The 57,671-nt window shown below is 71.0% G+C and carries 46 protein-coding genes (2 of these 46 running past the window's edge); 21 read left to right on the top strand and 25 right to left on the bottom strand.

Annotated features, from left to right (window positions below; all coding sequences use genetic code 11):
- Both OG956_RS16905 and ctaD read right to left on the bottom strand, forming a co-directional pair.
- Positions 1 to 81, bottom strand: partial view of a cytochrome C oxidase subunit I gene (locus OG956_RS16905; RefSeq protein ID WP_330342865.1) — the 5' portion only. It extends 249 nt beyond the left edge of the window; the window shows 81 of its 330 coding nt (coding positions 1–81); it begins with the start codon at positions 79 to 81; its stop codon lies beyond the left edge, outside the window.
- A 23-nt stretch (positions 82 to 104) separates the two neighbouring features.
- Positions 105 to 1,826, bottom strand: a complete 1,722-nt coding sequence (gene ctaD, locus OG956_RS16900; RefSeq protein WP_443065568.1) for an aa3-type cytochrome oxidase subunit I — start codon at positions 1,824 to 1,826, stop codon at positions 105 to 107.
- Between the two features lie 214 nt (positions 1,827 to 2,040).
- Between ctaD and OG956_RS16895 the strand changes: the two genes are divergently transcribed.
- Together OG956_RS16895 and OG956_RS16890 are read left to right on the top strand one after the other, a co-directional pair.
- Entirely contained in the window at positions 2,041 to 2,706 is a 666-nt protein-coding gene (locus OG956_RS16895; protein WP_330338804.1) for an SDR family NAD(P)-dependent oxidoreductase, read from the top strand.
- A 125-nt stretch (positions 2,707 to 2,831) separates the two neighbouring features.
- Positions 2,832 to 3,782, top strand: coding sequence for an MIP/aquaporin family protein (locus tag OG956_RS16890; RefSeq protein WP_330338803.1), 951 nt, complete (start codon positions 2,832 to 2,834; stop codon positions 3,780 to 3,782).
- Positions 3,783 to 3,807: 25 nt separating this feature from the next.
- On the opposite strand, the gene OG956_RS16885 is transcribed toward OG956_RS16890, so the two are convergent.
- Positions 3,808 to 4,887 (bottom strand): PucR family transcriptional regulator, encoded by a 1,080-nt coding sequence (locus OG956_RS16885; RefSeq protein ID WP_330338802.1) that lies wholly within the window; start codon positions 4,885 to 4,887, stop codon positions 3,808 to 3,810.
- Positions 4,888 to 5,139: 252 nt separating this feature from the next.
- On the opposite strand from OG956_RS16885, the gene OG956_RS16880 reads away from it, so the two are divergent.
- Both OG956_RS16880 and OG956_RS16875 read left to right on the top strand, forming a co-directional pair.
- The gene (locus OG956_RS16880; protein WP_330338801.1) at positions 5,140 to 7,329 is read left to right on the top strand and encodes a flotillin family protein; all 2,190 of its coding nucleotides are present in this window, start codon (positions 5,140 to 5,142) and stop codon (positions 7,327 to 7,329) included.
- A 158-nt stretch (positions 7,330 to 7,487) separates the two neighbouring features.
- Positions 7,488 to 12,305, top strand: a complete 4,818-nt coding sequence (locus OG956_RS16875; protein ID WP_330338800.1) for a DNA repair ATPase — start codon at positions 7,488 to 7,490, stop codon at positions 12,303 to 12,305.
- 46 nt (positions 12,306 to 12,351) lie between these two features.
- Here the strand turns inward: OG956_RS16875 and OG956_RS16870 are convergent, their stop codons facing one another.
- Positions 12,352 to 13,203 (bottom strand): SCO2400 family protein, encoded by an 852-nt coding sequence (locus OG956_RS16870; RefSeq protein WP_330338799.1) that lies wholly within the window; start codon positions 13,201 to 13,203, stop codon positions 12,352 to 12,354.
- 192 nt (positions 13,204 to 13,395) lie between these two features.
- Between OG956_RS16870 and OG956_RS16865 the strand changes: the two genes are divergently transcribed.
- Positions 13,396 to 14,169 carry a VOC family protein gene (locus OG956_RS16865; RefSeq protein WP_330338798.1) on the top strand — a complete coding sequence of 258 codons (774 nt, stop codon included), beginning with the start codon at positions 13,396 to 13,398 and terminating at the stop codon, positions 14,167 to 14,169.
- A gap of 84 nt (positions 14,170 to 14,253) precedes the next feature.
- Here OG956_RS16865 and OG956_RS16860 read toward each other — a convergent pair whose 3' ends face one another.
- On the bottom strand, positions 14,254 to 14,793 hold the full coding sequence (locus tag OG956_RS16860; RefSeq protein WP_330338797.1) for a DUF2269 domain-containing protein: 540 nt from the start codon (positions 14,791 to 14,793) through the stop codon (positions 14,254 to 14,256).
- A gap of 277 nt (positions 14,794 to 15,070) precedes the next feature.
- Between OG956_RS16860 and OG956_RS16855 the strand changes: the two genes are divergently transcribed.
- The 3 genes from OG956_RS16855 (at position 15,071) to OG956_RS16845 (ending at position 19,434) form a co-directional block, all read left to right on the top strand.
- Positions 15,071 to 17,128, top strand: coding sequence for a cell wall-binding repeat-containing protein (locus OG956_RS16855; RefSeq protein ID WP_330338796.1), 2,058 nt, complete (start codon positions 15,071 to 15,073; stop codon positions 17,126 to 17,128).
- A gap of 61 nt (positions 17,129 to 17,189) precedes the next feature.
- The gene (locus tag OG956_RS16850) at positions 17,190 to 18,134 is read left to right on the top strand and encodes an RNA polymerase sigma-70 factor (protein WP_330338795.1); all 945 of its coding nucleotides are present in this window, start codon (positions 17,190 to 17,192) and stop codon (positions 18,132 to 18,134) included.
- A gap of 103 nt (positions 18,135 to 18,237) precedes the next feature.
- Positions 18,238 to 19,434: an NAD(P)/FAD-dependent oxidoreductase gene (locus OG956_RS16845; RefSeq protein WP_330338794.1), complete on the top strand. Its 1,197-nt coding sequence runs from the start codon at positions 18,238 to 18,240 to the stop codon at positions 19,432 to 19,434.
- Between the two features lie 62 nt (positions 19,435 to 19,496).
- On the opposite strand, the gene OG956_RS16840 is transcribed toward OG956_RS16845, so the two are convergent.
- Positions 19,497 to 19,775 (bottom strand): hypothetical protein, encoded by a 279-nt coding sequence (locus OG956_RS16840; RefSeq protein WP_330338793.1) that lies wholly within the window; start codon positions 19,773 to 19,775, stop codon positions 19,497 to 19,499.
- A 194-nt stretch (positions 19,776 to 19,969) separates the two neighbouring features.
- Between OG956_RS16840 and OG956_RS16835 the strand changes: the two genes are divergently transcribed.
- The 3 genes from OG956_RS16835 (at position 19,970) to OG956_RS16825 (ending at position 23,962) form a co-directional block, all read left to right on the top strand.
- The gene (locus OG956_RS16835) at positions 19,970 to 21,187 is read left to right on the top strand and encodes a S53 family peptidase (RefSeq protein WP_443065567.1); all 1,218 of its coding nucleotides are present in this window, start codon (positions 19,970 to 19,972) and stop codon (positions 21,185 to 21,187) included.
- Between the two features lie 182 nt (positions 21,188 to 21,369).
- Positions 21,370 to 22,068 (top strand): GAF and ANTAR domain-containing protein, encoded by a 699-nt coding sequence (locus OG956_RS16830; protein ID WP_330338792.1) that lies wholly within the window; start codon positions 21,370 to 21,372, stop codon positions 22,066 to 22,068.
- Positions 22,069 to 22,258: 190 nt separating this feature from the next.
- Entirely contained in the window at positions 22,259 to 23,962 is a 1,704-nt protein-coding gene (locus tag OG956_RS16825; RefSeq protein WP_330338791.1) for a SpoIIE family protein phosphatase, read from the top strand.
- Between the two features lie 120 nt (positions 23,963 to 24,082).
- On the opposite strand, the gene OG956_RS16820 is transcribed toward OG956_RS16825, so the two are convergent.
- Both OG956_RS16820 and OG956_RS16815 read right to left on the bottom strand, forming a co-directional pair.
- Complete coding sequence (locus OG956_RS16820; RefSeq protein WP_007383480.1) at positions 24,083 to 24,286, bottom strand: cold-shock protein; 204 nt, start codon at positions 24,284 to 24,286, stop codon at positions 24,083 to 24,085.
- A gap of 252 nt (positions 24,287 to 24,538) precedes the next feature.
- The gene (locus OG956_RS16815; RefSeq protein ID WP_330338790.1) at positions 24,539 to 24,877 is read right to left on the bottom strand and encodes a MerR family transcriptional regulator; all 339 of its coding nucleotides are present in this window, start codon (positions 24,875 to 24,877) and stop codon (positions 24,539 to 24,541) included.
- A gap of 281 nt (positions 24,878 to 25,158) precedes the next feature.
- Here OG956_RS16815 and OG956_RS16810 point away from each other — a divergent pair, with 281 nt between their 5' ends.
- Positions 25,159 to 26,037, top strand: a complete 879-nt coding sequence (locus tag OG956_RS16810; protein ID WP_330338789.1) for a universal stress protein — start codon at positions 25,159 to 25,161, stop codon at positions 26,035 to 26,037.
- A gap of 338 nt (positions 26,038 to 26,375) precedes the next feature.
- On the opposite strand, the gene OG956_RS16805 is transcribed toward OG956_RS16810, so the two are convergent.
- The 6 genes from OG956_RS16805 to OG956_RS16780 form a co-directional block, all read right to left on the bottom strand.
- A complete protein-coding gene (locus tag OG956_RS16805) occupies positions 26,376 to 26,663 on the bottom strand; it encodes an SCO5918 family protein (RefSeq protein WP_330338788.1) in 288 nt (95 codons plus the stop codon).
- A 178-nt stretch (positions 26,664 to 26,841) separates the two neighbouring features.
- Positions 26,842 to 28,350, bottom strand: coding sequence for a DEAD/DEAH box helicase (locus OG956_RS16800; RefSeq protein ID WP_330338787.1), 1,509 nt, complete (start codon positions 28,348 to 28,350; stop codon positions 26,842 to 26,844).
- A 248-nt stretch (positions 28,351 to 28,598) separates the two neighbouring features.
- Entirely contained in the window at positions 28,599 to 28,805 is a 207-nt protein-coding gene (locus OG956_RS16795) for a cold-shock protein (protein ID WP_067116135.1), read from the bottom strand.
- A 281-nt stretch (positions 28,806 to 29,086) separates the two neighbouring features.
- Complete coding sequence (locus OG956_RS16790; RefSeq protein ID WP_330338786.1) at positions 29,087 to 29,296, bottom strand: hypothetical protein; 210 nt, start codon at positions 29,294 to 29,296, stop codon at positions 29,087 to 29,089.
- A gap of 73 nt (positions 29,297 to 29,369) precedes the next feature.
- A complete protein-coding gene (locus OG956_RS16785) occupies positions 29,370 to 29,591 on the bottom strand; it encodes a hypothetical protein (protein ID WP_330338785.1) in 222 nt (73 codons plus the stop codon).
- Between the two features lie 134 nt (positions 29,592 to 29,725).
- Positions 29,726 to 31,126 carry a helix-turn-helix domain-containing protein gene (locus OG956_RS16780; protein ID WP_330338784.1) on the bottom strand — a complete coding sequence of 467 codons (1,401 nt, stop codon included), beginning with the start codon at positions 31,124 to 31,126 and terminating at the stop codon, positions 29,726 to 29,728.
- 186 nt (positions 31,127 to 31,312) lie between these two features.
- On the opposite strand from OG956_RS16780, the gene OG956_RS16775 reads away from it, so the two are divergent.
- The gene (locus OG956_RS16775; protein ID WP_330338783.1) at positions 31,313 to 32,029 is read left to right on the top strand and encodes a DUF4232 domain-containing protein; all 717 of its coding nucleotides are present in this window, start codon (positions 31,313 to 31,315) and stop codon (positions 32,027 to 32,029) included.
- A 57-nt stretch (positions 32,030 to 32,086) separates the two neighbouring features.
- Entirely contained in the window at positions 32,087 to 32,218 is a 132-nt protein-coding gene (locus OG956_RS16770) for a hypothetical protein (protein ID WP_330338782.1), read from the top strand.
- Between the two features lie 63 nt (positions 32,219 to 32,281).
- Here the strand turns inward: OG956_RS16770 and OG956_RS16765 are convergent, their stop codons facing one another.
- Both OG956_RS16765 and OG956_RS16760 read right to left on the bottom strand, forming a co-directional pair.
- The gene (locus OG956_RS16765) at positions 32,282 to 33,100 is read right to left on the bottom strand and encodes an alpha/beta fold hydrolase (protein WP_330338781.1); all 819 of its coding nucleotides are present in this window, start codon (positions 33,098 to 33,100) and stop codon (positions 32,282 to 32,284) included.
- Positions 33,101 to 33,181: 81 nt separating this feature from the next.
- Positions 33,182 to 33,640, bottom strand: coding sequence for a cupin domain-containing protein (locus tag OG956_RS16760; RefSeq protein ID WP_330338780.1), 459 nt, complete (start codon positions 33,638 to 33,640; stop codon positions 33,182 to 33,184).
- A 140-nt stretch (positions 33,641 to 33,780) separates the two neighbouring features.
- Between OG956_RS16760 and OG956_RS16755 the strand changes: the two genes are divergently transcribed.
- Positions 33,781 to 34,398, top strand: a complete 618-nt coding sequence (locus tag OG956_RS16755) for a TetR/AcrR family transcriptional regulator (protein ID WP_330338779.1) — start codon at positions 33,781 to 33,783, stop codon at positions 34,396 to 34,398.
- A gap of 788 nt (positions 34,399 to 35,186) precedes the next feature.
- A complete protein-coding gene (locus OG956_RS16750) occupies positions 35,187 to 37,574 on the top strand; it encodes a hypothetical protein (protein WP_330338778.1) in 2,388 nt (795 codons plus the stop codon).
- 144 nt (positions 37,575 to 37,718) lie between these two features.
- Here OG956_RS16750 and OG956_RS16745 read toward each other — a convergent pair whose 3' ends face one another.
- The 5 genes from OG956_RS16745 to OG956_RS16725 form a co-directional block, all read right to left on the bottom strand.
- A complete protein-coding gene (locus tag OG956_RS16745; RefSeq protein WP_330338777.1) occupies positions 37,719 to 39,242 on the bottom strand; it encodes a hypothetical protein in 1,524 nt (507 codons plus the stop codon).
- Positions 39,239 to 44,440, bottom strand: coding sequence for a hypothetical protein (locus OG956_RS16740; RefSeq protein WP_330338776.1), 5,202 nt, complete (start codon positions 44,438 to 44,440; stop codon positions 39,239 to 39,241). Before OG956_RS16740 ends, OG956_RS16745 begins: the two co-directional genes overlap by 4 nt.
- A 1,042-nt stretch (positions 44,441 to 45,482) precedes the next feature.
- Entirely contained in the window at positions 45,483 to 46,094 is a 612-nt protein-coding gene (locus OG956_RS16735) for a hypothetical protein (RefSeq protein ID WP_330338775.1), read from the bottom strand.
- Between the two features lie 220 nt (positions 46,095 to 46,314).
- Entirely contained in the window at positions 46,315 to 46,887 is a 573-nt protein-coding gene (locus OG956_RS16730; RefSeq protein WP_330338774.1) for a hypothetical protein, read from the bottom strand.
- Positions 46,888 to 47,123: 236 nt separating this feature from the next.
- Positions 47,124 to 47,669: an RNA polymerase sigma factor gene (locus OG956_RS16725; RefSeq protein ID WP_330338773.1), complete on the bottom strand. Its 546-nt coding sequence runs from the start codon at positions 47,667 to 47,669 to the stop codon at positions 47,124 to 47,126.
- A gap of 108 nt (positions 47,670 to 47,777) precedes the next feature.
- Between OG956_RS16725 and OG956_RS16720 the strand changes: the two genes are divergently transcribed.
- The 5 genes from OG956_RS16720 (at position 47,778) to OG956_RS16700 (ending at position 52,028) form a co-directional block, all read left to right on the top strand.
- Positions 47,778 to 48,686 (top strand): serine/threonine-protein kinase, encoded by a 909-nt coding sequence (locus OG956_RS16720; protein WP_330338772.1) that lies wholly within the window; start codon positions 47,778 to 47,780, stop codon positions 48,684 to 48,686.
- Between the two features lie 227 nt (positions 48,687 to 48,913).
- The gene (locus tag OG956_RS16715) at positions 48,914 to 49,093 is read left to right on the top strand and encodes a hypothetical protein (protein ID WP_330338771.1); all 180 of its coding nucleotides are present in this window, start codon (positions 48,914 to 48,916) and stop codon (positions 49,091 to 49,093) included.
- Complete coding sequence (locus OG956_RS16710) at positions 49,090 to 49,965, top strand: hypothetical protein (protein ID WP_330338770.1); 876 nt, start codon at positions 49,090 to 49,092, stop codon at positions 49,963 to 49,965. The genes OG956_RS16715 and OG956_RS16710 overlap by 4 nt, the downstream gene beginning before the upstream one ends.
- Before the next feature lie 528 nt (positions 49,966 to 50,493).
- Positions 50,494 to 51,711, top strand: coding sequence for a Shedu anti-phage system protein SduA domain-containing protein (locus tag OG956_RS16705; RefSeq protein ID WP_330338769.1), 1,218 nt, complete (start codon positions 50,494 to 50,496; stop codon positions 51,709 to 51,711).
- Positions 51,708 to 52,028, top strand: coding sequence for a hypothetical protein (locus OG956_RS16700; protein WP_330338768.1), 321 nt, complete (start codon positions 51,708 to 51,710; stop codon positions 52,026 to 52,028). The genes OG956_RS16705 and OG956_RS16700 overlap by 4 nt, the downstream gene beginning before the upstream one ends.
- A 1,008-nt stretch (positions 52,029 to 53,036) precedes the next feature.
- Here OG956_RS16700 and OG956_RS16695 read toward each other — a convergent pair.
- The 4 genes from OG956_RS16695 to OG956_RS16680 all read right to left on the bottom strand — a co-directional run.
- A complete protein-coding gene (locus OG956_RS16695; protein WP_330338767.1) occupies positions 53,037 to 55,178 on the bottom strand; it encodes an Lsr2 family DNA-binding protein in 2,142 nt (713 codons plus the stop codon).
- A 749-nt stretch (positions 55,179 to 55,927) separates the two neighbouring features.
- Positions 55,928 to 56,713: a phosphotransferase family protein gene (locus OG956_RS16690; RefSeq protein ID WP_330342863.1), complete on the bottom strand. Its 786-nt coding sequence runs from the start codon at positions 56,711 to 56,713 to the stop codon at positions 55,928 to 55,930.
- Positions 56,714 to 56,732: 19 nt separating this feature from the next.
- Positions 56,733 to 57,641, bottom strand: a complete 909-nt coding sequence (locus OG956_RS16685; protein WP_330338766.1) for an aldo/keto reductase — start codon at positions 57,639 to 57,641, stop codon at positions 56,733 to 56,735.
- Positions 57,638 to 57,671, bottom strand: the final stretch of a protein-coding gene (locus tag OG956_RS16680; protein ID WP_330338765.1) for a cupin domain-containing protein. The gene runs 1,160 nt beyond the window's last position; the window shows 34 of its 1,194 coding nt (coding positions 1,161–1,194); its start codon lies off the right edge, out of view; its stop codon occupies positions 57,638 to 57,640. Before OG956_RS16680 ends, OG956_RS16685 begins: the two co-directional genes overlap by 4 nt.

Genomic DNA, 57,671 nt, shown 5'->3' with positions numbered 1-57,671 from the left:
CTGCTCCGCCTCGGCGATCCGGGCCTGCCACAGCAGATAGCCCTCGACCTGGTTGGCGAGCGCGTCGTCGGCCCCCTGCATGGGCAGGCGCCGGGGCGGACCGCTCACCCCTGGCTCCGGTCGGGCATCCCCGCCGGGGCCTGCAGCGCGTGCTCGCCCATCGCGATGTCGGGGTGGTGCAGGTCGAACGCCGGGGACTCGCTGCGGATCCGCGGCAGGGTGACGAAGTTGTGCCGCGGCGGCGGGCAGGAGGTCGCCCACTCCAGGGAACGGCTGTACCCCCAGGGGTCGTCCACGCCGACCGGCTTGCCGTACTTGGCCGTCTTCCACACGTTGTAGAGGAACGGCAGCATCGACAGGCCGAGCAGGAACGAGCCGATCGTGGAGAGCGTGTTCAGGGCGGTGAAGCCGTCGGCGGCCAGGTAGTCGGCGTACCGGCGCGGCATGCCCTCGGCGCCCAGCCAGTGCTGGACCAGGAACGTGGTGTGGAAGCCGATGAACAGCGTCCAGAAGGTGATCTTGCCGAGGCGCTCGTCGAGCATCTTGCCGGTCCACTTCGGCCACCAGAAGTGGAAGCCCGCGAACATCGCGAAGACGACCGTGCCGAACACGACGTAGTGGAAGTGGGCCACCACGAAGTACGAGTCGGAGACGTGGAAGTCCATCGGCGGGGAGGCCAGGATGACACCGGTCAGGCCGCCGAAGAGGAACGTGACGAGGAAGCCGGTCGCCCACAGCATCGGCGTCTCGAACGACAGGCTGCCCTTCCACATGGTGCCGATCCAGTTGAAGAACTTCACACCGGTCGGCACGGCGATCAGGAAGGTCATGAAGGAGAAGAACGGCAGCAGCACGCCGCCGGTGACGTACATGTGGTGCGCCCACACCGTCACGGACAGGCCCGCGATGGAGATGGTCGCGGCGATCAGGCCCATGTAGCCGAACATCGGCTTGCGGGCGAACACGGGGATGATCTCGCTGACGATGCCGAAGAACGGCAGCGCGATGATGTACACCTCCGGATGGCCGAAGAACCAGAAGAGGTGCTGCCACAGCAGGGGGCCGCCGTTCGCGGCGTCGTAGACGTGGGCGCCGAACTGGCGGTCCACCTCCAGGGCGAACAGCGCGGCCGCCAGCACCGGGAAGGCCAGCAGGACCAGGACACCGGTCAGCAGCACGTTCCAGGTGAAGATCGGCATGCGGAACATGGTCATGCCGGGGGCGCGCATGCAGATGATCGTGGTGATGAAGTTGACCGAGCCGAGGATCGTGCCGAAACCGGAGAAGGCCAGGCCCATGATCCACAGGTCCGGGCCCAGTCCGATGGAGAACTTCGCGTCGGTCAGCGGGGTGTAGGCGAACCAGCCGAAGTCGGCCGCGCCGTCGGGGGTGAGGAAGCCGCCCACGGCGATGAGCGAGCCGAACAGGTACAGCCAGTAGGCGAACATGTTCAGCCGCGGGAACGCCACATCCGGCGCCCCGATCTGCAACGGCATGATCCAGTTGGTGAAACCGGCGAACAGCGGCGTCGCGAACATCAGCAGCATCACGGTGCCGTGCATCGTGAACAGCTGGTTGAACTGCTCCTTGGACACGATCTGCAGGCCCGGCCGGGCCAGCTCGGCCCGCATGATCAGCGCCATCAGGCCGCCGACCAGGAAGAACGCGAAGGACGTGCCCAGGTACAGGGTGCCGATCGTCTTGTGGTCGGTGGTCGTCAGCCACTTCACCACGACGTTGCCGGGCTGCCTGCCCCTGAGCGGGATCTCACTCTCGTACGACTCCGCGGCCGCGGCGGCACCATGGGGTTCGTTGAGGATGCTCACAAGTCGTCTGTCTCCTGCTGCTCGCGGTCCGCGCACGCCATGACGTCGGCTACCCGCCATATTTGCCGCGCGAGGGCGTCCGGGTGGCGCTCAGCGGCCGACGCTCGGCCGTCCGGGTGACGGATGCACCCGGACGGCCCAATCGCGCCACGCGCCGTCCGGCACGCTCGGCGGTGAGTGTGGACGGCCCCGGTCCGCGGTACGGATGCAGGGCATGACGACCATCGCCATCGTGGGTGCCGGACCGGGTCTCGGAGCCGCCGTCGCACGGCGGTTCGGGCAGGAGGGGTTCGCCGTCGCCCTCTTCGCCCGGGACCGCGAGCGGCTGGACGCGCTGGTGCGCGACCTCGGCGGCGACGGCGTCCGGGCACGGGGTTTCACCGCCGACGTGCGCAGACCGGAGGAGCTGTCCGCCGCCCTGGCCCGGGCCGCGGACGAACTGGGCACCGTCGAGGTGCTCCAGTACAGCCCGGTGCCGCACCGGGACTTCATGCGGCCCGTGCTGGAGACCAGGCACCGGGACCTCGTGGGGCCCATCGAGTTCTCCGTGTACGGAGCCGTCGCCGCCGTGCAGCAGGTGCTGCCCGGGATGCGCCGGCTGGGGCGAGGCACGATCCTGTTCGTCAACGGCGGCACCGCCGCCGTACCGCACACCGAACGGGCCGGTACCTCCATCGCGTTCGCCGCGGAGAGCGCGTACGGCCATCTGCTGCACGAACGCCTCGCGGGCGAGGACATCCACGTCGCCCAGCTGGTGATCCCGGGTGCCATCACCCCGGGGCACGCGCGCAAGGACCCGGCCGTGCTGGCTCGGACCCTGTGGGGGCTGCACCGGGACCGGCACGGGTTCCGGCACTTCGCCGACGACCTCGACGCCTGAGCCGGAGACGGCCCCGGCCCGCCCCGCCCCGTGGACGGCTGACCGGGCACCGTCAACCTGCGCAGCAGGGGTTTGTGGGCCAAGATGGTGACGTTGGCCGTATCGCTCTCTTCAAGGGGGCCCGCATGGCTGTCGACATCCCCCCGATCATCAAGCCGTCGCGGCTGAGAAGCCGGGGAGGGCTGCTCGGCGAGTGCCTCGCCGAGTTCCTGGGGACGCTGGTGCTCATCGCCTTCGGCTGCGGTGTGGTCGCCATGGCGGTCGCCGCACTGCCCGGTTCCGGCCGTGCGGCGACGCCGACCACCATCTTCCTGGCGGCCGGCGACTGGCTGCTGGTCACCTGGGGCTGGGCGTTCGCCGTGGTCTTCGGCGTGTACGTGGCCGGCGGTGTCAGCGGGGCCCACATCAACCCGGCGGTGACCCTGGCCATGGCGGTGCGCCGCGGCTTCCCCTGGGCCAAGGTGCCGCCGTACTGGTTCTCGCAGGTCGCCGGGGCGCTCACCGGCGCGGCGATCGTGTACCTCGTCTACCACGACGCCATCCACGCCTACGACAGCGCGGCACCGGGGCCGAAGGTGAACGGCCACACGAACGCCACCTTCTCCATCTTCGCCACGTTCCCGGCGGCGTACTTCCACGGCGGTGTGTGGGGCCCCCTGGTCGACCAGATCGTCGGCACGGCCTTCCTGCTGATGCTGATCGCCGCCGTCCTGGACGTGCGCAACCAGGCGGTGAAGGCCAACCTCGGGCCGCTGGTCGTGGGTTTCGTCGTCGCCGCCGTCGGCATGTCCTACGGCGCGAACGCGGGCTACGCCATCAACCCGGCCCGTGACTTCGGGCCGCGCCTGTTCACCTATGCGGCCGGCTGGAACAGCCTCGCTTTCCCCGGCAGCGTGTCCGGCGTGTACAGCGGTTACTGGTGGATCCCGATCGTCGGCCCGCTGATCGGCGCCGTGGCCGGGATCGTCGTGTACGACCTCTTCATCGGCGACGTCCTGCTGCTGCGCGCCGAGACGGCCGAACCGCGGGAGCCGGGCCGGGCGACGCCGGTGCGCACCACGGACGACGAGGAGTAGCAACGGCCTTGTCGGAAAGCCGCGTTCACAGCGGCTGGTTCGGCCAGTCCAGGAGGCGGGCGCCGATGACCGCTGTCTGGAGCATGTAGCGGTGCGCCGGGTCGGCCGGGTCGGCGCCGGTGAGTGCGCGGATGCGGTCGAGGCGGTAGGTCAGCGCGCGGACACTGAGGGCGAGGCGCCGCGCGGCCTCCGCGGCCACGCACCCGGAGTCGAAGTACGCGCCGAGCGTGTCCAGCAGCGGCACGGCTCCCCCACGCGCCGCCGTCAGCGGGCCGAGCGTGTGCGACACCAGGTCGACCAGTGCCTGCCGGTCCCGGGCCAGCACCGGATAGACGAGCAGGTCGGCGGCGCGCAGCACCGGCCCGGGCAGACCGAGCCGCGCCGCCATCTCCAGCGCGGCGAGGGCCTCCTCGTACGACTGCACCACTCCGCCCGCACCGTGCTGCGGCCGGCCGATGGCGACCCGGCAGCCGTCCGTCGCGGCCTGCGCCTGCTGGGCGAAGTGCTGGAGGATCTCGTCCTCCTCGCCCGGCGCCACGCACAGCATCCGTCCGTTCTTGGTGGTCAGCAGGATGCTGCGGGAGTCGAAGCGGGCGAGTACGGCGGCCTCGACCCGGCGCGCGACCGGCCCCTGTTCGCCATACGCGGACGGCCCCTCGGCGACGGCCACCGCGTGCGCCCGGGACAGGCGCAGCCCGAACCTCTCGGCGCGCTCGGCGAGCCGGCCGAGGTCGCTGCGGCCGTACAGCAGGTCGTCGATGAACTCCCGGCGCGCGGCCTCCTCCCGGCGTACGGTCAGGCGCTGGGCGCGTTCGTAGCCCTCGGCGAACGCGTCGATCGCCTGTTCCACGGCCGCCAGCGTGGCGAGGCGGCTGTCGGCCGAGCCGGGTACGGACGGCCAGGCGGCGCGGGTGGCGGCCAGATGGGCCACGATCAGCGCGCGCAGCCCGTGTCCGGCGTCGGCGGCCTGCTCGCCCAGGGCCCGCCGGGCCTTCAGCTCCTCCCTGGTCAGCCGCCGGCCGGTGGCAGCGACCTCCGCCAGCGTCCGGGCGAACCCGTCCAGATAGTGCTCGGGCGCGCCGTGTCTGTCGTGCTCGTCCCCCATGGCGGTTCCCGTCCCCCGTGGTCCCCGTATTCCCGCGATCCTGACGCGCCGGTGACACATCCTTGGCGCCTGTCCGGCATGCAGACCCTAGTGAACACTGCCGGAAACCGGCAATGCGCGGGCCGCGGCCGGGGCCGCACCATCGTCCGCGGGGGAGCACTGCGGAGGGCCGCGGCGCCGGGCAACGCAGACGCCCGGCACCGCGGCCCTGAGGGGGCTCCGGTTTCGTCGTCTGACGCAAGGACGTATGCCATGGAAGTCCTCGGCGCGCTTGTCGCCGCGTGTCTCGTCGTCGTGCTGCTCGCGCTGCTCGGGTTCTCGCGGCTGTACCGGAAGGTGGACCAGAGCCAGGCCCTCATCGTGTCGAAGACGCGCCGGGTCGACGTCTCCTTCACCGGCCAGGTGGTGCTGCCGATCCTGCACAAGGCCGAGGTCATGGACATCTCGGTGAAGACCATCGAGATCAGCCGCTCGGGGCGGGACGGCCTGATCTGCCGGGACAACATCCGCGCCGACATCAGGATCCTGTTCTTCGTCAAGGTCAACAAGACCGTCGAGGACGTCATCAAGGTCGCCCAGACCGTGGGCACCGAGCGCGCCAGCCACCAGGACACGCTGCAGGAGCTGTTCCACGCGAAGTTCTCCGAGGCGCTGAAGACCGTCGGCAAGCAGATGGACTTCACCGACCTCTACACCAAGCGTGAGGAACTCCGGTACCACATCATCGAGTTGATCGGCATCGACCTCAACGGCTACCACCTCGAGGACGCGGCGATCGACTACCTGGAGCAGACCCCGCTGTCCCAGATGGACCCGGCCAACGTCCTCGACGCCGAGGGCATCCGCAAGATCACCGAGCTCACGGCGGTCGAGCACGTGCGCACCAACGAGGCCAGGCGCAACGAGCAGAAGGAGATCACCCGCCAGGACGTCGACGCCCGCGAGGCCATCCTGGAGCTGGAGCGCCGGCAGGCGGACGCCGAGATCAAGCAGAAGCGGGAGATCGAGACGTCCCGCGCCCGCGAGGAGGCCGAGACCGCCCGCGTGGTGGAGGAGGAACGGCTGCGCGCCCAGGCCGCCTTCCTGCGCACCGAGGAGCAGCTGGGCGTCCAGCGGGAGAACCAGGCCCGGGAGATCGCCGTCGCCGCGAAGAACCGCGAGCGGGTCCTCGCCGTCGAGAACGAGCGGATCGAGAAGGACCGGCTGCTGGAGGTCATCGCGCGCGAGCGGGAGACCCAGCTGACGAGGATCTCCGCCGAGAAGGAGGTCGAGGCGGAGAAGCGGGAGATCGCCGAGGTCATCCGGGAGCGGGTCGCGGTGGACCGCACGGTCGCCGAGCAGGAGGAGTCCATCAAGAAGCTCCGCGTGGTCGAGGAGGCCGAGCGGGAGCGGCAGGCCCTCGTCATCGCCGCCGAGGCGGAGGCGCAGGAGAAGCTGGTCAAGGACATCAAGGCCGCCGAGGCGGCGGAACAGGCCGCCACGCACCGGGCCGCCGAGGAACTCACCCTCGCCGAGGCCAGGTTGAAGACCGCCGACCTCGACGCCCGCGCCAAGCTGCGGCTCGCCGAGGGCGTCCAGGCCGAGGCCGCCGCCGAAGGCCTTGCCGCGGTGCAGGTCCGCGACAAGGAGGCCGAGGTCACCGTCAAGGCCGGCCGCGCGGAGGCGGAGGCCACCGAGGCACGGCTGCGGGCCGAGGCGGAGGGCGCCCAGGCCAAGGCGCTCGCCGAGGCCGAGGGCGCGCGGGCGAAGGGGCTCGCTCAGGCCGAGGGCGCGCGGGCGGCGGCGGAGGCCACCGCGGCGCGGCTGAAGGCCGAGGCGGAGGGTGCGCGGGCCAAGGGCCTGGCCGAGGCGGAGAGCGCCCAGGCGAAGGCGCTCGCGGAGGCCGCCGCGATCGGCGAGAAGCTGAAGGCCGAGGCCGCCGGTCTGACCGAGAAGGCCGCCGCGATGGCCGCGCTGGACGAGGCGTCGCGCGGGCACGAGGAGTACCGGCTGCGGCTCCAGGCGGAGAAGGAGATCCGGCTGGCCGGCCTGGAGACCCAGCGGCAGGTGGCCGAGGCCCAGGCGACGGTCCTCGCGACCGGTCTGGAGCACGCCGACATCGACATCGTCGGCGGGGAGTCCGTCTTCTTCGACCGGCTGGTGTCCTCCATCGCCCTCGGCAAGGGCGTGGACGGCTTCCTCTCCAGCTCCGGCACCGCGCAGGCCCTGGCGAAGCCGTGGCTGGACGGCTCGGGCAGCTTCACGGACGACATCAGCCGGGTGCTGGGATCGCTGGGATCGGCGGACGTACGGAACCTGACGGTGTCGGCGCTGCTGATGAAGCAGATCAAGGGCGGCGGCCCGAACGCCGGGCAGCTGCAGAAGCTGCTCGACCGCGCAAGCGAACTGGGCCTTCAGGACACGCCGCTCACGGCCCTGAACGGAAGCGGTACTCCTGGCTGAGGCGGGCGCGAGCGGGTTGGGCGCGCTGCTCGCTGTGAGGTGCCGCTGCGCCCACCCGTGCCGCCCCTGGCGGCACGACTGCCCGCAGCTGCGCAAGCGCCTGGCACACGGCCCCGAACTCGTAGCCGCACGCTCCACTGAAGGGAAGCGCACACGACATGCCCACCGCCGAGGCGCCGCAGGCAGACGGTACCTACGAGGTCCTCCGCGACCGGCTCGCCGCGCAGGCGGCCGAGCTGGCCCGCAGGGCGGAGGCGCTGAACGCCCGCCGGGCCGAGGAGTTCGGGTCGGCGAAACTGGACCTCGTTGCCACCGCCCGGCTGGGGACGCCGCACGCGTGCGTGCCGAGCGACATCGTGGCCGTGGGGGACACCCTCCTCTTCGGCGCGACCGGCGGAACCGGCGGAGCCACCGCCGTACTCGCGCTCCACGACCGCGACGGCGAGGAGCTGCCGGACGACGCGGTCCCCGGACTCCTCGACGACCCTGCGTTCGCCAAGGAGTTCACCGCCCTGCACCGCTACTACCGCGAAGCGAGCCTGCTGCGCCTGCGCCGGGTCGACGGCCGGCTGCTCGCGGTGTTCCGCACCGGCGAGAAGGCCGACGACGTCCGCGTGCTGCGCTGGCGCGTCGCCGAGGACGGCGCCGTGGCGTTCCTCGACGCGCGCGGCGACCGCGACGACGTCTTCCCGCCCGCGCAGGACCTCACCTGGACGCAGACCACCCGCGAGGACCACGTCCTCGAACGCGGCGGCCCGTACGTCGCCGTCCCCGGCGGGCTCGGCGTCTCGACCGTCGGCGGCTCCCTCACCGTGCGCACCGCGGAAGGCGAGGAGCTGTACGCCGAGCCCGTGCAGGAGCCGCTGCAGGCGCTCGCGGACGCGGCCGTCGGGCACGCGCGCGTGGGCGCGCTGGTGCTGCTGCGGGTGCGGCCGTACAAGGAGGAGGACGACCGGTACCTCGTCTTCGACACCCTCAGCCGCACGGTGGTGCGGCTCGACGGCATCGGGCAGGCGTGCCGGCGGCTGCCCGAGGAGCAGGGGATCGTCTTCCCCGGCGGGTACTGCCTCGCGGGCGGCGCCCACAAGACGTACGACCTCGACGCGGCCGGCCTGGAGTTCGAGCGCGAGGTGCGCGCGCCGAACGGCGAGGACGTGCTGTACGCCTTCCGGTCCCGGGCCGGAGGGCGCGCGCTGCTGCTGTCGTACAACACCCTGCGCAAGGAGGTCGCCGCTCCGCTGCCGTGCCGGGGCTGGGCGCTGTTCGAGGACGGCGCGCTCGCCGTGCTGCGGGTCGCCAGCGACGAGCCCGCGCACACCCATCCGGTGCAGTGGTGGACCTCGCCGTACGTCTCCGACACGCACGCCGCCGCGCTGCGCGCCGGCACCGGCGCGCTGGCCCGGGTCGGCAACGCCGATCTCGTGCGCGGGCTCGCCGACTGCCTGTCCGTGGCCCGGCTGGTGACCGACGGCATCGAGACGAGCGAGGGGTACCGGGCGCTCACCGCCGCGTGCGTGCGGGCCGCCGACGCCCATCACTGGCTCGCCGACCCCGAACTGGGCGGGCTCGCCGAACCGCTGGAGCAGGTCCGGGCGACCGCCGAGCAGGTGCTGGGCGAGTTCGAGACCGTACGGGAGCTGACCCGGCAGGCCGCCGTCGCCCTCGACGAGGCGGAGGCGCGGATCGCGGCCGTCGTGCGCCGGCTGCGCGGCGAGGCCCCGCGCGAGGCCGCCGCCTGGGTGCGCGGCCTGACCGAACTGCGGCGGGCGCACGGGCACCTGCTCACCCTGCGGGACCTGCGGTACGCCGACACCGCCCGCATCGACGCGCTGGCGGCCGCCGCCGAGGACGACCTCGCCGGGTTCGGGCGGCGCGCGGTGCAGTTCCTGGCGCGCGAGGACGCCTTCGCCGCCCAGGAGACGGAGGTCGAGCACCTGGCCGGGGAGGCGGCGGCCGTCGAGACCGTGGCGGGCGCCCGGCCGGTCGCCGAGCGGCTCGACGGCCTCGCCGACGGGCTGCGCACCGTCACCGAGGTGGTGACCGGCCTCGACATCACCGACGCGGTCGTCCGTACGGCCGTGCTGGAGCGGATCGCCGAGGTGCTGGGCGGCGTCAACCGCGCACGCGCCCTTCTCGACGGCCGCCGCCGCGCCCTGAAGGACAGTGAGGGCCGGGCCGAGTTCGCCGCCGAGACCGCGCTGCTCGCCCAGGCCGTCACCGCCGCGCTCGCCGCGTCCGGCACGCCCGAGCAGTGCGACGACCAACTCGCCTCCGTGCTCGCCCGGTTGGAGGACCTGGACGGGCGGTTCGCCGAGTACGACGGCTTCCTCGCCGAGCTGGCCGGCCGGCGTACCGAGATCTACGAGGCGTTCGCCGCCCGCAAGCAGTCCCTGGCCGACGCCCGCGCACGCCGCGCCGAGCAGCTCGCCGTCTCGGCGGGGCGCATGCTGGAGACGGTCGGCCGCCGGGCCGCCACCCTGGCCGACGGCGACGCGGTCGCCGCGTACTTCGCCTCCGACCCGCTGGTCGCCAAGGTCCGCCGCACCGCCGACGAGCTGCGCGCCCTCGGCGACAGCGTGCGCGCCGAGGAGCTGGACGGCCGGCTGAAGTCGGCCCGCCAGGAGGCCGCCCGCGCCCTGCGCGACCGCGCCGACCTGTACGACGGGGACGGCCGCACCCTGCTGCTCGGCGGCCACCGCTTCGCCGTCAACACCCAGCCGCTCGACCTCACCCTCGTCCCGCACGGCGACACCCTGGCCTTCGCCGTCACCGGCACCGACTACCGGGCCCCGGTCGCCGACCCGGACTTCGCCGCGTACCGCCCCTGCTGGGACCGCCACCTGCCCTCGGAGTCACCCGAGGTGTACCGCGCCGAGCACCTCGCCGCCCGCCTGCTCGCCGAGCACGGCCCGGCCGCTCTCACCGCCGCCGACGACCTGCCGGGCCTGGTCCGCCGGGCGGCGCAGGAGTCGTACGACGAGGGCTACGAGCGCGGCGTCCACGACCACGACGCGACACTCGTGCTCCGGGCCCTGCTGCCGCTGTACGAGGGCGCCGGGACCCTGCGGCACGAGCCCGCCGCGCGTGCCGCCGCGCAGCTGTTCTGGGCGCACGGCACGACCGAGGAGGCCCGCACCGCGTGGGCCCGGCGGGCGGTGTCGCTGGCCCGCGCCCGGGACGCCTTCGGGGCCGTGCCGGCCATCGGGGAGCTGCAGCGGGAGCTGGCCGGGGCGATCGAGGCGTGGGAGGCGCCGGCGCCGGGCGCGCCGGCCGCCGCGTACCTCTTCGAGGAGCTGACCGGCGGCCCGGAGGGCTTCGTCCTCGGGGCCGCGGCGCGCACGCTGCTGGAGAAGTTCCGGCACGCGGAGGGGAGTTACCGCACCGACCTGGAGGGGCTGACCGGCCTGGCCGCGCGCCGGCAGGTGGTGCACGCCTGGCTCGCCGCGTACGCCGCCGCCACCGGCGCCGAGGCCACGCCCGGCGAGCTGGCCGAGGCGGTCGCCGCCGAACTGTGCCCCGGCCTGCCCCGCTACGACGGCGACGCCCCGCTGACGGCGACGGTGGAGGGACTGCTGGGCACGCACCCGCGCGTGGCCGGCGGCCGGCTCCTGCTCCGGCTGGACGAGTTCCTGGCCCGCACCTCCCGCTTCGCGGCCTCGGACGTGCCCGCCTTCCGCGCCTACCAGCGCCGCCGTACCGCCCTGGTGGCGGCCGAACGCGACCGGCTCCGCCTGGACGAGCACCGCCCGCGCGTGATGCCCGCGTTCGTCCGGGGCCGCCTGGTCGACGAGGTGTACCTGCCGCTGGTCGGCGACAGCCTGGCCCGCCAGCTCGGCACCACCGGCGCGTCGAAACGCACCGACACCGGCGGTCTGCTCCTTCTCGTCTCGCCTCCCGGCTACGGCAAGACGACCCTCATGGAGTACGTCGCCGACCGGCTCGGCCTGATGCTGGTCAGGGTCAGCGGCCCGGCGCTCGGCCACGCCGTGACCTCGCTGGACCCGGCCGACGCCCCGAACGCCACCGCACGCCGCGAGATCGAGAAGGTCAACTTCGCGCTGGCGGCCGGCAACAACACGCTCCTGTACCTGGACGACATCCAGCACACCTCGCCCGAGCTGCTGCAGAGGTTCATCCCGCTGTGCGACGCCACCCGGCGCGTGGACGGCGTGTGGGACGGCCGGCCGCGCACCTACGACCTGCGCGGCAAGCGGTTCGCGGTCTGCATGGCCGGCAACCCCTACACCGAGTCCGGGGACCGCTTCCGCATCCCCGACATGCTCGCCAGCCGCGCCGACGTGTGGAACCTCGGCGACGTCCTGACCGGCAAGGAGGACGTCTTCGCGCTCAGCTTCGTGGAGAACGCCCTCACCGCCAACCCGGTGCTCGCCCCGCTCGCCGCCCGCGACCGGGCCGACCTGGACCTGCTGGTCCGGCTCGCGGCGGCCGACCCCACGGCCCGCGCCGACCGCCTCACCCACCCGATGCCGGCGGCCGAACTGAACGCCGTGCTCGCGCTGCTGCGCCATCTGACGGCGGTCCGCGACACCGTGCTCCGCGTCAACGCGGCCTACATCGCCTCCGCCGCCCAGTCGGAGGACGCCCGCACCGAGCCGCCCTTCCGCCTCCAGGGCTCCTACCGCGACATGAACAAGATCGCCGGGCGTCTGCGCCCGGTCATGAACGACGCCGAACGCGAGGCGGTCGTCGACGACCACTACACGGCCGAGGCCCAGACCCTGACCACGGGCGCCGAGGCCAGCCTCCTCAAACTCGCCGAACTGCGCGGCACCCTCACCGAGGCCCAGGCCGCCCGCTGGGCCGACCTGAAGACCGCCCACGTCCGCGCCCGCACCCTCGGCGGCCCCGACGACGATCCGCTGAGCCGCGCGGTAGCGGCCCTCGGCCTGCTCGCCGACCGCGTGGCGGCAGTGGAGTCCGCGATCAACCGCACCCGGAAGGCAGGACCCCGCTGACGGCCTGCTTCCTCGTCCCCGTGGGTCCGGCGCCGGGCGCCCGGTGTCAGCCCACGCAGAGGAGGACCAGGCAGAGCTGGCCGGAGGAGGAGGTCTGCGACGGGGACGATGTGGACGGGGAGGACGCGGAGGTGCCGCCGCCGGTGCCGGAGGCCGGCTGGCCTGCCGTACCGGAGGAGGTCTTGCTCGTGCCGGTGTCCGTGGCCGTACCCGTGCCTGTGCCCGTTCCGGATGACGACGTCGTGGTGCCGCGCTGCCGCGGGACGGCCGGGGTGGCCGGTGAGGCGGAGGCGGCCTGCTGGGGGGCCGCCGCGGCGGTGTGCGGCCGGCCGGCGGACTGGACCGTGCGGGGCGCCGGTGCGGCGGACTGCTGCCGGGGGACGCCGGCGGCGGGCGTGTGCGCCGTCGGCGTGGCCGGGGTGTGCCGGTGGCCGGCGGCGGGCGAGGCGGGCGTCGGCGCCGGCCGGCTGGGCGCGGCGGACGGCTCGTCGGTGAGGCTCATGCCGCGGTGGTCCGGCGCGGTGGCCGCCTGCGCCTTGTCGCCGCTGCCGCGGTCCAGCGAGGCGAGCGTGATCCCGCCGCCGACGAGCGCGACGGCCGTCGCCACCACGGCCCGGCGCTGGTTCTTCTTCCAGCGCGCCAGCTGCCGACGGCGAGCGGCGCGGCCCTGGGGAGCGGGCGGGGCGTCCGTGACGTCGGCCGCGGCGTCGGTGTCCGAGCCGGGGGCTCCGGCCGGGTGTCCGGTGGTGAACCAGTCGTCGGCGGGCGGCGCCGGGGCGGGTCCGCCGGTGAGGGGGGCGGTGGTGCGGGGCGGGGCTATGTCCGGGGCGTAGGCACCGCACCCCGGGCAGACCAGGGCGCCATTGAGGTGCCGGCGGCACGAGGAGCAGTAGTCCATCTGTGGTCTTCCTGAGGTCAAGGGGCAGCGGGCGTCCGTCACGGTAACGAGCCTTTCGAAAGGCTGTGTGCAGCCCGTGTGGCACTCCTGCGCAGATTCCTGGGGTTCTTTGCCCGTGTCCCGGCCGTGCCCGGGCGTCGCCGTCGGCATAGTGGCGGGCGGCGTGCGCACCGGACCGGCAGGAGGAGACGCATGCTCGGTACAGAGTTCCGCACCGGATCGCCCGAGTGGATCGACCTCGGCAGCCCCGACACCCGGGCGGCCGCCGCCTTCTACGGCGCCGTCCTCGGCTGGGAGTTCGCCTCCGCGGGGCCGGAGGGCGGCGGTTACGGCTTCTTCCGCAGGGACGGCGGCACCGTCGCCGGGCTCGGCCCGCTGACCGAACCGGGGGCCGGATCCGCCTGGATGACGTACTTCCGCACCGACGACGCCCAGGCCACGGCGCGGGCCGTGACCGATGCCGGCGGCACGGTGCGCACCGCGCCGATGAGCATGGGCGAGGCCACGTTCGCCCAGTTCACGGACCCGCAGGGCGCCCAGTTCGCGGTGCTGCAGTCCGGGCGGGGACTGCAGCGGGCGTCGCAGGAGGGCGCCCTGGTGTGGGTGGAGCTGCACGTCCGCGACCCGCAGGCGGCCATCGGCTTCTACCAGGGGCTGTTCGGCTGGCGTACCCAGGAGATGCAGGGGCCGGGCATGACGTACCAGGTGCTCAGCATCGCGGAGGGCGACCAGCAGGAGGGCTCCTTCGGCGGGGTGGCCCCGCTGGCGGACGAGCGGGAGGACGCGCGCTGGGTGCCGTACTTCGCGGTGGCCGACGCCGACGCGACGGTCGCCGCGGCGGCCGCGGGCGGCGGCTCGGTCGTCATGCCGGCGGCGAACATCCCCGGCGTCGGCCGCGTCGCCTGGCTCGCCGACCCGGCCCAGGCCCTGTTCGCCGTCCTCAAGCCCGACCCGCGCCAGAGCTGAGGCCGACGACGCCGGTGCCTCACCGTGTTCGCCGGCGCGTCGGTGGGTTGCGTGCTCGACCCTGGTGGTGCGGCGCGTCGCTCCTCATGCCCCGCCGTGCCGCACGAAGTCCCGTACCGGTGCCGTGACCCGGCGCCCCCACGGTTTGAAGACGGACAGCACGACCATCGCCAGATACAGCAGCAGTGCGACGGCCGGCACGATCACGGTGTTGTAGCGGACATAACCGAGGTGCATGGCCGCGATCGAGCCGGTCGGATGCCGGTCCACGGCGTGTACCGCGTCGTGCAGCCGCGCGGTGAGCGCGAAGAGCGAGGCCGCCGTCGCCGCGAGGGTCAGCCAGAACTTGGTGGTGACCCAGTAGAAGCGGAACAGCCCCCAGGGCGTGCCGAGACCCAGCACCACCCCGCTGAGCAGCGTGAGCAGGCTCAGCGGGGCGATCAGCGCGTCGCCCAGCATGCCCATCGCCCGGTACGCGGTCCGCAGCGTGCCGGCGTCGTCCGTCACCAGGGCCGTCGCCCCGAGGGTGAGCAGGCAGAGCATCAGCGCCAGCCAGCCGACCGAGGCGACCACATGGACGACGACCCAGCTCTTGCGGGCCCTCGGCGACAGTCGACGACTCACTTCGCTTCCTCCAGCTCCGGCTCCGGCACCCCGCCAGACTGGCCCGCCGCACCGGCCCTGCGCGTCCGACGGGGGAAGTAACGTCCGCTGCGCCGAGCCGAGTACGCCGACGGCAGGAACACGCCCTCGCACACGGCCCCCGGCCCCCGGCCCCCGGGAGTTGTTCACCCACTGTTCGAACACCCGTTCCGGCGCCCCCCGTCCGTCCTCACATACCGTCCTGCTTCCAGCAGTGACCTGCGGGGTCACGCAGGCATGTGGCAGGGGGGACTTCTCGTTGAGATCTCGCACGCGCCGTCGTATCGCGGCGCTCACGTCGGCCGTCTCGATGGCGGCCGGCCTGCTCGGTGCCGCCGCACCGGGCGCGCAGGCCGCGCAGGCTGAGGTGACCGGGGGCCGGATCGGCCTGTACGGCGGCTCCACCGGGGTGGAGACGGTCAACGCCGACGGGTCCGGGCTGCGGTCCGTGCCCAACATCCCGAACGCCGGGTACGTGCCGAACTGGGCGCCGGACGGCAGCAAGGTGGTGGCGGGCTGGAGCCAGCTGGCCACGGGCCGGGTCACCGGCACCACCTCGCTCGTCACGCTGCCCTGGGCCACCAAGATGCGTTCCAGCGCGTCGTACGAGGACCCGGTGTTCTGGCTGGACGGCCGGTACGTGGTGTTCAGCACGGGCGGCCAGCTCGCCTACGGACCCTCGGACGGATCCTGGGCGCCGGAGCCGCTGCTGACGAACACTCAGGAGCCGTCGACGGTGTGCGACACCCACCCGACGGCGAGCCCGGCGGGCACGCTGGCCTTCGAACGGCACCACAACGGCTGCTCCGACAGCCAGGGCATCTGGACGTACGACCCGTCCGCCAAGGCGCTGAAGAACGTCATCGCCTCCGGCTCCGCCCCGGTCTTCTCGGCGGACGGCACCAAGCTGGTCTTCACCCGCCAGGTCGACGGCTGGACCCAGCTGTTCACGGCCGACGCGGACGGCACCGGCGTGCAGCAGGTCACCACGGACGCCTCCGACCACCTGTACCCGGCCTGGGACCCGGCGGGCGGCCGCATCGCCTACGAGGCGCACAGCTCGCACGCCGGCTGGTCCGACGACGTGCAGACGGTACGGCTGCTCGACCTGGCGAGCGGCACGTCGGCCCAGGTCACCGGGGCGGGCAAGGGCGCCAGGCCGTCCTGGCAGCCGTTGCGCAGGAACTCCCTGACCCGGGTCTACGGCACCGGATCCACCGGCATCGACGCCGCCGCCTCCCGCTGGACGTTCGACACCGTGGGCGCACCGCACGTGCAGGGCCTGCTCGCCGCGAAGTCCGCGGTCCTGGTGAACAAGGGCAACGCGACCTACTCGGCCCCGGCGATCGCGCTGGCCGCCGAGAAGCAGGGCCCGGTGCTGATGACCTCCGGCAGCGGCCTGGACGCGTCCGCCGCCAAGGAGCTCAAGCGGTCCCTGCCCAAGGGCGGCACCGTCTACCTGAACGGCGGCACCCGCATCCTCGGCTCCAAGGTGGCGAGCCAGGTGCAGGCGCTCGGCTACAAGGCGCTGCGCCTCGACGGCACCGACCTGCCGGCGCTGTCGGCCCGGGTCGCCAAGCAGATCAACGCGACCCCGAGCTGGATCTTCGTCGCCGACGGAGGCGACTACCACGACCCGATCGCCGCCTCCACGGCCGCCGGCGCGCTCGGCTACCACGGCACCGGCGTCGTCCTGCTGACCAACGGCAGGACGGTCCCCGCGTCGGTCAGGAACTACCTGAACGCCCTGAACCCGAAGACCACGAACCTCGTCACGGTCGGCTACAACGCCACGCAGGCGATGGAGCACGTGACGCTGGACAAGGCGTGGAGCTTCTGGACGATCGGCGGCAAGACCCACGAGGACGTCGCCGCCAACCTGGCCCGCTTCTGGTGGACGGCGCCGACGGGCGCCACCGTCGAGGACACCTGGACCTGGCAGAACGCGGTCGCGGGCGGCGCCGCCACGGCCACGTACGGGCCCATGCTCTGGTCCGCCGAGTCCACGCTGTCCGCACCGGCCTCGTACTACCTGGGCCAGGAGGCCGCGAGCGTCTGGTTCGTGCAGACCTTCGGCGGCAACGCCTCCTACCCGCAGGCCAACCGCACCGCCATCGCCTCGGCGATCGCCGCCGACAGCTCCTGGACGACGACGTACTGGGCCGCCGACGGCGACCTGCCGGCGCAGTCCGCGGGACGGTCCGCCGTCGCCGCGACGCCCGCCGCCCCCACCGGGGGCAGCGCCCGGCCGGCCCCGGAACCCGCCGTGGCCCCCGGCGAGCACCTGCCCGCACCCGACGCCCACAGCGCCCGCTAGGGGGTGCGACACCCCCGGTACCCCGAGGACGCGACCGGACCCGCCAGCTAGGATCCCGGGCATGGCCATCAGCATGAGCGACGTGGACCGGTTCGAGGCGTCCAGGCCCCGGCTGGAGGCCATCGCCTACCGGATGCTCGGCTCCGCGAGCGAGGCCGAGGACGCCGTGCAGGAGACGTTCCTGCGCTGGCAGGCCGCCGACACCGGGTGCATCGAGGTCCCCGAGGCCTGGCTGACGAAGGTGCTCACCAACCTGTGCCTGACCCAGCTGGCCTCGGCCCGCGCCCGGCGCGAGACCTACGTGGGCCAGTGGCTGCCCGAGCCGCTGCTCGCCGGTGACCCGATGCTCGGGCCCGCCGACACCGCCGAACAGCGCGAATCGGTGTCGTACGCGGTCCTCACCCTGCTGGAGCGGCTGTCCCCGAACGAGCGGGCGGTGTACGTGCTGCGGGAGGCCTTCGCCTACTCGCACCGGGAGATCGCCGAGATCCTCGACATCACCGAGGCCGCCAGCCAGCAGATCTTCCACCGCGCCAAGCGGCACGTCGCCGACGGCAGGGCACGCTCCGAGGTCGACCGGGCCGCCGCCCGGCGGATCGTCGAGGAGTTCCTCGCGGCCGCCACCAGCGGCCGCACCGAGCCGCTCGTCCGGCTGCTCACCGAGGACGCCGTCGCGATCGGCGACGGCGGCGGCAAGGTCCCGGCCCGCGCCAAGGCGTTCGAGGGCGCCCGCGCGGTCGCCACCTTCATGCGGGGGCTGTTCAAGCCCAGCAAGGCCAAGCGCGCCCTGGTCGGCGGCACCGCCGAGGTCTTCGCCGCGACCGCCAACGGCGAACCCGCCCTCGTCGTGGTGGTGGACGGCCGGGTCATCGGCGTCATGTGCCTGGAGATCACCGCCGAGGGCATCGCCGCGTTCCGCAACCAGGTCAACCCCGACAAGCTCGAGCGCGCGACCCGGCTGTGGGCGGCCGCCGACCACGGCGAACCCCTGCTCCGCGTGTTCTGACCGCGGTGTGAGCCGCTTCACATCCGGTTCCTGTCAGGAAACGGCGGGCCGCCCGGTTCAAGGGGCGAGCCCGCTGAAGACAGCAGCAGACAGGAGCCGGGAAATGCAGCACCGCATCGTCGTCCTCGGAGCCGGATACACCGGAGCGACCGCCGCCGGGCGCCTCGCCAGGCGGCTGCGTCCCGAGGACGTCACCATCACCCTCGTCAACGCCGAGCCCGACTTCGTGGAACGCGTCCGGCTGCACCAGCTCGCGGCCGGCCAGTCGCTCACGCGCCGCCCGCTCGCCGGGATGTTCGCGGGCACCGGCGTCGACGTGACCGTCGGCAGGGTCACCGGCGTGGACGTGGACCGCAGGATGGTCACCGTCCTCGACGCGGACGACGGCACCCGGGAACTGCCGTACGACACCCTCGTGTACGCCCTCGGCAGCGGCCGGAACGACCAGGGTGTGCCGGGAGTCGCCGAGCACGCCCACGAGATCGCCTCCCGTCCCGGAGCGCTCCGGCTGCGCGAGCGGCTGGCCGGCCTGGCCGCCGGGCAGCCCGTGCTCGTGGTCGGCGGCGGTCTCACCGGCCTGGAGGCCGCGACCGAGATCGCCGAGGCCCGCCCGGACCTCGACGTCGCCCTCGCCGCCCGCGCCGGCCTCGGCGACTGGCTCTCGCCCAAGGGCCGCCGGCACCTGCGGAAGGTGTTCGACCGGCTCGGCATCACCGTGCACGAGCACACCGAGGTCACCGCCGTCGAGGCCGGCCGCGTCACCACCGCCGACGGCCGCGCCGTGCCGGCGGCGGTCACCGTGTGGACCACCGGCTTCGCCGTCCATCCGATCGCCAAGGCCACGAGCCTGGAGATCGCCGGCACCGGCCAGATCGTGGTCGACCGCACCATGCGCTCGGTCTCCCACCCGGACGTGTACGCCATCGGCGACGCGGCCCTGGCCATGGGCCCCGGCAACAAGCCGCTGCGGATGTCCTGCGCCTCCGGCGTGCCCTCCGCCTGGCAGGCCGCCGACGCCATCGCGGCCCGCCTGACCGGCGCCAGGGTCCCCACGGTGCCGGTGCGCTACTTCAACCAGTGCATCTCGCTGGGCCGCAGGGAAGGCCTGATCCAGTACGTCACCGCCGACGACCGCGCCGTCCGCGCCGCCCTGACGGGCCGCACCGCCGCCCTCTACAAGGAGCTGGTCTGCAAGGGCGCGGCCTGGGGCGTCGCCCACCCGACCCTCCTGCCGGCCCGGCGGCGGCCCGTCGTACGCCGGCAGGAGGCGCCGGCCGCGGCGGTGCGGACACCGGCCTGATCCGCGCCGCGTACGGCCCCCGCGCCCGGGGGCCGTACGCGGCCTTCGCCCAACTGCCTTCCTCACAAGCACCGTTCTTCCGGGCGCTGTGCGAGGACCGCGAGGCGTCGTACGCGGGCGCGCCGGGCTGGCTGCTCAGGGTCGGCCGGCCGGCGCTGCTGCTGGACCGGGCCGAGACACCGCTGGACGAGCAGCTGCTGCGGGCCGTGCCCAGGGACCGCCGGGACGGGCAGCGCGACCGCACCCACCCGTCCGTGGCGCACGACGCCGAGTGCGCCGACGTGCTGCTGCGCCACCACCAGCGGATGTGTCAAGCCATGGTTGGGGCGTCTTTCGGCCATGGCTTGCTCATCAACGGCACATGAAGTTCCCGGCAACGGCAAAGGAACGTTCTTCCTTCGATCTTCAACCTTGTTGACGTGGGCCCGACATCCGTACGTTCTGCGCGACCTCGGCACACACCCTGTGCCGGGGTCGTACCGCCGCGCACCCCCCACAGCTCTTCCCGGTTCACCCCACTCGTGGAGGACGTACGTTGCGCAGAACCGTTTCCCTCACCGCCGTCGCCACCATGGCCACGGCAGCCCTCGCCCTGGCCGCCCCGGTCGGCCAGGCCGCCCAGGCGACCACCTCGGCCCACGGCGTCACCGTCGCGCACGCCTGCGCGACCCCGACGCAGAAGGACCAGATGGCCTGCAATGCCCTCCAGGTCACGTCGGGCACCCCGCGCTCGGCGCACGCCGAGAGCGACCTGACGGCGGCCGCCGCACCCTCCGGCTACGGGCCCGCCTCGCTGCAGTCGGCGTACAACCTGCCCTCGGCGACCGGCGGTTCCGGCCAGACCGTGGCCATCGTCGACGCCTACGACGACCCGAACGCCGAGTCCGACCTCGCCACCTACCGCTCGCAGTACGGCCTTCCGGCCTGCACCACGGCGAACGGCTGCTTCACGAAGGTGGACCAGAGCGGCGGCACCAAGTACCCGCGCGGCAACTCCGGCTGGGCCGAGGAGATCTCACTCGACCTCGACATGGTCAGCGCGGCCTGCCCGAACTGCAGGATCCTGCTGGTGGAGGCCAGTTCGGCGAGCATGACCAACCTCGGCACGGCCGTGAACACCGCGGTCCGCCTGGGTGCGAAGTTCGTCTCCAACAGCTACGGCGGCTCCGAGTCCGCCAACGACGCGACGTACGACTCCACCTACTTCAACCACCCGGGCGTCGCCATCACCGTCTCCTCCGGTGACAACGGCTACGGCGTGGAGTACCCGGCGGCCTCCAAGTACGTGACGGCGGTGGGCGGTACCTCCCTGAAGACCGCCTCCACCACGCGGGGCTGGACCGACACCGTGTGGAGCGGGGCCGGCTCCGGCTGCTCCTCCTACGACGCCAAGCCCAGCTGGCAGAAGGACACCGGCTGCGGCAACCGCACGGTCGCGGACGTCTCCGCGGTCGCCGACCCCAACACCGGCGTCGCGGTGTACGACAGCTACGCCCAGGGCAGCGGCTGGATGGTCTTCGGCGGCACCAGCGCCTCGGCCCCGCTGATCGCGGCGACCTACGCGCTCGGCGGCACCCCGTCCGCCGGCTCCTATCCGTCGTCCTTCCCGTACGCGCACACCTCGGCGCTGTACGACGTGACGAGCGGCTCCAACGGCAGCTGCGGCGGGTCGTACCTGTGCACCGGCACCACCGGATACGACGGCCCGTCCGGCCTCGGCGTCCCGAACGGCACGGCGGCGTTCACCGGCTGAGCCGCCCGGACGTACCCGGGCAACGGGGGAGGCCCCTGGCGAGCACGCCAGGGGCCTCCCCTCTTCCCACGGGCAGCTGACCGCCCACGCCGCCACGACCTGCGTCGTCATTCCGGTCCGACTAGGTTCGTAGGCACGGGGCAGACGACTTCCACCGGCCCGGACGGAGAAGGGTGGCGTGGGTGGACTGGGAGAGGTTCGCGGAACGCCTGGCGATCCTCGCGCGCGAGCTGCTGGAACAGGACTCGGTGCAGGCGACGCTGGACCGCATCGCCTCCGCGGCCGTGGAGATCGTCGACGGCTGCGAGGCGGCCGGTGTGCTGGCCCTCCGCAAGCAGGAGGCGGTGACCCTCGCGGCCTGCGGCGACCTGGCCGTCGAGTCCGACCGGCTCCAGGGGCGGTTCCGGCAGGGCCCCTGCTTCGACGCGGCGCGCCGGGAGGACGCCGAGCGGGCCTACCGGATCATGGACATGACGCGGCCGCAGCCCGCATGGCCGAAGTACGCCCCGGCGGCGAGCCGGCTCGGGGTGGGCAGCATGATGGGCTTCCTGCTGTACGCCCGGGGCGAGGACTTCGGCGCCCTGAACATGTACTCCCGGCAGCCCGGCGCCTTCACCGAGGCGAGCGAGACCGCCGGCTGGGTGCTGGCGTCCCACTGCGCCGTCGCCCTCGCCAGTGCCAGCACCGAGGAACAGCTGAGCCACGCCCTGGAGACCCGGCACGCCATAGGCGAGGCCATGGGCATCCTCATGGAACGCCACCGGCTGAGCGAGGACGACGCCTTCGACGCGCTGCGCCGCATCTCCCAGCACCACAACATCAAACTGCGCGACGTCGCCCAGCGTGTACGCCGCACGCCAGGCGGCTCTCGGGAGAGGTAGCCGGACACGGGCGACGGCGTGCGCACGGCCCGCTCCGGCCGGCCGGCGGACGCCTGCCACGCACACCTCGGCCCGAGGGGCCGGCTCTCCCCGGCAAGTGGGCACACGGGTGGGGGAAGACCCGCGAGACACACTCTGTACGCACGGGCGGCGCGCGAGGCGGCCGGTCCGATCCCCAGGAGGCGAGGACATGACGGAACCGGGGAACACGGTGCCGCGCGAGCTCGACCCCGCGCTGGAGGCCATCGGGACCGGCGCCTACGTCACGGACGAGCAGGGCTGCATCGTGGCCGTCAACAGCCGTGCCGAGCGGCTGCTGGGCCGCCCCGCCGCCGAACTCCTCGGGCAGGACGCCCATGACCTGCTGCACCGCGGACCGCACGGCGAGCCGCTGCCCACGATGCAGTGCGGCATGCGGCAGGCGTTCCACGCGGGCACCCCGGCGCACGGGGACGGCGACTACTTCGCCGGCGGCGACGGCGCCCCGATGCCCGTGTCCTGGACGATCACGCCGTACGACCTCGGCGACGACCGCCCCGGCACACTCGTCGTCTTCCACGTTCCCCAGCCGGTTTCCGGCGCCGAGGCGCTCCCGGATCACCCCGCCGCCACGCTGACCGACTTCGAGCGGCTGGCCCTGCTCGCCGAGACCACCACCCGGCTGACGTCCAGCCTCGAGACGGAGGAGATCCTGCGCCGGCTGACGGCCCTGGTGCTGCCGCGCCTGGCGGACTGGGTCGTCATCGACCTGATCACCGAGCGCGACGAGGTGTGGCGCACCGCTGTGGTCCAGGCGGACGGCGACACCCTGACGCACCACGAGGACCTCGAAGGCCCGATGCCGCCGGTGCCCGAGGAGTCCTCGATGCCCCTGTCCCGGGCGCTGCGGGGCGTCGCCTCCGCTCTGGCCGGCCCCGAGACCTACCAGGGCGCCCCGGACTCCGGCATCGCGGTCGAGCAGCGCCGCCTGTTCGAGGCCACCGGCATCCACTCCGCGGCCATCGCGCCCATTCGCAGCACCCGCGAGGTCCTGGGCGCCCTCACGCTGGGCCGCGGCAAGCAGCAGGGGCGCTTCACCATCGCCGACCTTCCGCTGATCGAGGACATCGCGCGCCGCGCCGGCCTGGCCCTGGACAACGCCCGCCTCTTCCAGCGCCAGCGTGCCGTCGCCGAGACCATGCAGAACCATCTGCTGCCCCAGATGCCGCCGGTGCCCGGCCTGCAGATGACCGTCCGCTATCTGCCCGCCCCCGACGCCTCACAGGTCGGCGGCGACTGGTACGACGCCTTCACCCTGTCCGACGGCGCCACCGCGCTCGTCGTCGGCGACGTCCTCGGCCACGACCTGGAGGCCGCCGCGGGCATGGCTCAGCTGCGCAACATCCTGCGGGCCTACGCCTGGGCCCAGAAGGAACCCCCCAGCCGGATCGTGGAACGCCTCGACGAGGCGATCACGTCCATCACCGACGTCGCGATGGCCACCCTCGTCCTGGCCCGGGTCACCCAAGCCGGCGACGGCCGGTGGGAGCTGTCCTGGACGAACGCCGGCCACCCGCCGCCGCTCCTCGTCACCCGGGACGGCCTGGCCGAGTACCTCACCGACGGCCACGGCCTGCTGCTGGGCACCGGGCTGCGCAGGCCGCGCCCCGACGCCACCGCCGTCCTGCCGCCGGGCTGCACCCTCGTGCTCTACACCGACGGTCTCATCGAAGCACCCGGCCGCACCCTCGACGAGGGCCTGGAGCGGCTGCGCCAGCACGCCGCCGCCCTCGCCCACCGCCCCCTGCCGTCCTTCACCGACCAGCTGCTGCGCCGCACCGAGCCGCCCGGCCTGGACGACGTCGCGCTCCTCGCCCTCCGCGTCCCGTCGCGGCCGGGGGGAATTCCGTCCTGAGCAGAAGAAAGCCGTCCTCGAGCCGTCCTCGAACACAAAAAGCCGGGGCCCGCACCTCGACGGTGCGGGCCCCGGCCCTACGATGCGCGAACCACTGGCTCGCGACGATTCGCGTCAGCGTCAGGCGGGAACGATGTTCTCGGCCTGCGGGCCCTTCTGGCCCTGCGTGACGTCGAAGGTCACCTTCTGGCCTTCCTGAAGCTCGCGGAAGCCGCTCGTGGCGATGTTCGAGTAGTGGGCGAACACGTCAGCGCCGCCGCCGTCCTGCTCGATGAAGCCGAAGCCCTTTTCCGCGTTGAACCACTTCACGGTGCCAGATGCCATATTGAATCTCCCTTGGGGGGCAGTGCCGGACTCCGCACTTCACGGAGTCGAGTCGCCGCGATGATCACCCCTCCGGAAGAATCCGGAAAGCTCTGCAAAGAAAAAAATTCTCGGCATTCAGTACTGGTAACCAAAACTGCAACTGCTATCACGCTAACACAGGTCGGGTCCCGGCGCCCGTGTGATTTCCGGAGCGTTTTTCAGCAGCCGTAATCCTCGCGTGCCGCAGCCAGCAATTCTCCACTCGCCGGACTAGGTATCCGGGTCGCGCCCGTCCAGCTTCCGGCGCATTTCGCGGTTCAGGCGATGGGCGTCCTCGAGCTGGTCCTCGAGCGAGACGATGCGGCACGCGGCCTCGACGGGGGTGCCCTGGTCGACCAGTTCGCGGGCGCGGGCGGCGATGCGCAGCTGGCGGCGGGAGTACCGGCGGTGGCCGCCCTCCGAACGCAGCGGCGTGATCAGCCCGGCGTCGCCCACGGCCCGCAGGAAGGCGGGCGTGATGCCGAGGACGTCCGCCGCCCGTCCCATGGTGTAGGCGGGGAAGTCGTCGTCGTCGAGGTTGCCGGCGCCGGTGGCGTTCTCAGCGGGCATGACACCTTCACTTGGGGGACACGGCGAGGGGCCCGGGCGGGCGCGGTCCCCGGCTGCGCAGAGTCGGCACCCACTGCCCCGTCCGGCAACCCTAACGCCGCCGGGTCCGCGGATGTGGGCTCGCCGTGACAGATTTCCACGCAGGCCGCCCTCGGCGCCGTCGCCGGGGGAGACGCGTGTTCGTACCGCGCCTGACATCCGATGCGCCGCGCGACGCGGTGGCGGACGATGGACGGGAGCCGGGACGGCGGCCGTCCAGCCGGCCGGCGAGGAGGCGCGGTATGGCCAAACCGGTAGTGGTGGGAGTCGACGGCTCACCGGCCGGCCTGCAGGCGGTCGAGACGGCTGCACGCGAGGCGGCGCTCAGCGGAGTGGGGCTGCGGCTGGTGCATGCCTTCGGATGGCCGTCGATCCACCCGCCGCCCGGTGGGCCGCCGTGGAGTCCCGCCGCGGCGGGACTGCGCGAGCTGGCGGACGGCACGCTGGCCGAGGCGGAACAGCGGGCCCGCGCGATCGCACCCCAGGTGGACATCACACGCGAGATCACCGCCGGCGAGCCGGTGATGGTGCTGGAGAGGGAGTCCCGCACCGCCTCGCTCGTCGTGGTGGGCAGCCGCGGGCTGGGCGCCTTCGGCAGCCTGCTGCTCGGTTCCACCGCCGTGCATCTGGCCGCCCACGGCCGTTGTCCGGTGCTGGTGGTGCGGGGCCGTGCGGACCCGGCCGGTTGCGTGCTGCTGGCGGTGGACGGCTCCCCGGCGGGCGAACGCGCGGTCGAGTTCGCCTTCGCCGAAGCGGCGGTGCGCGGTGCGGGTCTGCTGGCCGTGCACGTGTGGAACACCCGCAGCGAACGGGCCCACGAGGGGCGCGGCGACCCGCTGAGCCTGGTGATCGACATCGAGGCGCTCCGCGAGGAGGAGCAGCGGCTGCTGGACGAGACCCTCGCCCCCTGGCAGGCACGGTGGCCCCGGGTCGCGGTGGAGCGGCGCCTGGTGTGTTCCCGGATCCGCCCGGCCCTGATCGAGGCGAGTCGCGACGCACAGCTGGTGGTGGCCGGCGCACGTGGCCGCGGCGGCTTCACCGGCCTGCTGCTCGGCTCGGTCAGCCAGGCCCTGCTGCACCACGCACACTGCCCCGTCGCCGTCGTCCGCGGCCAGGACTGACGCCCCTTCTCCGGCGCACCGACGACTGGTTGAGCCCCTCACCCGCCTGCCCCGCTCCGCCGAGAACGCCGTCGGGCGGCAAGCCGAGCGCGGGCGAAGGGTGTCAGCGGGAGGGAGCAGCTGACGCGCCCGGTTGTCGCCGGGCAGCCTCGCGGCGACAACCGGGGGAGCGGGCCGTACCGGCCTCGCGCGGCTCGCGGCTCATGGCCGAACCGTCGGCCCTGCGGGACGCGGTTCGTGTCCGGCCCGCCACCGGCCGGGTGCCACATCTCCGGGGTTCCAACCCGAGGACGACGCATCATCTGCGGTCGCCCTCGAGAGGTCCCCGGCCGGGAGCGTCACCAGCCGAGCGCGTCCTCGTCGGCTCGCGTGTGCGGGGCCGGGGCGACCGGGGGCGCCTCGTGGCAGGTGAAGCCCAGCCGGGTCAGCGCCCGGCGCATCTCGGCCACGGTGAAGTCCCGGCGGTTCTGCCGGGTGATCACTTCCCCGACCTGCATCACGGGGTACAGGCGACGCCCGATGGTCACGGACACGCCGGTGACGGGTTCGGGCGCGATGCCGCTCATGGACTGTTCGACCTCGCCTTTGGTCAGGTCGAACGGGAAACGGGCGATGACACAGCGCATGGATGCCTCCACAGGGTGGGGAAAGACGCCGGAAGGACCGACGGCACCACCGCGTCCGGGTGGAGCGGGCGAACGGAGCCGGCGGGCGAAGCGGCTGGATGACGGTCAGGGGCGGGTGCGAGGAGGCCCAGGGGAGCGGCGGCCCGCTCCGCCCCCAAGGGCGCGCCCCCGGGTGCGGTTACGGGTTCCTGCGTGCGGGCCGGCGGGACCGAGCCGCGGCGGCCCGGCCCCTGCGCTGCCGTCCTGCGGATCCCGTGCCCTCGCGACGGGCGTCGGCCGGTACGGCGAGGGCCACGGGCACGCCCGAGGGGGTGCGGGCGCCGGTGATGCGCTGCAGTTCGGCCTCGCCCGGGCGGACCCGGGCGGTGCGCGCGGTGATGCCGGCGTCGGCCATCAGGCGGTCCACCGCGCGCCGCTGGTGCGGCAGCACGAGCGTGACGACCGTGCCGGACTCGCCGGCGCGCGCGGTACGGCCGCCGCGGTGCAGGTAGTCCTTGTGGTCGCCGGGCGGGTCGACGTTCACGACGAGGTCGAGGCCGTCGACGTGGATGCCGCGGGCGGCGACGTTGGTGGCGACCAGCACCGTGACCTGGCCGTCCTTGAACTGGGCGAGCGTCCGGTTGCGCTGCGGCTGGGACTTGCCGCCGTGCAGGGCCGCCGCGCGCACGCCGACGGACAGCAGGTGCCTGGCCAGCCGGTCCGCCGCGTGCTTGGTGTCCAGGAACATCAGCACGCGTCCGTCGCGGGCGGCGATCTCGGTCGCGGCGGTGTGCTTGTCGTCGTCGTGCACGTGCAGCAGATGGTGCTCCATCGTGGTGACGGCGCCGGCGGACGGGTCGACCGAGTGCACGACGGGGTCGTGCAGGTAGCGGCGTACCAGGAGGTCGATGTTGCGGTCCAGGGTGGCCGAGAACAGCAACCGCTGGCCGCCGGCGGGGACTTGGTCGAGCAGCGCGGTCACCTGGGGCATGAAGCCCATGTCGGCCATCTGGTCGGCCTCGTCGAGGACGGTGACGGCGACCTGGTCCAGCAGGCAGGCGCCGCGTTCGATCAGGTCCCGCAGGCGGCCGGGCGTCGCGACGACGACCTCCGCGCCGGCGCGCAGCACGTTCACCTGGCGGCCGATCGACACGCCGCCCACGACGGTGGCGAGCCGCAGGCGCAGGGCGCGGGCGTACGGGGCGAGCGCGTCGGTGACCTGCTGGGCCAGCTCACGGGTCGGTACGAGGACGAGGGCGAGCGGCTGCCGGGGCTGGGCCCGCCGCCCGTCCAGACGCGCCAGCACCGGCAGTCCGAAGGCGAGCGTCTTGCCCGAGCCGGTACGGCCCCGGCCCAGGACGTCCCGGCCCGCCAGCGCGTTCGGCAGCGTGGCCGCCTGGATCGGGAACGGCACGGTCACGCCCTCGGCGACGAGGGCGGCCGACAGCCGTGCGGGCATGTCGAGTTCGGCGAACGTCCGCACCGCCGGCAGCGGCTCGGTGAGGGTGACCGGCAGGGCGAACTCCTGTCGGCGCGCGGCGGGGCGCGCGCCCTGGCCGGTCTTGCGACCGGCGCCCGGACGAGAGCCCTGGCGGCCCGCCCCCTGCGAACGGAAGCGGCTGCCGGGAGCGGAGCCCGCCGAACGGGCGGGCCTTCCCTCCGCGCGGGAGCCATTGGACGTGCCGCCGGTACGGCGGGTGCGGTTCATGGAGGAACCTTCCTCGATGCGGCGTATCGAGGAATTCCGTCCGGCGGTGCAGGACCGCATGCGGATTCGCAAGAATGAGCCGAAGAAAAAGTGAAGGGCGGGCCTTTTCGTGCCGGCCCGTAGCTGTCCGTGGTCCGGGGAATCCGGGAAACGGGCAGAGTGAATGAGTGGGGGCCCGCACCCCAAGAGTGCGGGCCCCGACCACATGATGCGCGAGCCGCCGGCTCGCGACGGATTTCGCGTCGGCGTCAGGCGGGAACGATGTTCTCGGCCTGCGGGCCCTTCTGGCCCTGCGTGACGTCGAAGCTCACCTTCTGGCCTTCCTGAAGCTCGCGGAAGCCACCGTTGCTGATGATGTTCGAGTAGTGGGCGAACACGTCAGCGCCGCCGCCGTCCTGCTCGATGAAGCCGAAGCCCTTTTCCGCGTTGAACCACTTCACGGTGCCAGATGCCATAATGAATCTCCCTTGGGGGGCAGTGCCGGACCCGCACTCTGCGGAGCCGAGTCGCCGCGATGATCACCCCTCCGGAAGGTTCCGGAAAGCTCTGCAAAGAAAAAAATCTCTGGCAACCAAAACTGCAACTGCCGCCACGCTAACACAGGCCGAACGGAAACGGCGATGCGTTGCGGTTGGCGTCCGGTAATTCCTGTTCCGCCGCGGTGGGTATTTCTGTCGCGGCGGAGTCAGATTTTCGCGGCCCCGGCCGGTGAACGCCGCGGGGACGACGGTGCCGTTCAGCCGTTGCGGTCCGCCCGCCGGGCTGCCTCGGCCTGTGCCGCACGCAGGCTCGAGCCGGACTCCTGCGAGCCCGCGAGCGGCGAGGTCTCGCCGTACCCGGAGTCAGGGACGAAGTCGGGGGCCTGGAAGGGGTTGGTCGCCGGGCGCGGCGATGCCGCGGCGGAAGAGCGGGGCTGCTCTTCCAGCGCGGAGAACAGTGACGTCACTTCGATGGGGGGCTCTCTTTCGTGTCAGGTACCCGAAGGGGTCCTGGGCGTGTCCCGACCGGACACGGCGGTCCTACAGCTTGGTCATCTTGGCGTAGGGGCTCAGGATCCGCATCTGCGCCGAGCCGAAGTCCACGAGCGCCGCGACGCCCTCCTCCATGCCGATCACGCGGCCGAGGCCGTACACGTCGTGCGTGACCTGGTCGCCCACGACGAAGTGCTTGGGAACCGGTGCTACCGGGGCCTTGAAGGGGCTCGTGGGCAGGTGACGCTTGGGCGCAGCAGGCTTTGTCATGACTCAGTATGAGCCCATCTGCGACCCGTTTGGTGTGGCCGTCGGCACAGATCCACACGGCAGCCACCGCGCCGGTCCGCTGACCTGGCGTTTCACGACGGGATGCGGCGAAAATCGGCGGCGGGCCGATCTCGTCAGCCGTCCCTTCTGATCCACTCGCTGCCGCCCAGCGGGTAGTCGTACCCCGGGCGGTTCACGTCGGCGCTGGTGTGGAACGGGGTGCCCTTGTCGTCGATGTGGACGGTGCCGTGGCGGCCGCCGCTGGACCAGTCGAGGGTGAGGTCCCACCGCACGTCGTGCGCCTTGGTGTGGGCGGTGACGTAGAAGACCTCCGGGTCGGACTCGCTGACCTTGTACGGGAAGTCGCGCTGGCCGTTCTTGACGGTGACCGTGGGGCTGCCGTTGTCGAGGTCGATGTCGAACGACTTGGTGTCGACACCGCCGCCGCAGCCGACGCCCATCGAGTAGTCGTTCCAGGCGAGCGGCGCGCCCTTGGAGAGGACGCGCACGTGCAACGCCTCCAGGACCACGGTCTCCTCGCCGGTGCCCTGGACGGTGAGGGCGACCCGCTGTTCGCCCGAGGACACCGCCCCGTACGCGGCGGCCCAGCGCGGGGCGTCCTGCTCGTTCGGCGCCGGCGGGCCGACCTGCCCGGGTTCGCTGTCGACGAGGAAGTGCTGGCTGCACGGGTCGTCGTAGACGTAGGGACGGATGCCGACGGTGAGCGGTACGGCTCCGGTGGCCCCGCCGTCGGCGCGCCGGGCCCCGCCCTGCCTGCCGCCCTGGGCCGTACCCGGCTCGGCCGCCCCCTCGGACGCGGTGGCGGAGGCGGAGGCCGATGCGGACGGCTTGTGTCCCTTCACGCTCGGGGACGGCGAGGCGGACGCCTTCCCGGCGCCCGCCGTGCCGGTGGCCCTGGCGGGGGCACCGGCCGCCTGCTGATCCTCGGTGCCGTTCCCGCCACCGAGCATCGGGCGCACGGTGAACACGACGGCTCCCAGCACGGCGGCCGCCGCGACGCAGGCGACCAGTACGGTACGGCGACCACGGGGAGGGCGGGGACGCTGCGGCGGCGCGAGCGTGCGGGGCACGTCGACGACGACCGGCCCACTGTTCTCGCCGTCGCTCTCTGCGGCCTCCACGGCGTCAAGGGCATCGTCGGAACCGGCATCAGCGGAACCGGCGGAGCCGGCTTGCTGAGCCGCATCCGTCCCCGCGCCCTTGTCCGCTCCCTTGCCTCCCGTCCCCCCGCTTCCCGGCCCCTTGTTTCCTCGCGTTCGTGCCGCGTCGGCCAGGATCCAGCGCCGGTGCAGTTCCACCAGCTCCTGCGGGGTCGCCCGGCAGACCCGCGCGAGGCGCTCCACGGGTGCGTACTCGACGGGCACCGCCGTGCCGTTGCAGTAGCGGTGCAGCGTCGACGTGCTCATGTGCATCCGCTGGGCAAGCGCCCCGTAGCTGAGCCCCGAGCGGTCCTTGAGCTCCCGCAGCAGCCGGGCGAACGCCTCCGTCCCCCCGGCCCCAGTCGTCCCCGACACCCCGTTCCCCGTCCCCTCGTGTTCCAGCCGTGCGTTCCAGGCGCACCGCGTTCCCCCTGGTCACAGCCTGTTTCGGTGTTCCAGCATCCCCAACTGCCCGCTGTGCGTGGCGGCCGGGACGGATCACCTCACAAGCTTCGGCCATCCAATCATCACCGCACCCGAACACCGAAGGGGCAAGCCCGCATGTCCAGCCTCCGCACCACCCGCGCCCGTCTCGTCGCCGCCGCCGCGACCGCCGTTCTCGCCGCGCTCTCCCTGACCGCGTGCGAGGACGGAACAGGCGTCCACGCGTCGGACGCCCCGACGCCGGCCACCGCGACGCCGAACTCCCCCACCACCGCGCCTTCTTCCGCCGCCCCTTCTTCCGGTTCTTCCGGCGCCGGCTCCTCCTCCCCGCAGGCCGGGGGCACCACCGGCACGGCACGGCCCGCCGCGGGCGCGTCTGCGTCGAAGGCGCGCGTCCCCTCCGGCAAGCCGGTCACCTGCGAGGGCGCCAACACCAGGACGGTCGCGGCCCCACTGAACCGCCCGGTGAACCACATGCTGCTCACCGTGACCAACACCGGCAGCGTCCCCTGCTATCTCTACGGCTACCCGGCCGTCCGCTTCGGCGAGGCGCAGGCGGTGCCCCCGGTCATCGAGGCATCGCAGCCGCAGGCGGTCGTCGCGCTCGGGCCGGGCGAGTCCGGCTATGCCTCCGTGAACCTGTCCGCCACGGACGGCAGCGGCACGAACGGCCACACCGTGAACTCCCTGACGGTCAGTTTCCACGGCCGTTCCGGCAACGAGAGCGTCGGCACGAGCGCTCACCCCTCGCTGCCCGCGAAGGGCGTCTACGTCGACGACTCGCTCAAGGTCACGTACTGGCAGCAGTCGATGGACGACGCCGTCCAGTGGTGACGGCTCAGCACCCCTTGAAGGACCAGCCCCCGGATTCGAGCAGGAAGGCGACCCACCATGCGCAGCACCCGCAGGATCTCCCGCTTCGTGACCGCCTACGTCCGTGCGGCCTTTCAGGTGATCGTCCTCGGCGGCACCGGCCACCTCGCAGAGCAGGCGGGAGTCCGCCGACGCCACCGACCGATCTGAACAGGCCGGCTGCAGGGCCGTACGGCGGTCGTTGCAGCCGCGTCCGGAAGCCACATCTCCGGGTCAGCGGGCCGGCCGGTGGTTGGTGTGGGCTTCGGCGAAGTCCCAGACCGTGGTGAGGAGTTGCCCGGGGGTCTCGATCTGGGGCATGTGACCGGTGCGGGGAAGGATCTCGAACTCGGCGCCGGGGACGGCGGCGGCGTACGCACGTCCGTACTCGGTGTCGGCGACCTGGTCGCTCTCGCCCCACGCGACGAGGACGGGGACCGTGACCTTGGCCAGGCGCTCGCGCAGCGTGGGGTCGGCCATGGCGTGCGGACCCGAATAGACCTGCAGCGCGGCCCGGTTGGCGGCCGCGGTGGCACGCTGCTCGGCGGAGAACGTGCTCGGGTCGATGCGGAACCTGTCGGCGTCGTGGAAGGAGAGAGCGGACAGCTCGGCGGGCGTCAGGGCGAAGGGATCGGCGACCGGGTGGCCGGGGACCTGGATGCCGACGGCGTTGACGAGGACGACCCCGCCGATCCGGTCGCCGCCGAGCAGGGCGATCTCGGCGGCGATCCAGCCGCCTATGGAGTTGCCGACGACGGTGACGTCCTCCAGGCCGAGTTCCTCCAGCAGCCGTCCGTAGACCTGGGCGAGCGTGGGCACGTCGGTCAGCCAGTCGGGCCGGGCGGTGCCGCCGAAACCGGGGTGGACGGGGGTGATGACCCGCGCCGGCCGCTGCCCGGCCAGGAGCCCCGCGAACCCCGTGACGGTCTGCGGACCGCCACCGCCGTGCAGGAGCAGGAAGGGGTGCCCCTTGCCCCGCTCGTCGACGGTGAAGCTCAGATCGACGTCACCGGCGTCGAGGGTGAGAGTGATCGCACGGTTCGTACTCGTCATGCAAGTCTCCAAGGGGGTGTCTGACGACGGGGTTACGGCGGTGTCCGAGACGGGGTTGACGGGTGTGACGGACGCGGGCCGTCAGGCGTAGTCGGTCGCCGGCACGGTGGCGTACCGGCCCATGACCTGGACGGTCGCCTGCGGGGTCGGCTCCTGGCCGGCGGCGACCATGTCGCGCAGGTCGCGGAAGTACTGCACGTACAGGTCGGGCGTGAAGGTGTTGATCATCACCGCCGGCTCGTCGCCGGCGTTGGCGAACGTGTGCGGGGCGCCGGGCGGGACCATCACGAGGGTGCCGGGCGGCGCGACATGGGTCGTCTCACCGACGGTGAAGTGCACGGTGCCGGAGACCACGTAGAAGCCCTCGTCGTGCTGGGCGTGGCGGTGCTGCGGGGGTCCCTGGGTGTGCGGGGCGAGGGTGATCTCGGCCATGCCGAGACGGTGCCCGGTGGTGCTGCCGTCCTCAAGGATGCGGATCTGCGCCGGGCCCAGACGGATCGTCTCGCCGTCGTCCGGACCGACCACGGAAACCTCGGTCATCGCCGTCCCCTTTCATGAGAGCGAACTCTCACGAAGCAGACTAGAGGGGCAGACTCTCGTCATGCAAGTGCACTCTCACAACGAGAGCAGTCAGTGATAATCTTCCGGCGCAAGGGCGGGACAGGAAAGGAGACGCACGCGTGGCGACGACGCGGACGGCCACCGGCGGCCGCACCAATCAGAAGAAGCGCACACGTACGGCGATCCTCGAAGCCGCCCGCGAACTCATCGGCATGGGTGGCGAGGTGACCATGCCCGCGATCGCGCGCGCGGCCCTGGTTTCCGAGGCCACCGCCTACCGCTACTTCCCCGATCTGCCCTCGCTGATCAGTGAGGCCCTGGCCGGCGCCTGGCCGCCGCCCGCCGAGGCGCTCGCGCCGGTCGCGGACTCCACCGACCCCGTCGAACGGGTCGCCTTCGCCTGCGAGTTCCTGTTGCGCGGAATACTTCTCCGGCAGGGAGCGGTGCGCGCCGTGATCGCGGCCACCATCACCCGCCCCGAGACGGCGACCGCCCGGCCCGGTGTGCGCTTCGGCCTGATCGACCTCGCGCTCCGCCCGCTGGAGGACACCCTGGGCGCGACGGACCCGGAAGCCCTCGCCCAGCTCAAGCGGGACCTCGCCGTGGTCGTCTCCGCGGAAGCCCTCTTCTCCCTCACCGACCTGTGCGGCCTCGACGCCGAGGACGCCATCGCCAGCGCGGTGCGCACGGCGACGACACTCACCGAAGCCGCACAGCGCACGATCGAACGAGGCTGAGCCGCACACGCCGAAGCACCGACAGCCGGGGCGAGTTGGGCAGCGGCTGTCCTCCCGCCCCGACAGATGACCGCTCCGCTGACCGTTCCCCGTCACGTCACCAGTGCCCCGCGGAGTGAGCGGGTCGGACCCGTGTTGCCTCGTGCAGGACCAGCATGTCCGCCACGAAGCAGGCGACCTCGCCGTCCGCGTCGCCGAAGCACCGCCGCCCCTGCGCGTCGCTCAGTCGGGCACACGGCGGATACGACGGAGACGCCAGGCGCGGATCTCGCCGTAGAGCACGCAGGCGACCAGTGCGAAGAGCATGGTCTCGATGCTCGCTGCCCACGGTTCGGGCACCCACCAGTGACCTACGACCGCCAAGCCGGCCCCGACCGGCACGGCCAAGAGGTAGCCGCGAAGACGCTCCCGCAGCCGACGCACATCGTGCCGTGGTTCAGCCGCCACGATGGCCCGGTGCCATCGCAGGATGATGCCTGATCACAGGCGTATGCTGCTGATCTTTGCCCGGCAGGTCAACTGTCCTGCCGCAGTGAGCCGACCGTTCCCCGCGGCAGACGCGACAGATGCGCTGCGGGCGGTCCCAGAGGAAACAGTCAGGGGGGCAATTGATGTCTGTTTTTCACGCAGGGCGGGTTCGAAGACGCGCCGCGGCGGCGCTGTGCGGAGCGGCGCTGACCGCCTCGATACTGGTCGCGCCCACCGCGACGGCGTCGGACAGCGGACCGGCCACGGTAGGGGCCGTAGCGCCGGCAGCGGACGCGGCACTGCGCACCAGGAGCGTTGCGATGGGGCCCGACGGGCGCATCGAGCTCATCCACGGACGGGACGTCCGGGTGACGTCGGGCGAGCAAGGCCCGGGTCGCGCCACCCGTTACTCCTTCGCGTCGGTGAAGGGCACGGTGTCCGTGCGGTCGGCCGGGAAGTCCACGGCAGACCGGACCACCGCGAAACTTCCGTTGACGGCGCGGACCAAGGACGCGCGGAGCGTTCCCCTGACGACGAGCGCCGCCGCGTCGGCGTACTCGGTCAAGCTCACCATCACGCACGCCGACGTCGTGTCCAAGCTGTTCTACGTCTGGAACCGCCGCACCTGGACGTCGTACGCCGTCAACAGCGACACCGCGGGCGCCTCATCGACCGTGCAGCTGCCGCCGGGTGACTACTTCTCGGTCGCGCTGCACAACGACTGGCAGGAGCCGAGTTACCTGCTCACCCGTACCTTTTCGGTCGGTTCGGCCGCCACGACGGTCTCCTTCGACCAGAGCGCGGCCAAGGAGACCGCGATCCACACCGACGACACCACAGCCACCCGGCACGCGTCCGCCGTGTGGATCAGCGTCCCGGGCGGCGACCTGGCGGGCTTCGCCGGTTCGGGGGCCGACAAGGTGTACGTCACTCCGTTCTCGGTGAGCGGCGTGTCGCTGCGCCTGCACGAGGTGCTCGGCAGGAAGGGTTCCTCGGCGAGCGTGCCGAGCCCGTACCGCTACGACCTCACGCACAGCTTCACCACGACCGTGCCCGCCTCGCCGGTCGCGACGGTCCGTACCTCGGCCCTGGCGAAGACCATCACGAGGGTGCGGGCCCCGGGTACGCGCACGACGGCCAGTCTGCAGAGCGTCCCTTCCATCGGCGAGTGGGCGGGTGTCTACATCGGCAGCGCGGTGCCCGTCGCCGGTTCGGTCACCGAGTACGCCACCCCGGGCATCACCTACAGCCGACTGCTGTCCTACGGCACCGGCGACCTCAGCCTGAACCTCCCGGACCGCACGCTGCCCGCCGGGACCAGTGCCGGCGAGACCCTGGGCGCGGCCCCGCTGCAGCCACTCCGCCGGGAACGGGGCGGTTCGCAGCGGAACTACGGGAAGGTCTGGCTCTACGAGCCGAACGCCTTCAGCGACACGGCCGGCCACGCGGCGAGCGACGGCCGCGCGACCTACTCGTACAAGCTCACCTCCTCCGACGGTGTCACCTACGCCCAGGCCGACGGCCTCGGCGCAGGCGACGCGGTGACGTCGTCCAGCCTGCCGTCACTGCAGGGGACGTACACCCTCGACCAGACCGTCCACCGCGGTGTGCCGTACTCCCGGCTGTCCACCGACGTGCGCAGTGAGTGGACGTTCCGCTCGGAGTACGCGGCAGGCCGCGAACTCCCGCTGATCGACGCCCGGCTGAGTGTGCCGGGGCTCGACGAGTACGGCCGCGCGGCCGCCGGTCCCGTCCGGGTAGAGGCGAGCGCGACCACCCGCAACACGGATGCGGCGCAGGCGAACACGAGGATCACCGGGCTCGCCTACTCCACCGACGACGGCAGGACCTGGACGGATCCGGCCGTCGCGTCGGACGGCTCGGCGACCGTCGACGTTCCCGCCACCGCCTCCTTCGTCTCTCTGCGCGTCACCGCCGCCGACGACCAGGGAGGCATACTCCGCCGCACCATCGCGCGGGCGTTCGCGGGCCCCGCGCCGCAGGGCGACGAGACAGTGGGGGAGACCCGCATCTCGAACGTCGTGGTCAACGGGGGCAAGCCCGTCGAGCTGACCGACGCGCCGCTGCAGGAGTTCAAGGCGAAGTTCACCGCCGCCGACCCGTCGGGGATCGCCGGCGGAGACATGTACCTCTACAAGGGGTCGTACGACACCCCCGACGCCGTCCTCTACGGGGCCTTGCCGGCGGCCTGCACCAAGGCCAGCGCGACCACGTCCACCTGCGAGGCGTCCTTCGCGTACATCCAGCCGCGCTGGACCCTCGGCCGCAACTCTCTCGCCGGCGCCTGGAAGTTGGCCGCCTGGGCCGAGTCCGCGGACGGTAAGGGCCACGTCGACCTGCACACCGCCGAGTCGGTGCCCGTGCTGCGCGACGCGCTGCTGACGGCGAACGCCGCTCCCGAGCCGGTGACCAAGGGCAAGACCCTCACCATCACCGGCAAGCTCTCCCGTGCGGACTGGGAGACGCGCGGCGGCTACCAGGGATACGCCGGTCAGAAGGCGACGCTGCAGTTCCGCAAGAAGGGGACGTCCACGTACACGACCGTGAGGACGATCACCACGGACAGCTACGGAAACCTGAAGACCACGGTGACGGCGTCGACGGACGGCTACTGGCGCTACACCTACGCAGGCTCGTCCACCACCGCCCGCGCCACAGCCCCGGGCGACTACGTCGACGTCCTCTGACGACGCTCCCCCGCCAGGTTCCGCCCCGCCCAGGCCGGAACCTGGCGAAAGCCCCCACTCGGGTACGCGACACCCACCCACCCGCCTCTCCGAGGGCTCGCGCCCTCAGCAGGGCATCCTCAATCTTGTGTCGGGCAGGCGTCTCTACCGGCATAGTTCTTTGATCAGCGTCTGCAGTCCCTCCCCGTCCAACGGCGTGCGGTGGGCGAGCCGGTTGCGGGCGTCGCGGAGGATGCGGAGGTGACGGCGGTCGCGTTGGGTCAGGGCAATAGCACCGTCGCGGAAGGCTCCCCACATGGCGCCCACCTCCATGGTCTCGATGAGGGTGCTCGTCGGCACGCCGCCCTCGTCCAGGTCGCGGCGTGGTCCGTACTGCTCGGCGAGGCGCTGCAGGGGGAGGCGCGCGTTGGCCCGGACGACGTCCGCGAAGCGCTCGCGTGAGGCGTCCAGCAGGGGGAGCAGCACGTGGTTCTGGGCCAGCCACACCTGGGATGCCATGGCGTGCTCGTTGTCCAGGAAGTGGGCCGGGTGACGGCGGAGCCGGCCGTCCCAGCTCTCAACGGCGGCCGCGTTCCAGGCGGGCAGCAGGGTTTCGTCGGGGTGAGCGCCCGGGCCGCGGGCCAGGGTCTGGTCGGACAGGAGGAACGCCTCGGGGACGGGTCCGGCCTCGATCACCTCGCGCAGGGCGTCCGGCAGGGTCTCCGGGCGGCCGTCGGCCCACCGCGCGGCCAAGGACGACGCGATGTCGAGGAAGGGGCCGCAGATCTCCGTGATGGTGGCTTGGGCGACGGCCTCGTAGAGCTGCCTGCCGGCGAGGGAGGAGTCGAGCGGCGGGCGGGAGAGGGCGACCACCGTCGCGGTGTCCAGGCGGCCAGTGACGCCCCACCACCAGTGGACCGCCACGTCCTCGCGAACGAGCTGGCCGGGCAGGCCGGGCGGCAGGTCGTCGGTCGTGGCGACCACCAAGGCCCGTGGGCCGCGGCCCGGCGGCAGACCGGCCTCCTTCGTCACCGCCACCATGCGGCGCAGGAGATGGCCGGTGGCGGACGGCGCGGACTCGCGCCATCCCCGGACCACCACCGGCCTGATCTCGGGCTCGCCGTTCCGGCATCGGACGAGACGGGTGAGCACGTCCCCCTCCTCGTCGCCGTCCGCCATGTCGCCTTGGAGGTTCACCTCCTTCGCGAGACGCTCCAGGAGGCCGGCCAGCGCCTCCGCCTCGGACGGGCCGCCGGCTTGCCGCCCCGGCCCGCCCTGGAGGGGCGGCGGCGCAGGCGAGGCTGACCCGGGCCTCGGCGGCGCCCCCGGTTCTGGCGCCGTCGGCGGCGCGGATCCGAACAGGTCGCCGAGTCCGTCGTCGTAGTCCAGGACCGGGGCGAGGCCGGACCACCGGGCGGTGTCGGGTGCCGCCCGCTGTGAGGGAAGCCAGGCGTCAGCCGTGGGCGGGGCCGCGTCGCCGGTCCCGGCCGGAGGAAGCAGCACGTAGTCGTCCAGCTCGTGCAGCACGTCGTCCAGCAGGTCCTCGCTCGGTGACCCGGGCCCGTCCACCAGCCGTGCGGGCAGCAACAGCAGGCAACTGCGTCCCCGTTCCAGGTCGTGCGCCAGACGGGCGAGCCGGAGCCGGACACCGGGCAGCGCCGTCCGCCCGATCACCGTGGGGTACGTCACGCCTGGCGCTCCACCGTCTGCAGTGCCCGGAAGGTGACCAGGTCGAGGGCGTAACCCTCCTCCCCGTCGTCCAGGACGCCGTGGTTTTCCAGCCTGCGGATGAACTCGGAGGTCTCCTCGATGGTGAGACCGGTGACCGCGGCGATGTCCACATGGGTGGACGCTTCACCGGGCTCCAGGTACTGAACCCAGGTGCCCAGCAGGGCGAGGGTCCGCACGTCGAGTTCAACCCGTTCCAGGTGGCCGCGGGCAGCCTCCTCCCGGTCGTACACGGCCTTGCTCGTCTGCAGGGCCGTCTCCAGGGTCGCCCCGCCCCGGGTCGCCAGATCGATGGTGCGCTCCACCAGATGCGGCCAGCCACCCGTCGCGTCCACCAGGCGGCTCCTCTTGTCCGGGGTGTCGAACGGGCACTCCGGCCACGCCCGAAGACTGTCCACGTTCCACCGCGCAGGCCGTATCACCTCGGTGACCCGCTCGTCGTCGAGTACCGACCGCGCCCGCGGATCCACCAGGGCGATCACCGCACGGTTCTTGTCCTCCCGGGAGATCGCCGTGTACTGGCAGAACCGTTCCAGGGCCTCGGTGAGACTGTCCATGCCCAGGTAGCGGAGGTCGGCGACGACCACGCCCGGCAGCCGGTCTCGGGTGGCCTTGGTCAGGACGTCGACGAGCGTGTCCGGCGCCGCGTTGTAGACGGCGAGCCCGCGCGCCTCGGCGTAGGACCGGACGGCGTCCATGGCCAGCTTCGGCCCGTGCGCCTTGGTGAGGCACACCAGGCGGAGTCCGGGGCTGGTGGCGAGGAACAACTCCTGCTCGGTCAGCGGGCTGTAACGGTGCACCCCCTCGCGGTCCTGCCCGACCAGACGCCGCGAGAACCGCGGGTTGTAGTCGTACGGCAGGCTGAACTCGGTCTGTTCCAGTTCCAGTTCCAGGTCCTCCAGGGTGCCCAGCATGTGCACCACGTTGGGGCTGCGAACCGCGTAACGCCGGTGGTCGCCGACCTGCTGGGTCAGCAACCCCAGGCCGACCATCTCGTCCAGGTAGATCTTCACGTCATTGGCGGTCAGACTGCGGAAGCCGTCCTCCCAGTGCGCCTTCGCCGCGTGCAGGAGTTCATCGGCGTCGTAGCCCCGCTGGAAGCCGTCGGCATGGCTGCGCAGCGCGATCACCAGGGCGAGCACCCGGTAGCGGTCCTCCAGGTTGATGGTGAGCCTCATCCGCTCGGCGATGGATCGGTGCACCTCTGCCGACCGCGTCACGGCCCGGACGTCCTCCTCGGTGACGGTTATCGGCCACTGCGCCGAGCCGACCGGCTTCTCACGCAGCGCGGTGACCAACCGCTCGCAGAAGATCTGCACCAGGCACGCCTGGTAGTTGGTAGCGGCGAGGACTCGCCACACCAGCTCCGCCCGCTCGAAGCGGTACCCGAACGCCGCCATTGGCCCGACGACCAGCCGCTGCGCCTCGGCCGGCTTGAGTGGGCCGATCAGCAGTTCACGGCCATGTGCCAGCGGCACGTTCGACAGCTTGCTGAACCGCTGCACCTGGTGCAGACCGGCGAAGATGACCTTGAAGCGGCGGTCGGTGCTGTCCATCAGCCCCTTCAGCCGCGCCACGTTGGCGAACGTGCCATCGCCGCCTGCGCCGCGCACCGCCTTGGAGTCGGCCGTCAGGAAGGCGTCCGCCTCGTCCGCCAGCACCAGTACTCGCCGGTCCGGATTCTCCTCCAGCCAGCGCCGGACCTGCTCCACGAGCCGGTCCGGCGGCATCGCGGTGGACACCTTCGGCCCCAGGATGCCCACCCGCTTCAGCTCCGCGGCGAGCACCGGCCAGATCCGCTCGGCCGGTTCGGCCTCCCCCACCCCGCGTGCCTTCAGGTCCAGGTAGACGGCCTTGCGCTCCGGGCTCGACGGATAGTCCGCCTCAACCTTGCGGAGCAGCGCCGACTTTCCGAGCTGCCGGCCTCCGTACAGGAAAAGGGCGCCCAGCGGGTTCACGACCTCGGCCATCTCCTCGCTCCGGCCGTAGAAGACCTCCGGCGGCACCAGACCCGCCACGAACGGCGTGTACGGCTTGAACCCTGTCCACGGCAGGGTCACCCGCTGCAGCGCGCGGAAGGAGCGCGGTGACCGGGCCACGACCCAGCCGAAGACGGCAGGGTCCACGACCAGCGCCTGCTGCGACGACGTCCGGGCGTGCATGACCAGCTTGCGGCGGCCCGCCATGCCCAGCGGGTAGAGGTAGAGGATGATGCACGCGCCGGTGTCGTTGCGGTCGAGCAGTTCCAGCGGACTGCGGCCGCGCAGTTCGTCGGTCACCACCAGGATCGTGTAGGTGGAGGCCGCGGAGCCGAGATCCGCGACATAGCCGGGCGCGCTCTCGTCGGCGCGCAGCTTGGCGCTGAGCCGGAGGATGCCGCGCACCTGGCGCTGGTCGTCGCGGGAGGGCGGACGGCCCTCGAGCCCCAGCAGACGCAGCACGGTCGGCACGTGCTTCTGCCACTCCGCGCCGCGGGTCGTTGGCCTGCCGAGTGCGTCCCAGGATTCCAGGCCGGCCAGCGCCGTGTCGGTCAGCGGCTCCCCGTCCGCGTAGGCATCCGCCCACGGACGTGCCGAAACGCCCTGCTGACCCGACTTGACGGGGGTGACGATCTCCAGCCCGGCGACGAAACGTTCCAGATCCTCTCCCGGCGCCTCGCCGCTCCACTCCGGCAGGCTGTCGCCCTTGCGCAGCAGCGCCAGGCACTCCTCCGCGGTGACGGTGTCGCCCGCTTCCAGCAGACCGTGGATACGGTCACGGTCCTTCTCGGACAGGTTCATCGACTCCAGTTGGCCGCGCAGCCTGCGCACATGCGCCTGCACTCGGTCCTCGAGCTCGGCCTCCAGACGGCGGATCCGCTCGACCGTGGTGCGGAAGGCTCCCTCGGGGACGGCCCGCTCCAACTGCTCCAGACGTCCCACCAGGTCGCGTTCGGTGACCACGTCCAGGTTCTGCTGGGTGCGCAGCTCCGCGAGCAGCCCTGACGCCACACGGTGCCGCTCTGCCCGGATCGACGACCAGCGCGCCCACTGCGTGTCGCGCCGCACCCGCCAGTCGACCGGCAGCATTCCGTCGTCCGTTCCGACGGCGGGGACGAGCCCTTGGCCGAGAGCCTCGACCAGGGCGTCCGCGAGGTGCAGGTCGCCGCGCTCGGCGTAGGCGAGGAGCACGGACGGTACGTCCACCGGCCCGAGCAACGCGCCCATCGCCTCGACGAACCCGGGAGCGGCCGGATCCGGCTTGCCCTCGGGGGTGCGCGGCAGGTCGGGGGAGGCGAGCAGCGCCTCGGCGGCGGGGCGCAGCGCCCGAGAGAAGGCGGGCACCGACCCGTACCCGTCCGAACCGTATTCCTTTCCGTCCTCCGTCTCGTCCGAGCCCTCGAGGATGATTTTCCGGGGGCCCGTGGCGGACGGCGCGTCCTGGCCCTCGAGCCAGCACCGCAGGCGCAGCAGCGCCGCGCCTTCCACGCCGGGGGGCGGTTCCTCCTCCCTGACCTGTGCCAGGGCGTGGCCCAGGTCCGTCACCGTGTCGCTGCGTTCCTCGACCTCCGACGCGGCCAGGGCGCGCGCCTGGACCAGCAGGGTGACCACCTGGTCGATGCGGCTGATCAGGGATCGCCGGGCCTTCGCCTCGATCGGCACCTTGGCCTGCTTCGGGGTGCGGATCGCCGCGTCGGCCTCCTCGATCATCCGTTCCGCCGCGTCACGCTTGCTGAACACCCGCCAGGCGTCGTCCAGCACGGACCGCTCGGCGGCGCCGGAGGCCCAGTTCTCGATCGCCCGCAGGGCGAAACCGAGCGGCTGGTCGTGGCGCATCAGCAGGTTCTGCACCTGGGTGGCGCGCGCGTAGCCGATCCTGAGCTTCGGCACCTCCTCCCGGAGCCGTGCAGCCTCCTGGGCAACCTTGGTGCGGGTGAGCGAGGGGTTCGTGTCGACGGAGAACCGCAGGGCCGCCGGGTCCAGCGGCTGGAAACGCTTCAGGATGTCGAGCGCGCACTCCAGCAGGTGGCGCCAGGGACCGGGGAGAGAGGCGCAAGGGTCGCACTGCAGCAGCACGTCGTTCGGGTGGCCCGCGACGAGTCCCGCCCGGACGGAGGCGACCGCGGCCACCATCAGTGCGGGGCGGTCGCTCTGGAGCTGCTCCAGGTCGGGGCCGAAACGGGAGATCACCGCGGTGCCGTCCTCCGGCAGGACGGTGGCGAAGGCAGCGTCGGCGAAGGCGAGGCAATCGGCACGGTAGGAGGGTTCCCCGGAGCCGACGGTCATCCAGTACGCCTCCTGGAAACGGCCGGCCTGCACCAGACGCTCCACCGGGGAGACGGAAGGGCCCTCCGGGGACAGCGGGTTCCCCTGCCAGACGAGGGGTCCCTTCGTGTCCGCTTCGTCCGCCTCCCCCGATGCCGGGTCGACAGGCGTGTGAGGGGAAACCGTCACGGCGGCTGTCTCGGGCCCGGTCCCGTCGGTTCCCCCGGTGCCGGTCCTCGGCGGCTCGGGCATCCTCCGCCGGGAGGACGGCTCCGTCGACACGCGGCTGTCCGGCCGGGGGCACGCCTCCTCCGGGGCGTCCTCGGGCGTCAGGGCCGGTTCCACGGCGGGCGTCGCCGTGGCCGACGTGAACGGGGCGGCCGGCTCGGGCGTCACGGGCAGCTCGGGCGGCTCAGCCAGGTCGAGCGGCCCGGGGCCGGTCGCCGAGGCCGCCTCCTCCTCCCCATCATCCGGCTGCGCACCTCCGCGCGAGGGCGTCTGCCCTGCGGCTTCGTCTTCCGTTCGGGGCGACGGCACCCGGACCGCGTCCGCGTCGGCCTCCGGGTCGGTCCCGACCGCCTCCCCTCCCAGCTCCGCGATCTGCTCGTCCAGAGCCCGCAGCGCTTGCCGCATGGGGTCTACGTGCGACCCTCCACCGGTCTGCTCGATCATCCGCAGGGTCGCCAGCAGCCCCTTCCGCTGTTCCTGCAGCGTGGCGATACGGCTCGCCCGCTCACCCGCCCTCTGCTCCTCGGCGCGCAGATCGTCGACAACCCGCTGCAGCTGCGACCACCCGCTGTCCTCCGGCCATCCCCGGCCGACCTTCTGCGCCGCTTGCGCGGCAGTCGCTCGCTCGTTGTTCCATTCGGCCACACGTGCCAGCACGCTGTCCGGAACGGCACGTCCGTCGTCCACGTCCTCAGCTGTGGACCGCAACAGGCCGCTGAGCTCCTCTGCCTTCGGACGAAGCCTTCCTAGCGTCTTCTCCAGGACCGACGCCGTAACCGGATCGGAAAGGGCCGTCATCTCCTGTCCGCACTGGCCGCTCTCGCTGCCTGCTTCGGCCACGGCCCCTCCCCCGTTGCTCTTCTCCCGCAGAGACATTTCCTGATCCGCTTCTGGATCAGGCCCGTCAACCGATTTGGCTGCTGCTTCGGCAAACCGCGTCCAGTGCTCCTCCACCATCGCCTGCCGAGGCGTTCCCTCCTCCGAAGCGAGCGCGTGGAGCGTCAACGTGGCCAGCACCGGCGGAAGTGCGGCGAACAGCGCCTCGAAAACCTCGGGGTCCGCCCCCTCGAAGCCCTCTGCGGGCAGGTCCTCACGGGCGGCCAGCACATCGCCGGCGAACTTCGCCGCGGCCTCCGCCACGAACCTGACGTCGCGCACATTGGCACGGCCCAACCAGGCGCGCGCGGCAAGAAGTTCACGCTTGCCGTACCGAACCGACCTGCTGGGAGAGGGGACCTTCGCCAAATGCGGCAAGGGACCCGGAACACAGAGAAGTTCACGCAGCCCGACATCGTCGAGCCCGCACAGCCAGGCCTTCAGGTCCCCACCCGATCTCCCCATGACGGGATGATGCCAGAGCATGACGATTGAGCCAATCCGCAGGCACGAATCATTGCAGGTGGGAGGGGCACTCAAGCGGAATTGGATTCTCCGCTCGTGGTTGTTGGCGCGCCCGGGGCCTTCACGCCGGGCGACGTGCGCCCGGAGCTCACCAGGGCACGTGGAGGGCGCGGCGCGGGCGAGGCCGTCGCCAGTGTGCAGGCATGAACCACTTCGGCTTCCACATCGAGGACACGGCGGCCACCTACGAGGCCCTGGTGGCCGCCGGCCTTCCGAAACCGGCCGCATGCCTCACCGAACGCCGACCAGACGTTCATCAGCGGGCCCGGACGGTCCCAGGACGGGGGCAGCACCCACGTGAACAGGTCCCGGAACCGCCCGGATCAGATCAGTCGGCCAGCCGGTTGACGGCACCGGCGGTGATGCCCTCCATGTAGCCGGGGTCGTCGCTGGGCTGACCGGTGAGTTCGACGATGCCGAACCGGTGGCCGCTGCGGATCACCGCGACGCCGCCGGCAACCTTGCCGTCGCCGCTGAAGGCCGGGTACCAACTTCCCTCGCCGGCCTTGACGGTGATCGTGTGCCCCTTGCCGTAGTACCAGTGACCCCGCGGCTCGTTCTGGCAGCCGCGCACCAGCTTGTCGAGCTGCTTCGCGTACGAGGCCGCCGATGCGCCGGTGGCACCGTCCGCGACGGATTCGGTCAGCAAGGTGCCTTTGGTGTCGAAGGTCCAGGTCACGTCGGCATAGGCGGCGGCCTTCCCCTTGGTCAGCTCGCGCATCGTCTCCTCGCCGGAGCATGCCGAGAGAGCTTGCTTCCCGGTCAGGTCCACCGTCGCGCGGACCGGCGCCAGGCCCTGCTGGAAGAAGTCGTCACTCTGCATCAGGGCGGCGGAACCGAGGCCGGGTCCGGCAGCAGCGGCGGCAAGGGCGGTCGCCGGCCGGCTCGCAGAACTCGTGTCCGCGCCGGCGGCGGGAAGCGCGCCGATGCCGACCGCCATCAGGGCGGCACCGACGGCGGCGGCTGTTCCTGCGGTACGGCCGCGACGCGCGGACTTCCTGCGGGCTGCCTGGTTGTCGGACATCTCATCTCCTGTCTGGTCGCGACGCGGTTGGCGTCGTCGTACATCTGGGAGATGCCGGGGGCAGCGGAGATGTTGGATCGCGATCTCCGCGATCGATGTGACCCGTATCACGTCCACTGGTGGGGCGGGGACGGTCTCAGAGCCGTGTCACGGCCGCACGGACGATCCGCGTCATCGCAGCCGTGTCCAGGCAGGCATCGATCTCCAGGACCCCGTAGTGCGTGCCGTTGCGGAGTACGGCGACGCCTCCACACGGCTCCTTGCCTCGTGGCGCGGTCCCCGTGGTGTTCAGGTCGCCGCCGTACACACCCATCCAACTCGCGGTGATGTCCGCAGCGACGTCGATCGTGTGCGTCGGCCCGTAGACCCAGTGGGTGGCGGGCTCGCTCTGGCACGGCACTTCCTCCAGCAGCAGGCGTTCCGCGTAGTTCTGAGCCAGTGCGCGGCTGCCGGCGTCGTCGGCGACCTCGCGTGCGACCTGGTCGTCGATGTCCGCCGCCTCGGTAGGGTCGCCGGGGCCTGTGTCCTTGCTCGTCACCAAGCCGCGGAAGTGCGCGCCGTACGCTCCCAGCGTCTCACCGAGGGTCTTCTCGCCGGTGCAGGTCGCGTTGGCGTAGTTGCCGTCTCCGACGCGATCCCGCACGTAGATGCGCTTGGAGAGACCCACCTTCCGGAACTCGGCCGCCGTCAGCAAGTGCCGGTTCGTCATGGGTCCGCTCGCGGGCCTCGGCGCCGGAGAGCCGTTGCCCGGCGAGGACGCCGCAGCGCCTGGCGTCCCCCTCGGGGTGGCCGGAGCAGAGGGCGCGGGCAGGACGAACCGACCGGTCAGCAGGCCGAGTCCGATGGCTACCGCCAGGATGACGGCGATCGTCCGAGGACGCACGGCAGCACCTCCCGGCCCGCGGTCGAGCTGATGCACACGTGAGAGCGGGAAGCCGGGGCGTCTCAGAGGCCACCGCCGAGGCGGTCCCGCATGAAGCGGCGGGCCTGATGGATGCGGTCCTTGACCGTGCCCAGAGGAGCGCCGGTGATCTCGGCGACCTGAAGATAGGTCAGGTCTCCGAGATCGCGGAGCACGAAGGACTCCACCAGGGCCGGGTGCCGCTCCTCCAGTGCGGCCAGCGACTCCATCAGGTCCAGGCGGGTCCCCGCGATGACGCTCGTCGTCCGTGGATCGGCACCGTCGGGAACGACGGCATGACTGTCCTCCGCGCGTCGGCGCATCGAGCGATACGTGGACCTGGCGGCGTTCGAGGCGATCACCGTCACCCAGCCGAGGAACGAGCCCCGCCCGGTGTACTCGTGCAGATGCGTGCTGATGGACAACAGGGCGTCCTGCGCGGCCTCTTCGGCGTCGGCGTGGTGCGGAAGAAACCGGGCGCAGCGGCGCAGCACGGTGGGCCGAAGCCTCACGAGGAGGCGGTCCAGGGACGCCCGGTCACCTGCCTGGGCAGACGCCACGAGGTGCGTCAGCTCATCCTCCTCGAGCACCCTGCTGTCCCCCCGCTATCGTCCGACCTGGACCCCACTGGGTCGCACGGAGGTTCCCGACCACCGCCGGCCCCATCCGCCACATCGCCCCGGGAAAAATGTTGCCACATGCAGAAGCTAGGTCGTTATCTCCTCGAGGACAGGCTGGGAGCCGGTTCGTTCGCCACCGTCTGGAAGGCATACGACCCCGAGCTCGACACCGATGTCGCGGTCAAGGTGCTGGCCGACAACTGGGCGTCGAACGCCGATGTACGGCAGCGCTTCCTGGCGGAGGCGAGGCTGCTCCGCAGGATCTCCAGCCCACGTGTCGTGCGCGTTCACGACGTCGGCGTCCAGGACGACCGGCCGTACTTCGTCATGGACTACGTCCGAGGCGGCACGCTGGCCGAGAAGACGGGGCACTGCCGGGCCGCGGAGGCGCTCCGGCTCGCGGCCGAGGCCGGGTACGCGGTTCAGGTGCTCCATGACGCGGGCGTCGTCCACCGCGACATCAAGCCGTCGAACCTCCTGCTCGACACCGGCCGCACGCCTGCCGCCGTACTTGTCGCGGACCTCGGCAGCGCGAAGCGACTGGCCGACGCGTCGGGGCTGACAGTCACCACCGGCACTCCCGCGTACATGGCGCCCGAACAGGCCTTCCAGACAGGCGGGTTCGACGGCCGGGCCGATGTGTACGCCCTCGGTGTCGTCGCGTTCGAGTTGCTGACCGGACGCAAGCCGTTCGGGTCGGGCGGTCGCACCGTCCTTGTGACGCAGCAGGCGTCGACGACGTCGTTGCCGTCCCTTCCCAGGGAGCTGGGGGTTCCGGACGGCATCGAAGCACTGCTTCGCGCCGCGCTGTCCGTTGACCCTGACGAACGACCGCAGACGGCACAGGCGTTCGCGGACGCGCTGCTGTCACGGGAGGGAGAGGAGTGGGCGCCGGTCAGGTCTTCGGGGCCGACGCCCCTGACGGTCTGGCTGGCGGCGGTCGTCGTGTTCCTGACGACAGCGGTGCTGACCTGGTTGTCCCGCTGAACTTGCGGGTACTGTCCGCCTCGGTGCCTTCGGCCTACCGGGGAGACATCGCTGCCCGCGGTGCACTGCTGGGCGAGCGGGCGCACTGCACCGGCCGCGCCGCAGCGCGACGTACCGGTGGGCGACGCTCCCGCCCGCCGACCTGTACTCGTACCCGACACGGGAGAGCCGGCCGCTCATGGCCGAGCCGTCGGAACCGGGCAGCTTCTGGCCGTACGGCCTGGGCCATGACAACGAAGGGCATCGTCAAGCTCGACCGGAACGAGTACGCCGCGCTCCAGCAGATCGTCAAGGCCAAGGGCGACATCAGTGCGGCCCCGCAGCTGACCCGTGCCCCGCGCTTCGTGAACAACCCACAGGCCGTGCAGAAGGCCTTGGACATCTACAACGGGACCTATCCGTCATGACGTACAACTTCCTCACCGTAGAGCCTTTGAGCGTCGACGTTGCCCCTGCGGTACTTGCGCAGTGTCTGAACGTCCGTGTGCAGGAGATCGACGTCGCTGACGAGGACACTGACCAGGAGCTGCGCAACTGGGATGCCTTGGTGTTCTGCGACAAGGTCACGGTGCTGGGTGACGTGTCCGCGTCCCTGGACATCTATGTCCAGGAGTCCGTGCAACCGCAACCCAGCGAGCGCGACCTGGCGTCCGTCTTCGCCCGGGCGGCAGACACCGTGGTTCTCTTCCCCGCCGAAGAAGCGCCGCCGAGTGCGTACTGGCTGGCCGGGGAAGACGGTCTGGTCACGCGAGCACGCCTGTACGGTTCCGACGACGGACCTCGTTACACGATCGACCGGGTGGAGGATCCCGTCGGCCGACTGCCGCATGTCACGGTGGCCCGGATTCCGGAAGTGGTCCGCGAACTGAAGATCGCAACGCCACTCGCCGACGCCTTCGCCGCGTACCTGCGACGCATGCACCCGGACGAGGCCGGCACCTTGGGATCGCCGGCCTGGACGGCGAGCGATCGCCTCGGTGCGTGGGAAAAACTCGTCCGCCAGATGGAAGCCGCGTGGGCGCCTTCCGCTTGGTATCCCTCGGACCTCTACGGTGAACGCCTCGAAGTGCGCGACGAACTGGAGCAAGTCCGCACTCGACTCCCGCAGGACCTTACTGTCTTGCTCCGGGACTCTCTTGCGCCTCTGGACGCCCTCTTCGCCGAGCTGACAGTCGATGACACCGGCGGTCTGCTCCGCAAGGAGCTTCTTCCGGCGGAGGGCGCCGCCTCGTCCCACGGATGGTGGTGGGACCGCCGCCCTGAACCTCTGCCCTGGTGATACGACGGACCGGTGGCGCCGGCTGCGGTCCAGCCTGGCCGGACCCGGTCTTGAGACGTTCCGGGCGTGCCTTTGGCTCCGAGATGCGCCGACGGCGCTGCGCGATGCGGTACTACGCGACCTGCCGGAAGCTGTGGCTTCTGCGCGCCGGTGAGCTTGCTGATCAATCGCACAAACAAGGTCCAGGTCTCTGACCTGGGCCTTCACTCTGGAGCGGGTGACGAGAATCGAACTCGCGCTCTCAGCTTGGGAAGCGACGGCGCTGGACTGGTCACTAGGTCTATGACCTGCGCAGATGGCATTTACTCGGCCGGTCGTGCGGGTCGGATCGCACCGCTGTTGACCGTGGTTGTCCGCTCTTACGGGCACGCTATGGGCACGGCGCGCGAAGACTGCTGGTCACGGTGCGTTCTCGGACGAGCACGGTGTCGAGCCGGACTCGGTCGGACGTCCAGTCGGGGAACGCCTTCGCACGTGCACAGAGACTGCTGGCGCGTGATTGTCAGTGGCCGGCCTTAGTGTGCCCGCGTGACGACATTTCGATCCGGCTTCACGCTCTGGAAACTCGTCCAGACGGCACGGGAACTGACTGAGGACGCGCGCGTCCGGGAGCGCGTCGATGCGGTGCTGCACATCATGGGCGGCTTCGGTGGGACGTACGGCAAGGGCAGGCCGCTGGTGAACGCCTTGGAGGACGTGGCCCAAGAGGCCATCCTCCAAGGCGACTTCGCATTCGCCCAGCGCTTTCAGCGCTTCGCCGCCTATGCCGGAGGCGAACTGTTCCTTGACATCCTTGAGAACTACTACGACGACGAAGCCCGACAGCGCAGCGAGAAACACATGCGCAGGATGGCCGCACTGGGTGCGGACAGGGCGGTCGCCGCCCTTGACGTCCTGTGCCGCGACAAGCCCGGCGCAAGCGCCGCCGACGCCCGTGACCTCTTTCGCGGCATAGCCCAGTCCGTCGACTACCTGGGCCTCGGGGACGGCGAGGGCGGTATCCGGCTCTCCACCAAGGAGGCGAGGCGACTCCAGGAATACGGACACATGGAGATGGTGCTCCGCAACCTGCCCCGGCCCGCCTCCGCCGAGGCCGCCCGGATGATGAGCGACGTCCTGGCTGATGTCGATGCCGGCATGCTGGCCCAGTTACTCGAACTGCGGGCCAGGCAGGTCGGCCTGGCGGCCCTGCGTACCGCGGTGGAGGATCCGGGCAGCTCCGAGAGTGCCCTCCATGGCTGTCTGAAGAACCAGGAATGGATCTTCGGCGGGGCCTACGTGGCCGAGCTGGCACGCCGGCAGTACACCCCGGACGCCATCCTTGACATCCCGCTCCTGCGCGGCGACGGCTCCCTGCACGTGGTGGAGCTCAAGCGCGCCAACATCAAGGACCTGGTTGTACGACGCTCCGGCCACCTCATGTTGGGCGCCCCGGCGCACCGCGCGGTCTCCCAGGCGCAGAACTACCTCCGGGCCATGGACGAGAACCGCCCGAGCATCCTGGCCGAGCACGGAGTCGACACCCGCCGGGCGTCGGCGACCGTCGTGATCGGACACTCACGCTACGTGACCGGGGACGTCACCTCCCAGGAGATCGCGGAGACGCTGCGAACCTACAACACACACCAGGCGCGCATAGAAGTGATCACATACGAGACCCTGCTGGATTCAGCCTCTCGCATGCTGGCTCTGTCATCGGCACGGCAGGACGCAGACCCCGGCCCGGACGAGGAGTCCGCCGCATGACCGACACACCCGCGATCGAACCGCTCCTGGCCCGCTTGTGCGGCGGTGAGATCACCGACAAGGACTACGTCGGATACTTCATGAACGAGTACGGAGAGGAACTCGTGTTCGCCCAGCGTCGGGGTGAGAAAACCGCTCGGCTCTGGCACAGCGACGCGGACTGGAAGATGTTCCTCGTCGGTGACCACTCGATTCGGCTCGACGGCCCGATGGACGGGATGATCACCGTTGCGGACCTGATCATCAACCGCGAGGAGGCGACATGGCTGTCCTCCTGCCTCGCCGCTTCCCGCCATCTACGGCAGGGACGGACCTGACCACGCACCGTGCTGAGGCGTCAACGGACGGGCCTGGCTCAGCGGAGGCGGCCAGGCCCCTGCACATGAGCCCTGCTCTGCCCAGGATGTCCTCCACCCCGCCGTCCGTGACGTGGTCGCCCGCGGCCAGGGTGGTCGTCGTCTGCAGGTACGGCATCGCCGGTAACGTCGGCGAGCTTGGTCACGCTGCGTGAGGCCGACAATCGAAGCGGGCAGGAGGCCGCTCGGGTACTCCCTGGCGACCTTCCGCTCTGATGCGGGCTCCTTCGCGGTCAAGTGACCGCCTCCGCAAAAGATTTGAATCCACCCACTGCGAGGTGCGGTGTGGGGCGGGTGCCCGGTGTTGTCCGGGAAGGGCGGGCTGAGGGCTCAAGACCGTGCGAACCTCTCGCTCAGCTACGTCAAAGAGCAGGTCAGCGCCGTGTTGCGATGCGGGCGGCTTGCCGCCTCAGAACTCGTGCCCTCCGCGTGCCCAATCGTCGACGGCGGGAGGCCCGCTAAACGCAGGGACGGCTCATCAATAAACAAGCCCCAGGCCACTGACCTGGGGCTTCAAGAAGAGCGGGTGACGAGAATCGAACTCGCGCTCTCAGCTTGGGAAGCGACGGCGCTTCGAGGCCGACACTGCTATGACCTGGGGGTACGTCGCATCTAGTACGGTGGCATGGGCTGGTTCTGTACCGCTGTTCACCGTGGTTACCCGGTCTTATGGGCACGCGTTGGGCACGAGCCTGCACAGGGATTCTCTGCGGAGACGCAACTGGTCCGTTGTGGTGCTGTCCCTCGGGCATGAATTGCCGCTACACATTGGCTTGGCAGATGCACACGCCCGCGACAGCTTTGGCTGCTGGGCCGGGCGACGGCACGATGGACGGGTTTAGCCTGCTGCGAGTGCTGTCCTCTGCCTCCTAGGCGAAACGACTTGCCCATCCTGACACGAAAAGTGGAACGGCACCATCGACCGCTGCGCGCGGGACGCTGGAAGGGCGCACAGCTGGTTGATTGCTATCAGCCGTCATTTACGACACTGGCCAGGTACTCGGCGATGAGACTGTTCGGTAGGCGCCCCCTGGAACTGACAGGACGCCCGCTGGACTTAGCCCATCGTCGTACTTTCTCCGGAGTAACATCAAGCGTGGCACTGGCGGGATTCTGTGCAGCGGGTTCTTCTGTCTCAGGGGGGCACACCCGACTGTCGGGGACGGAAAACTTGGTGGCTGAAGGGAGGCCGCTTTCAAGAACGTTGGCGAAGGTGCGCAGACGGGCAGCGACAAGTTGAGGCGCAGCCGTCGATGTGTATTCGCCGTTCTTTGCTTTAATGGAGGCTGCGATTAGCGGGTTAGCCAGAAGGTCGAGGGCATTCTCGATCTCATCAGGGCTAAGAGGGACTCTCTCGCTTCCCTTGCTCATGCGCCAGATGTCGCGATTAGTCAGTGCGCCTTCGTTGAAGGCAATGTCATTTTTGTCGTTTCCACTTTCCCAGAGCGCATCGGAGACCTGACTGATGGCCTCAAGGCTCCGTGTGGCGGCGGTCCACATTGACTCTGCTGAATCGGAGAAGATAAGGTTGAACAATTCTTGCGGAAAGAGGCGAGTGTGCACCGAACGACTGAGCCAGTCTGCGATGTCACTGGCGGAGACCAGGGGGATGCATTTACTTTTCGCCCATTGGGGAAGGCGGCCCCCGAATCCCGGACCCACTACAATTACGCGTTCCGCCTTGTGTTTCTTTCGATGGTCCTCCAAAGCGTCGAACTTGATATCATTTTCGTGGATTGTGCCAGCCGAATCCGTCTTGACCTCGACGATTACACGACACCGCCTCGTCGGTGAAATCCAGAACGTCAAGACCAAATCGGTTTTTCCAGGGCCGCCGTGCCGTTCGACTTCGAGCCCCAAAAGATTGAAAGAAGCTTCAATGGCGTCCTCGAAACTGCGAGGATTGGCGCTGTCGCAAGATGACCTGAGGACTTCTGCCGCATGTACGACGAGATCATCCTCCATAGCGTCAGGCGCTTGCTCGCGTGAGGGCCCATGAGGCGATGAAGAGGAGACATTCTTCCGTTCCAGGAGGGGAACGGAGTCGTGGAATAGCTCACCCAGCGGAGTGATCCGATATCTCGTATGACCGATTCGCTCGATGAGTTCCGTATCGCTCAAGAGTGCAAGTCGCCGAGTCAATTCTGCACGGGACAGGCGGTGGTTAGGAAAATTGGTGGTCAGCCAACGCAGAAGTGCCCCGGTTTCCGTTTCCTCGCGTAGGCCAGATAGGATTTCGCCAACCAGTGTCACTTTGGCGTGAAGGATGCGCACCAGGTCAACTGGGTTCCCTGAGGTAATCCATTCGGTGGCTAGAGCTGTCGGCGCGAAGGTGTGCATGCCGATCTGCTCAAGGAGATCCAAGGCCCTGAGGGTCCAAAGAGTCTGCTCGGCTGATGACTCCTTGACTGCAAGTTGCTCGACGCACTGTCGAACATAGTCGTCTTTGGTGGTCTGGGGTGATGCCAGGTCGGTGAGAAAGCGGATATTCTCCAGCGAGCAACCACCGGCGAGGTATCCCCACTGGGGTTTACGGGTTGCCAGTGTGCCCTGGTCATGTCTACCTAGTTCTGCGAGTACAAGAGGCCCTGCAGGTTTTAGCTCGGGCGCGTCCTGATAGATGTTGGAGAATCCCGGGATCTCATTAGTCTGCGCCAAATGAAGCTTGGTACACAGTGAATTTCCCAGATCAGTCAGAACTACCTGATTGTGACTCCACAATTCGGCAAGGCCGGCAGCGCGAAACCAACTAGAACGTCGACGCACTTGGTCGAGGGTGTTCCACTTCAGCCCATAAGACGTAGCAGCTGCCACGTTTAGATCGGTGTGGCTCTTCCCTGGGCCGATCTCGCGCAGCATCTCCCCAACGAAGCGTACATTGGCGTGAAACGTTGCAATTAGGTAGTTGCTATCCTTGAGGTCGAGGAAAATGCGGGCTTCGTTGGTCAGATGTAGTGTGTCACCCTTCTTAGCGATGAGTCCGCAGGAGCCGAGGCTGTGGACGGCTGCCTTGATTGTCGTCCTTACCCCGCCGACGGGCCACGTGAACGGCCTCTCCAGCACCTCGTCACCATTGATGTCAAGTAGCAGACTGTGCAGGTTCTCGATCATTTGCTCTACGTTCCCTGGGACCCACGGGATGGAGCTGGATCGCTGAGTCCATTTGCGAGGAGTCGGAAAAGTGTGATTTCCATTTCCAGCGTCGAGCATCGCTTCCCCGCATTCAATAAATTCATGAAAGGAATGAATACTCTAGCTTCTTCGTTGCGGCGGGGTATCGCATTGCCCTGTTAATGACGAAAGGTGGCATCTATTGATCATTTTGATTCGAATATTGCCTGCTATGTTTTTATTTAGGTCGAGCGGTGTAGATTGCCAATTTCTCGTGGCAGGCATTGCTATGAGGCTCACCACATGGACATCAACGAGAAGTGCGAGGTCGTCGAGCCATCCCCGCACGGTTCAGGGTGAGTCGTCGGCTCTGATCGGCAAGCGCCGCTGTCGTCGAGGAGGGGCAGCGCTCCCCAATGGGGACCCGCCTGGCACAGCGCTGCCAGCAAGGCTGGAGGACGTTCGCAGACGGTTCAGGTCGCTGGCCAGGGCCTCGGGGCGGGCTACGTTTGGGCTATCCCCGGGGGCGACGCGGATGGTCGAGTGAGACCTGAGGACCGCCCGCGAGGTAGCGGTGAAGGGCGCTCACGGCGGTGTGCACGAACTCCTCTTGAGTCAGGGCCCGGGATCAGGCGGCGACGGCCTTGTCGGCGCGGGCCTGCGCGGCCAGACTGATGCCCGGTGTAGGCGAGGGCGTGGACGCACCTTGTACTTTTCGGGGCCCTAGCGCACCAGGGCATCGTGGTGCGCTAGGACAGTTCCGTTGCCAGAAGGCGGAGCACCGGGACGAGTTCGGGGTGATCACCGCGTGATGCCGATTGCAGTAGCTCGGTGATAACGATGATTTGGGCGATGCGCCCGGGCTCCGTCTTGAGTACGGGGAAGTTATCGCGGACTCGGTGGGCGAAGGCGGGGGTGAGCAGGGAGTAGGCCAGCAGCATGGCGACGTCATAGCCGACCGGTGCCAGGCCAAAGCCTTCCCAGTCGAGCAGGTAGGGGGTGGTGGTCGTCAGGTTGGCGGTGTGCAGGTCTCCGTGGGCGGTCGCCCAGTCCGTGATACGGGGGCCAGGAATGTCGAGGAAGCGTGGGACGGTGCGGTCCACCCACTCCTGCCGTACGGCCACGCGGTCCGTGGGGGCAGCATGTACGTGGTCGAGGTCCGCGCGGAGGGACTCCCACCAGGAGGTTGGCGGGGCCAAGGCTGCGCGCAGGACCGGGCTAGGGGAGCAGACACGTTCGGTGACGTACTCGTGCAGCTCGGCACGGTAGGCGTAACCGTCGCTGTTTGACTGTGTGATGTCGTGCAGCAGGGGTTTGTGAACGCGTCCGTCGAAGACTGCGGCCGCATGGCGGTTGCCCTCCCAGATTTTCCCAGCCCCCTTGTCCTGCGGTGCGGAGAGCAGCCTCAGCCAGCAGGCGCCCCGTCCTGGGTGCTCGGTACGGCTGCTGAGGGTGCGGCCGTGCCAGCCCCAGAACTCGGGGCCGGCGATCGTTACACCCAGTGTCTCCGCAGACCGAGTGAAGGCTCTGCGCATGCGCTGCTGATCCGTGAGGTCAGGTGGCGGCGAGTACATCCAGCACCTTTCGCAGCGTGGGGGTCGGAATGGCCGGGCTTCGTAGGGCGGCTTGGGCTTCGGCCCAGTGTGCCGGGGTGGAGGCGGAGAGCAGAATCCGTGTCACTCCGGGGCATGATGCCGCCGCCAGCAGGCATGCCTGGGCCGTGGTGAGGTGCGGGGCCAGAAGTGCGGAGAGTTCGAGGGTGACCAGGCGCGGCAGCTCGCCGCCGAACAGAGGCGCTGAGGCGTACACCTGCCATCCGAGTTCCGCCGCCTGAGCGATGGGGCCCTCCTCGCCCAGAGCTTGGGTGAACGCGGTTGCGGTGACCAGGGATACGGGCAGTTGGATGGCTCTCAGGTGGTGGTGTTCCGTGCCGGCGGCTTCGGAGGCCAATTGGTGCAGGGCGGGGATGGCCAGGGTGCCGGTGTCGAAGCCGTCCCAGGTGGCGACGCCGTAGGCGGTCAGGGTGCCGACCGCTGCTTCTGCTTCGAGGGCGGTGAAGGCGGCGCGCAGGGCTTCGTACGGGTCGCTGGCGGAGTGCTCGGGGTTGTGGGCGAAGACGAGGTCGAGGCGGTCGCGGCCGAGTTCGGTGCGGTTGAGGGCGCACTGCCAGTGGACGTACGGGGTGCTCAGGCAGTGGCCGCGTTCTGCGTCCTCGAGGGTGAGGGCCCTGTCGGAAAGGGCATCCTTGGTGGCCTGAGCGGTCAGGAATCCGACCTTGGTCGAAACCGGGATCGGGTGCCGGGCGAGCGCGGGGGCGAGCAGCGACTGGGCCCGGCCGTCGAGGTAGTTGGGCGCTGTGTCGATCCACGCGTCGGCCGGGCTGGTGGCTGCGCGGACGACGGCTTCGTTCAGTACGGAAGGGCGGATGCGATACGTGCCCAGCCCCAGAGCCGCTGTCCTCATCGCCCGTCTCCTTCCACTGTGATCGCTTGG

The sequence above is a fragment of the Streptomyces sp. NBC_00557 genome (genome assembly GCF_036345995.1).
In the GTDB taxonomy this organism is placed as follows: Bacteria; Actinomycetota; Actinomycetes; order Streptomycetales; family Streptomycetaceae; genus Streptomyces.
This window is presented reverse-complemented; position numbering and strand designations above follow the sequence as displayed.

Bases quoted from the DNA above. Each gene is read 5' to 3' on its own strand.
- OG956_RS16715 (WP_330338771.1), top strand. From the start codon at position 48,914: ATGACAACGAAGGGCATCGTCAAGCTCGACCGGAACGAGTACGCCGCG.
- OG956_RS16875 (WP_330338800.1), top strand. From the start codon at position 7,488: ATGCCCACCGCCGAGGCGCCGCAGGCAGACGGTACCTACGAGGTCCTC.
- OG956_RS16700 (WP_330338768.1), top strand. From the start codon at position 51,708: ATGACCGACACACCCGCGATCGAACCGCTCCTGGCCCGCTTGTGCGGC.
- OG956_RS16720 (WP_330338772.1), top strand. From the start codon at position 47,778: ATGCAGAAGCTAGGTCGTTATCTCCTCGAGGACAGGCTGGGAGCCGGT.
- OG956_RS16770 (WP_330338782.1), top strand. From the start codon at position 32,087: ATGCGCAGCACCCGCAGGATCTCCCGCTTCGTGACCGCCTACGTCCGT.
- OG956_RS16685 (WP_330338766.1), bottom strand. From the start codon at position 57,641: ATGAGGACAGCGGCTCTGGGGCTGGGCACGTATCGCATCCGCCCTTCC.
- OG956_RS16800 (WP_330338787.1), bottom strand. From the start codon at position 28,350: ATGAACCGCACCCGCCGTACCGGCGGCACGTCCAATGGCTCCCGCGCG.
- OG956_RS16865 (WP_330338798.1), top strand. From the start codon at position 13,396: ATGCTCGGTACAGAGTTCCGCACCGGATCGCCCGAGTGGATCGACCTC.
- OG956_RS16885 (WP_330338802.1), bottom strand. From the start codon at position 4,887: ATGGGGGACGAGCACGACAGACACGGCGCGCCCGAGCACTATCTGGAC.
- OG956_RS16760 (WP_330338780.1), bottom strand. From the start codon at position 33,640: ATGACCGAGGTTTCCGTGGTCGGTCCGGACGACGGCGAGACGATCCGT.
- OG956_RS16805 (WP_330338788.1), bottom strand. From the start codon at position 26,663: ATGCGCTGTGTCATCGCCCGTTTCCCGTTCGACCTGACCAAAGGCGAG.
- OG956_RS16825 (WP_330338791.1), top strand. From the start codon at position 22,259: ATGACGGAACCGGGGAACACGGTGCCGCGCGAGCTCGACCCCGCGCTG.
- OG956_RS16690 (WP_330342863.1), bottom strand. From the start codon at position 56,713: ATGCGCAGAGCCTTCACTCGGTCTGCGGAGACACTGGGTGTAACGATC.
- OG956_RS16820 (WP_007383480.1), bottom strand. From the start codon at position 24,286: ATGGCATCTGGCACCGTGAAGTGGTTCAACGCGGAAAAGGGCTTCGGC.
- OG956_RS16810 (WP_330338789.1), top strand. From the start codon at position 25,159: ATGGCCAAACCGGTAGTGGTGGGAGTCGACGGCTCACCGGCCGGCCTG.
- OG956_RS16775 (WP_330338783.1), top strand. From the start codon at position 31,313: ATGTCCAGCCTCCGCACCACCCGCGCCCGTCTCGTCGCCGCCGCCGCG.
- OG956_RS16695 (WP_330338767.1), bottom strand. From the start codon at position 55,178: ATGATCGAGAACCTGCACAGTCTGCTACTTGACATCAATGGTGACGAG.
- OG956_RS16840 (WP_330338793.1), bottom strand. From the start codon at position 19,775: ATGGCCGAAAGACGCCCCAACCATGGCTTGACACATCCGCTGGTGGTG.
- OG956_RS16785 (WP_330338785.1), bottom strand. From the start codon at position 29,591: ATGACAAAGCCTGCTGCGCCCAAGCGTCACCTGCCCACGAGCCCCTTC.
- OG956_RS16735 (WP_330338775.1), bottom strand. From the start codon at position 46,094: ATGGCGGTCGGCATCGGCGCGCTTCCCGCCGCCGGCGCGGACACGAGT.
- OG956_RS16765 (WP_330338781.1), bottom strand. From the start codon at position 33,100: ATGACGAGTACGAACCGTGCGATCACTCTCACCCTCGACGCCGGTGAC.
- OG956_RS16890 (WP_330338803.1), top strand. From the start codon at position 2,832: ATGGCTGTCGACATCCCCCCGATCATCAAGCCGTCGCGGCTGAGAAGC.
- OG956_RS16795 (WP_067116135.1), bottom strand. From the start codon at position 28,805: ATGGCATCTGGCACCGTGAAGTGGTTCAACGCGGAAAAGGGCTTCGGC.
- OG956_RS16710 (WP_330338770.1), top strand. From the start codon at position 49,090: ATGACGTACAACTTCCTCACCGTAGAGCCTTTGAGCGTCGACGTTGCC.
- OG956_RS16815 (WP_330338790.1), bottom strand. From the start codon at position 24,877: ATGCCCGCTGAGAACGCCACCGGCGCCGGCAACCTCGACGACGACGAC.
- OG956_RS16730 (WP_330338774.1), bottom strand. From the start codon at position 46,887: ATGACGAACCGGCACTTGCTGACGGCGGCCGAGTTCCGGAAGGTGGGT.
- OG956_RS16870 (WP_330338799.1), bottom strand. From the start codon at position 13,203: ATGGACTACTGCTCCTCGTGCCGCCGGCACCTCAATGGCGCCCTGGTC.
- OG956_RS16845 (WP_330338794.1), top strand. From the start codon at position 18,238: ATGCAGCACCGCATCGTCGTCCTCGGAGCCGGATACACCGGAGCGACC.
- OG956_RS16850 (WP_330338795.1), top strand. From the start codon at position 17,190: ATGGCCATCAGCATGAGCGACGTGGACCGGTTCGAGGCGTCCAGGCCC.
- OG956_RS16895 (WP_330338804.1), top strand. From the start codon at position 2,041: ATGACGACCATCGCCATCGTGGGTGCCGGACCGGGTCTCGGAGCCGCC.
- OG956_RS16880 (WP_330338801.1), top strand. From the start codon at position 5,140: ATGGAAGTCCTCGGCGCGCTTGTCGCCGCGTGTCTCGTCGTCGTGCTG.
- OG956_RS16750 (WP_330338778.1), top strand. From the start codon at position 35,187: ATGGGGCCCGACGGGCGCATCGAGCTCATCCACGGACGGGACGTCCGG.